The organism is Streptomyces sp. NPDC006687, assembly GCF_040636215.1.
Taxonomy (GTDB): Bacteria; Actinomycetota; Actinomycetes; order Streptomycetales; family Streptomycetaceae; genus Streptomyces.
Window position 1 is genome coordinate 1 of sequence record NZ_JBEYJJ010000010.1, and the last position, 56,407, is coordinate 56,407.

48 protein-coding genes, 1 tRNA gene, 1 pseudogene and 1 riboswitch are annotated in these 56,407 nt (G+C 73.7%); of the genes and pseudogenes, 25 read left to right on the forward strand and 25 right to left on the reverse strand.

From position 1 onward, the window contains the following. Positions 1 to 124 precede the first annotated feature (124 nt). The 3 genes from ABZ716_RS14905 to metG form a co-directional block, all read right to left on the reverse strand. Positions 125 to 901, reverse strand: coding sequence for a hypothetical protein (locus ABZ716_RS14905; RefSeq protein WP_355967611.1), 777 nt, complete (start codon positions 899 to 901; stop codon positions 125 to 127). A gap of 85 nt (positions 902 to 986) precedes the next feature. After that, complete coding sequence (locus tag ABZ716_RS14910; RefSeq protein WP_358959164.1) at positions 987 to 1,559, reverse strand: hypothetical protein; 573 nt, start codon at positions 1,557 to 1,559, stop codon at positions 987 to 989. 228 nt (positions 1,560 to 1,787) lie between these two features. After that, positions 1,788 to 3,503, reverse strand: coding sequence for a methionine--tRNA ligase (metG, locus tag ABZ716_RS14915; protein WP_351880016.1), 1,716 nt, complete (start codon positions 3,501 to 3,503; stop codon positions 1,788 to 1,790). 396 nt (positions 3,504 to 3,899) lie between these two features. Between metG and ABZ716_RS14920 the strand changes: the two genes are divergently transcribed. Next, complete coding sequence (locus ABZ716_RS14920; protein ID WP_358813937.1) at positions 3,900 to 4,502, forward strand: sigma-70 family RNA polymerase sigma factor; 603 nt, start codon at positions 3,900 to 3,902, stop codon at positions 4,500 to 4,502. A gap of 776 nt (positions 4,503 to 5,278) precedes the next feature. Further along, a pseudogene (locus ABZ716_RS14925) lies at positions 5,279 to 6,025 on the forward strand (IclR family transcriptional regulator C-terminal domain-containing protein); the annotation flags it as partial. 346 nt (positions 6,026 to 6,371) lie between these two features. On the opposite strand, the gene ABZ716_RS14930 reads toward ABZ716_RS14925, so the two are convergent. From ABZ716_RS14930 to ABZ716_RS14940, 3 genes are all read right to left on the reverse strand, one after another. Beyond that, positions 6,372 to 6,791, reverse strand: a complete 420-nt coding sequence (locus ABZ716_RS14930) for a hypothetical protein (RefSeq protein ID WP_358959167.1) — start codon at positions 6,789 to 6,791, stop codon at positions 6,372 to 6,374. A gap of 137 nt (positions 6,792 to 6,928) precedes the next feature. Continuing rightward, positions 6,929 to 7,016, reverse strand: a tRNA-Leu gene (locus ABZ716_RS14935). Between the two features lie 136 nt (positions 7,017 to 7,152). Further along, the gene (locus tag ABZ716_RS14940; RefSeq protein ID WP_351880008.1) at positions 7,153 to 8,094 is read right to left on the reverse strand and encodes a beta-ketoacyl-ACP synthase III; all 942 of its coding nucleotides are present in this window, start codon (positions 8,092 to 8,094) and stop codon (positions 7,153 to 7,155) included. Positions 8,095 to 8,300: 206 nt separating this feature from the next. Between ABZ716_RS14940 and fdhD the strand changes: the two genes are divergently transcribed. Then, complete coding sequence (fdhD, locus tag ABZ716_RS14945; protein WP_358959170.1) at positions 8,301 to 9,152, forward strand: formate dehydrogenase accessory sulfurtransferase FdhD; 852 nt, start codon at positions 8,301 to 8,303, stop codon at positions 9,150 to 9,152. Here the strand turns inward: fdhD and ABZ716_RS14950 are convergent. Both ABZ716_RS14950 and ABZ716_RS14955 read right to left on the reverse strand, forming a co-directional pair. After that, positions 9,149 to 9,604, reverse strand: a complete 456-nt coding sequence (locus ABZ716_RS14950; RefSeq protein ID WP_358959173.1) for a (2Fe-2S) ferredoxin domain-containing protein — start codon at positions 9,602 to 9,604, stop codon at positions 9,149 to 9,151. The genes fdhD and ABZ716_RS14950 overlap by 4 nt on opposite strands. Before the next feature lie 9 nt (positions 9,605 to 9,613). Further along, entirely contained in the window at positions 9,614 to 10,666 is a 1,053-nt protein-coding gene (locus ABZ716_RS14955) for a bile acid:sodium symporter family protein (protein WP_358959176.1), read from the reverse strand. 237 nt (positions 10,667 to 10,903) lie between these two features. Between ABZ716_RS14955 and ABZ716_RS14960 the strand changes: the two genes are divergently transcribed. The 3 genes from ABZ716_RS14960 to ABZ716_RS14970 all read left to right on the forward strand — a co-directional run bounded on the left by ABZ716_RS14960 (position 10,904) and on the right by ABZ716_RS14970 (position 14,718). Then, positions 10,904 to 11,755 (forward strand): LysR substrate-binding domain-containing protein, encoded by an 852-nt coding sequence (locus ABZ716_RS14960; RefSeq protein ID WP_358959179.1) that lies wholly within the window; start codon positions 10,904 to 10,906, stop codon positions 11,753 to 11,755. Between the two features lie 165 nt (positions 11,756 to 11,920). After that, positions 11,921 to 13,744: an AMP-dependent synthetase/ligase gene (locus ABZ716_RS14965; RefSeq protein WP_358959182.1), complete on the forward strand. Its 1,824-nt coding sequence runs from the start codon at positions 11,921 to 11,923 to the stop codon at positions 13,742 to 13,744. Between the two features lie 131 nt (positions 13,745 to 13,875). Continuing rightward, entirely contained in the window at positions 13,876 to 14,718 is an 843-nt protein-coding gene (locus tag ABZ716_RS14970; protein ID WP_358959184.1) for an aldo/keto reductase, read from the forward strand. Positions 14,719 to 14,833: 115 nt separating this feature from the next. Here the strand turns inward: ABZ716_RS14970 and ABZ716_RS14975 are convergent, their stop codons facing one another. Continuing rightward, a complete protein-coding gene (locus ABZ716_RS14975; RefSeq protein ID WP_358813927.1) occupies positions 14,834 to 15,139 on the reverse strand; it encodes a 4a-hydroxytetrahydrobiopterin dehydratase in 306 nt (101 codons plus the stop codon). 187 nt (positions 15,140 to 15,326) lie between these two features. Here ABZ716_RS14975 and ABZ716_RS14980 point away from each other — a divergent pair, with 187 nt between their 5' ends. Continuing rightward, a complete protein-coding gene (locus ABZ716_RS14980; protein ID WP_358959187.1) occupies positions 15,327 to 16,133 on the forward strand; it encodes a helix-turn-helix transcriptional regulator in 807 nt (268 codons plus the stop codon). A 120-nt stretch (positions 16,134 to 16,253) separates the two neighbouring features. Then, positions 16,254 to 17,708 (forward strand): pyridine nucleotide-disulfide oxidoreductase, encoded by a 1,455-nt coding sequence (locus ABZ716_RS14985; protein WP_358959190.1) that lies wholly within the window; start codon positions 16,254 to 16,256, stop codon positions 17,706 to 17,708. A 99-nt stretch (positions 17,709 to 17,807) separates the two neighbouring features. Here ABZ716_RS14985 and ABZ716_RS14990 read toward each other — a convergent pair whose 3' ends face one another. Further along, entirely contained in the window at positions 17,808 to 18,653 is an 846-nt protein-coding gene (locus ABZ716_RS14990) for a bifunctional 5,10-methylenetetrahydrofolate dehydrogenase/5,10-methenyltetrahydrofolate cyclohydrolase (protein ID WP_358813991.1), read from the reverse strand. A gap of 78 nt (positions 18,654 to 18,731) precedes the next feature. After that, positions 18,732 to 18,831: riboswitch (ZMP/ZTP riboswitch) on the reverse strand. 70 nt (positions 18,832 to 18,901) lie between these two features. Between ABZ716_RS14990 and ABZ716_RS14995 the strand changes: the two genes are divergently transcribed. Further along, a complete protein-coding gene (locus ABZ716_RS14995) occupies positions 18,902 to 19,663 on the forward strand; it encodes a methyltransferase domain-containing protein (protein ID WP_358813924.1) in 762 nt (253 codons plus the stop codon). A 247-nt stretch (positions 19,664 to 19,910) separates the two neighbouring features. Continuing rightward, the gene (locus ABZ716_RS15000; RefSeq protein WP_358813923.1) at positions 19,911 to 21,491 is read left to right on the forward strand and encodes an RNA polymerase sigma factor; all 1,581 of its coding nucleotides are present in this window, start codon (positions 19,911 to 19,913) and stop codon (positions 21,489 to 21,491) included. A gap of 94 nt (positions 21,492 to 21,585) precedes the next feature. On the opposite strand, the gene ABZ716_RS15005 is transcribed toward ABZ716_RS15000, so the two are convergent. The 3 genes from ABZ716_RS15005 to ABZ716_RS15015 form a co-directional block, all read right to left on the reverse strand. Next, positions 21,586 to 21,933, reverse strand: a complete 348-nt coding sequence (locus ABZ716_RS15005; protein ID WP_358813922.1) for a hypothetical protein — start codon at positions 21,931 to 21,933, stop codon at positions 21,586 to 21,588. Between the two features lie 105 nt (positions 21,934 to 22,038). Next, a complete protein-coding gene (locus ABZ716_RS15010; protein WP_358959193.1) occupies positions 22,039 to 23,430 on the reverse strand; it encodes an amino acid permease in 1,392 nt (463 codons plus the stop codon). 232 nt (positions 23,431 to 23,662) lie between these two features. Then, positions 23,663 to 24,067 carry a hypothetical protein gene (locus ABZ716_RS15015; protein ID WP_358813920.1) on the reverse strand — a complete coding sequence of 135 codons (405 nt, stop codon included), beginning with the start codon at positions 24,065 to 24,067 and terminating at the stop codon, positions 23,663 to 23,665. Between the two features lie 149 nt (positions 24,068 to 24,216). On the opposite strand from ABZ716_RS15015, the gene ABZ716_RS15020 reads away from it, so the two are divergent. Continuing rightward, positions 24,217 to 24,579 carry a MazG-like family protein gene (locus tag ABZ716_RS15020; protein ID WP_358813919.1) on the forward strand — a complete coding sequence of 121 codons (363 nt, stop codon included), beginning with the start codon at positions 24,217 to 24,219 and terminating at the stop codon, positions 24,577 to 24,579. A gap of 4 nt (positions 24,580 to 24,583) precedes the next feature. Here ABZ716_RS15020 and ABZ716_RS15025 read toward each other — a convergent pair whose 3' ends face one another. After that, entirely contained in the window at positions 24,584 to 25,747 is a 1,164-nt protein-coding gene (locus tag ABZ716_RS15025; RefSeq protein ID WP_358959196.1) for an MBL fold metallo-hydrolase, read from the reverse strand. A gap of 75 nt (positions 25,748 to 25,822) precedes the next feature. Then, a complete protein-coding gene (locus ABZ716_RS15030) occupies positions 25,823 to 27,043 on the reverse strand; it encodes an aminotransferase class I/II-fold pyridoxal phosphate-dependent enzyme (protein ID WP_358959442.1) in 1,221 nt (406 codons plus the stop codon). A gap of 310 nt (positions 27,044 to 27,353) precedes the next feature. Between ABZ716_RS15030 and ABZ716_RS15035 the strand changes: the two genes are divergently transcribed. Next, entirely contained in the window at positions 27,354 to 28,181 is an 828-nt protein-coding gene (locus ABZ716_RS15035; RefSeq protein ID WP_358959199.1) for a methyltransferase domain-containing protein, read from the forward strand. 154 nt (positions 28,182 to 28,335) lie between these two features. On the opposite strand, the gene ABZ716_RS15040 is transcribed toward ABZ716_RS15035, so the two are convergent. The 6 genes from ABZ716_RS15040 to ABZ716_RS15065 form a co-directional block, all read right to left on the reverse strand. Next, the gene (locus ABZ716_RS15040; RefSeq protein WP_358959202.1) at positions 28,336 to 30,324 is read right to left on the reverse strand and encodes a DUF5107 domain-containing protein; all 1,989 of its coding nucleotides are present in this window, start codon (positions 30,322 to 30,324) and stop codon (positions 28,336 to 28,338) included. Positions 30,325 to 30,388: 64 nt separating this feature from the next. Beyond that, positions 30,389 to 30,958, reverse strand: coding sequence for a GNAT family protein (locus ABZ716_RS15045; RefSeq protein ID WP_358959205.1), 570 nt, complete (start codon positions 30,956 to 30,958; stop codon positions 30,389 to 30,391). Between the two features lie 9 nt (positions 30,959 to 30,967). Further along, positions 30,968 to 32,977: a prolyl oligopeptidase family serine peptidase gene (locus tag ABZ716_RS15050; protein WP_358959207.1), complete on the reverse strand. Its 2,010-nt coding sequence runs from the start codon at positions 32,975 to 32,977 to the stop codon at positions 30,968 to 30,970. A gap of 13 nt (positions 32,978 to 32,990) precedes the next feature. Beyond that, a complete protein-coding gene (locus tag ABZ716_RS15055; RefSeq protein WP_358959444.1) occupies positions 32,991 to 34,376 on the reverse strand; it encodes a M20/M25/M40 family metallo-hydrolase in 1,386 nt (461 codons plus the stop codon). 1 nt (position 34,377) lies between these two features. Continuing rightward, entirely contained in the window at positions 34,378 to 35,211 is an 834-nt protein-coding gene (locus ABZ716_RS15060; RefSeq protein ID WP_358814607.1) for a M55 family metallopeptidase, read from the reverse strand. Between the two features lie 212 nt (positions 35,212 to 35,423). Next, positions 35,424 to 35,867, reverse strand: coding sequence for an SRPBCC family protein (locus ABZ716_RS15065; RefSeq protein WP_351879953.1), 444 nt, complete (start codon positions 35,865 to 35,867; stop codon positions 35,424 to 35,426). Between the two features lie 297 nt (positions 35,868 to 36,164). Here ABZ716_RS15065 and ABZ716_RS15070 point away from each other — a divergent pair, with 297 nt between their 5' ends. Beyond that, positions 36,165 to 37,778 carry an alpha/beta hydrolase gene (locus ABZ716_RS15070; protein WP_358814606.1) on the forward strand — a complete coding sequence of 538 codons (1,614 nt, stop codon included), beginning with the start codon at positions 36,165 to 36,167 and terminating at the stop codon, positions 37,776 to 37,778. Positions 37,779 to 37,810: 32 nt separating this feature from the next. Here ABZ716_RS15070 and ABZ716_RS15075 read toward each other — a convergent pair whose 3' ends face one another. Beyond that, on the reverse strand, positions 37,811 to 38,380 hold the full coding sequence (locus tag ABZ716_RS15075) for an adenylosuccinate lyase (protein WP_358959209.1): 570 nt from the start codon (positions 38,378 to 38,380) through the stop codon (positions 37,811 to 37,813). A gap of 459 nt (positions 38,381 to 38,839) precedes the next feature. On the opposite strand from ABZ716_RS15075, the gene ABZ716_RS15080 reads away from it, so the two are divergent. The 11 genes from ABZ716_RS15080 (at position 38,840) to ABZ716_RS15130 (ending at position 52,224) form a co-directional block, all read left to right on the forward strand. Then, the gene (locus ABZ716_RS15080; RefSeq protein ID WP_358814604.1) at positions 38,840 to 40,642 is read left to right on the forward strand and encodes a 3-hydroxyacyl-CoA dehydrogenase NAD-binding domain-containing protein; all 1,803 of its coding nucleotides are present in this window, start codon (positions 38,840 to 38,842) and stop codon (positions 40,640 to 40,642) included. A 160-nt stretch (positions 40,643 to 40,802) separates the two neighbouring features. Beyond that, positions 40,803 to 41,618, forward strand: coding sequence for a TetR family transcriptional regulator (locus ABZ716_RS15085; protein ID WP_351879941.1), 816 nt, complete (start codon positions 40,803 to 40,805; stop codon positions 41,616 to 41,618). Positions 41,619 to 42,008: 390 nt separating this feature from the next. Then, complete coding sequence (gene ccrA, locus ABZ716_RS15090; RefSeq protein WP_358814603.1) at positions 42,009 to 43,346, forward strand: crotonyl-CoA carboxylase/reductase; 1,338 nt, start codon at positions 42,009 to 42,011, stop codon at positions 43,344 to 43,346. A 31-nt stretch (positions 43,347 to 43,377) separates the two neighbouring features. Next, positions 43,378 to 45,429 (forward strand): protein meaA, encoded by a 2,052-nt coding sequence (locus tag ABZ716_RS15095; RefSeq protein WP_358814602.1) that lies wholly within the window; start codon positions 43,378 to 43,380, stop codon positions 45,427 to 45,429. After that, positions 45,426 to 46,400, forward strand: a complete 975-nt coding sequence (locus tag ABZ716_RS15100; protein WP_358959211.1) for a CoA ester lyase — start codon at positions 45,426 to 45,428, stop codon at positions 46,398 to 46,400. The genes ABZ716_RS15095 and ABZ716_RS15100 overlap by 4 nt, the downstream gene beginning before the upstream one ends. A 5-nt stretch (positions 46,401 to 46,405) precedes the next feature. Then, positions 46,406 to 46,918 carry a MaoC family dehydratase gene (locus ABZ716_RS15105; protein WP_100862510.1) on the forward strand — a complete coding sequence of 171 codons (513 nt, stop codon included), beginning with the start codon at positions 46,406 to 46,408 and terminating at the stop codon, positions 46,916 to 46,918. Positions 46,919 to 46,920: 2 nt separating this feature from the next. Then, positions 46,921 to 48,126: an acyl-CoA dehydrogenase family protein gene (locus ABZ716_RS15110; protein ID WP_358814600.1), complete on the forward strand. Its 1,206-nt coding sequence runs from the start codon at positions 46,921 to 46,923 to the stop codon at positions 48,124 to 48,126. Positions 48,127 to 48,312: 186 nt separating this feature from the next. Continuing rightward, a complete protein-coding gene (locus ABZ716_RS15115; protein ID WP_045951332.1) occupies positions 48,313 to 48,969 on the forward strand; it encodes a phosphatidylserine decarboxylase in 657 nt (218 codons plus the stop codon). Further along, entirely contained in the window at positions 48,956 to 49,816 is an 861-nt protein-coding gene (gene pssA, locus ABZ716_RS15120; protein ID WP_351879924.1) for a CDP-diacylglycerol--serine O-phosphatidyltransferase, read from the forward strand. Before ABZ716_RS15115 ends, pssA begins: the two co-directional genes overlap by 14 nt. Positions 49,817 to 50,215: 399 nt before the next feature. Beyond that, entirely contained in the window at positions 50,216 to 51,718 is a 1,503-nt protein-coding gene (locus tag ABZ716_RS15125; RefSeq protein ID WP_358959213.1) for an AlkA N-terminal domain-containing protein, read from the forward strand. Further along, positions 51,715 to 52,224, forward strand: a complete 510-nt coding sequence (locus ABZ716_RS15130; RefSeq protein ID WP_358959215.1) for a methylated-DNA--[protein]-cysteine S-methyltransferase — start codon at positions 51,715 to 51,717, stop codon at positions 52,222 to 52,224. The genes ABZ716_RS15125 and ABZ716_RS15130 overlap by 4 nt, the downstream gene beginning before the upstream one ends. Position 52,225: 1 nt before the next feature. Here ABZ716_RS15130 and ABZ716_RS15135 read toward each other — a convergent pair whose 3' ends face one another. From ABZ716_RS15135 to ABZ716_RS15145, 3 genes are read right to left on the reverse strand one after another with little or no spacing between them, the layout of a single operon-like run. Then, positions 52,226 to 52,654 (reverse strand): hypothetical protein, encoded by a 429-nt coding sequence (locus ABZ716_RS15135; protein ID WP_358959219.1) that lies wholly within the window; start codon positions 52,652 to 52,654, stop codon positions 52,226 to 52,228. Positions 52,655 to 52,710: 56 nt separating this feature from the next. After that, positions 52,711 to 53,211 carry an NUDIX hydrolase gene (locus tag ABZ716_RS15140; protein WP_358959222.1) on the reverse strand — a complete coding sequence of 167 codons (501 nt, stop codon included), beginning with the start codon at positions 53,209 to 53,211 and terminating at the stop codon, positions 52,711 to 52,713. 53 nt (positions 53,212 to 53,264) lie between these two features. Next, positions 53,265 to 54,986, reverse strand: coding sequence for a BCCT family transporter (locus tag ABZ716_RS15145; protein WP_358814577.1), 1,722 nt, complete (start codon positions 54,984 to 54,986; stop codon positions 53,265 to 53,267). Between the two features lie 142 nt (positions 54,987 to 55,128). Between ABZ716_RS15145 and ABZ716_RS15150 the strand changes: the two genes are divergently transcribed. Then, a complete protein-coding gene (locus tag ABZ716_RS15150; RefSeq protein ID WP_358959224.1) occupies positions 55,129 to 56,277 on the forward strand; it encodes a glycerate kinase in 1,149 nt (382 codons plus the stop codon). Positions 56,278 to 56,407: the final 130 nt, after the last annotated feature.

Consider the following 56,407-nt stretch of genomic DNA (forward strand, 5'->3'; position numbering starts at 1 on the left):
GCTCGTCCGGGCGTCGGACGTGGTCTTCGGGGGGCTCGCCGCGCGGGTGCGGGGGGCCGGGGGGGGGGGGGCGGCGGGCCCGGGGGGGCCCCCCCCCCCCCCCCCCCCCGCGGCCGGGGTGACGTCAGCGCGAGGCGGTCACCGACAGGGCCGGGAACAGGTCCTCGAAGGCGCCCGCGGAGTCGGTGCCGGCCCGCCCGTAGGGGGCGTCGAAGCTCCAGACCATGAAGAGCAGGAACACGATCAGCGCGCTGAAGAGGCCGGCCAGCAGCAGCTCGCGGCCGGAGCGCCGGATCTGCAGGGTGAAGATCAGCCCGATGGTGACGACGCCGCCCACCACCAGCCCGACCCAGACCACGCTCGGCAGGGTGGACTCGTCGCTCTGCGTGCGGGAGTGACGGGCGTCGTCGGCAGCCGCGATCTGGTCGAGGAGCGGCTGGTACGCCTGGGCCTGGAGTTCGTTGCCGGGGCTCTGGTGGGTGACGTCCGACCGCAGCTTCCCGAGCAGCTGCGCGCCCTCGGGCGAGGCCGCCTGGCCGGAGACCAGCCGCGGCCAGTCGACGTTGACCGTGTGGGAGACGTACGCGTCCACCTCGCCGCGGATCCGGTCGCGGACCGGCGCCGGGTAGACGTCGGCCCGCTGGGTGACCTCGTACAGCGACTGGGCCTCGCGGCGCACGCCGTCCTCGGCGGCCCCGCGCGCCTCCCAGACCCCCGCGATGGCCAGGCCCAGGACGATCGCGTAGACCACGCCGACCATCATCGTCATGTACTCGATGACGTCGGGGGTTTCGCTGGTGTCCTCGTCGTCCGCGACCCGGCGGTGCCGGATCACGGTGAAGGCGAAGACGAGGGCGCAGACGAGCGCCATGGCGATGGCCAGGACCAGCCATTCGGACACGAGGGATCTCCCGTTCGTGGATGCTTCGGTACGTGGTGCGCCGCTGCGCGGATCGCCGGCGCTTCGGTGTCGCGGCTGCGGTGTCTCAGGAGGCCCGACCCGCACCGCTCTTGGAGCGGGGGCGCAGCGCGGCGGCGGCGAGCACGGCCGGGGTGGTGACGACCACCATCAGCATCATGGTGCTCAGCCCGCCCGGGTTGCGCCGCTGCAAGGCCACGGAGCGGTACGGGCGCACGTGGAAGGCGCGCACAGGCGCGGCGGCCCGGGGCCCGGCCGGACCGGCGGCTGCGCCCGGCCCCGCCTCCGTCCCCGGCGGCGCCCCCGGCGGAGCCGAGCCCGGCTGCGCCCCCGCCCCCGGCGCCGGGGGCGCGGGCACGGGGGCCGGCGGCAGGCCCGGCGCCTCGCCGGGGTGGTGCACGGCGGGCCGTTCGGCGCCGGGCACCCGCACCCGTACGGCGGGCGGGACCACCGGCGGGGTCCCGGGCCGGGCCACGGGCGGCGGCGGCATCGCCGGGCGGGCGGGCGGCCGCCCCGCCGGGACGCACAGGTCGACCCGGGCCCCGCTGCCGTGCCCGTCCCCGGCGACCGCCACATGGCCGTGCAGCGGGCAGAGCACGGCCACCATGCCCGCTCCGGCGTAGTAGTGCCAAGCCGTCACCGCGGTCCTCCGATCCGGCAGCCGATAGGGGGCTTACGGCTGAAGAAACGATCAAGGGCCCGGTTCGACACGCACCGGAGGGACCGAGTTCCCCGGGCGGCCCCCGGCCCCCGCTGACAGGGCAGGGCGGTCCGAGGACACCCGCGCCCGCTGACCCGGCCCCGGACGCGCCGAAGGGCGCGGCCCCCGGCGGGGTCGCGCCCTTCGGGCGGTGGTTACGCGGCGGGCCTACGCCTCCGGGGAACCGCCGAAGCGCTCGCGGTAGGACTCCAGGTCCTCCTCCGTGACCCGGGCGAAGAGCACCGGCGGCACGGTGAACGGGGTCCCGGCCGGGACCGCGTCCAGGGCCCTGGCCTGCTCCGGCGTCACCCACGCCGCGGTGTCGCCGGACAGCTCGAACGCGGTGCGCATGGCGCGCGCCGAGGCCGGGATGAAGGGCTCGGAGACCACCGAGTAGAGGTGGATGAGGTTCATCGCGGTGCGCAGGGTGAGCGCGGCGGCGTCGAGGTCGGTCTTGACCTCCAGCCAGGGGGCCTTCTCGTCCAGGTAGGCGTTGCCCGCCGACCACAGGGCGCGCAGCGCGGCGGCGGCCTTGCGGTACTGGAGGGTGTCCATGTGGCCCTCGTACTCGGCGAGCAGCTCGGCGATCTGCTCGCCGAGCTTGGCCTCGGCCTCGCCCGCCGGGCTGCCGGCCGGGACCTCGTCGCCGAACTTCTTGCGGGAGAAGGTCAGGACGCGGTTGACGAAGTTGCCGAGGGTGCCGCCGAGGTCCTTGTTGACGGTGGCGGCGAAGTGCTCCCAGGTGAACGAGGAGTCGTCGGACTCGGGAGCGTTGGCGATCAGGAAGTAGCGCCAGAAGTCGGCCGGGAGGATCTCCAGCGCCTGGTCGGTGAAGACGCCTCGCTTCTGGGAGGTGGAGAACTTGCCGCCGTAGTACGTCAGCCAGTTGAACGCCTTGACGTAGTCGACCTTCTTCCACGGCTCGCGGGTGCCGAGCTCCGTGGCCGGGAACATCACCGTGTGGAACGGGACGTTGTCCTTGGCCATGAACTGGGTGTAGCGGACGTCCTCGGCCTCGTACCACCAGGACTTGTAGTCGCGGCCGGCCGGGTCGGCGTCCGCCCACTCCTTGGTGGAGGCGATGTACTCGATCGGCGCGTCGAACCAGACGTAGAAGACCTTGCCCTCGGCGGCCAGTTCCGGCCAGGTGTCGGCGGGGACGGGGACGCCCCAGTCGAGGTCGCGGGTGATGGCGCGGTCGTGCAGGCCCTCGGTCAGCCACTTGCGGGCGATGGAGGACGCCAGCTGCGGCCACTCCTCCTCGTGCTCCGCGACCCAGCTCTCGACCTCGTGCTGGAGCTTGGACTGGAGGAGGAAGAGGTGCTTGGTCTCGCGGACCTCCAGCTCGGTGGAGCCGGAGATGGCCGAGCGGGGCTCGATCAGGTCCGTGGGGTCCAGGACGCGGGTGCAGTTCTCGCACTGGTCGCCGCGCGCCTTGTCGTAGCCGCAGTGCGGGCAGGTGCCCTCGACGTAGCGGTCCGGCAGGAAGCGGCCGTCGGCGGGCGAGTACACCTGCCGGATCGCGCGCTCCTCGATGAAGCCGTTCGCCTGGAGCTGCCGCGCGAAGTGCTGGGTGATCTCGGCGTTCTGCGCGGAGGAGCTGCGGCCGAAGTAGTCGAAGGACAGCTCGAAGCCGTCGTAGACCGCCTTCTGGGCGTCGTGGGCCTGCGCGCAGAACTCGGCCACGGAGATCCCGGCCTCCTTGGCGGCGAGCTCGGCGGGGGTGCCGTGCTCGTCGGTGGCGCAGATGTACAGGACGTCGTGGCCGCGCTGGCGGAGGTACCGGGAGTACACATCCGCCGGAAGCATCGACCCGACCATGTTGCCCAGGTGCTTGATCCCGTTGATGTAGGGAAGCGCGCTGGTGATCAGATGTCGAGCCATCCTCGGATGCTCCATTTCAGTTCATTTCTACGGATCCATACGGGTCCGGCCGGCGGTGGCGGCCCGCTCGGGGCGTGCCGTGCCGGATACGCATGGTGAGGCGGTTCATCGTATCGAACCGCGGGCACGGACCCCGACCGGTATCCGGTGGGCGGACGCCGGTCCCGGCGCACGCCCGACGCCGGCCCCGGCGCCACGCCCCCTCGGCCGCGCCCCGCGCCGCGCACCGTTTCCGGCCTGGGCATATGCGTACGGGCCTTCGGGGCCTCCGCGTGATCGACATCGTTCACGAACCGGTCACCCCCCGACGTAATCCCTTCAGCTTTCCCATCCACGCCCCCCGAGTGCGCCGGTGCTGCTCTCATGGACCGGCACCAGGGGACGAAGGGGGGAACGGTGAACGATGGCGGACCGGAGGAGTCCGGCGGGGCCGTGGGGCTGCCCAGCCGGCGGCGGCAGCCGACTCCCATGAGCCAGTGGGACCCGAGCGCGCGCCTGTCGTTCTGGGCCTTCCACACCAACCGGCGCCCGGCGTACATGCGCTTCGCGTACCTCCAGCTCGGCTCCGACGCGGACGCCGAGGACGCGGTGGACGCCGCCTTCGACTCGATCATGCACGAATGGCTCCGCATGCTGCACATGGACCGCCTCGACGCCTACGCCTGGACCGTGCTCAAGCAGCGCATCGTCGACTGGCAGCAGCGCCGCGACCCCCGCCTGCGCCGGCCCGAGCCGATGGACATCAGCGCCTTCGAGGCGGCCCTGAAGGAGGCGTACCCCGACCAGTACGAGGTCCTCACCGACACCATCCGCTTCTACCGGGCCGTCTCCCGCCTCGCCGAGCGGCAGCGGGACACCGTGGTGCTGCGCTACGGGCTGCGGTGCACCCCCGGCGAGGCCGCCGCCGTGATGGGCGTCGACGAGGCCACCGTCCGCTCGCAGCTCGGCCAGGCCCACCGGCGCCTCGCGCGGCTGCTCGACGCCGCCGCCGAATCATGAGCCCCGCCGACGACCGCACCGGCGCGGGCGGGAGCCCCGGCGCGGCCCGCCGGGGCCTGTCGGAGTTCCTGCTCCGCGCCGCCGTCCGCGACCGCTACCCGCACTACGACATCGGCGCCGCCGAAGCCCGCCTGCTGCGCACCCCCCGCGCCTCGGGCGCCCCGGCCCCCGGGACCGCCCGCCACCGGCGCCGTCCCTCCGGCTGGAGCGATCCCGCCCGGGACCGCCCGCTCGACTCCGAACGCGCCCGCCGCGACCTGAAGGCCGTCTGCCTCTCCGTGGTCTGCGATCCGCACGCCGGAGGCGACCTGCGCCGCTTCGTCGACGGCGGCCACGCCGACCCGCCGGGCGCCGTCGTCTTCGGCTGCCTGCTGCACCTGGCGGGGCTGCGCGAAGGCGCGCGGTTCTGGTGGCAGTTCGCCGCCGGGTCCGCCACCGCGCGCACCTCCCGCGCCGCCTACTGCCTCTTCCTCGACCACTCCCGCTGCGGCGAGCACCACGATGCGCGCCTGTGGGCCCGCGAGCTGGGCCGCCGCGGCTTCAGGCCGGGGGGGCGCCGGGAGCTGCGCGAGGTCCGGCTGTGCGCGCAGGCGGCTGTCCTGCGGTACGTCGACCAGTGCGAGGACCCCGATCTGGGCCCGGTGGCGCTGCCCGGGGCGGAGCTTCCCGGGGTCCTGGCCGCCTTCCAGCCGCCGCCTCCGCTCCCCGCGCCCCGGCCCCGCCCCACCGCGGGCCCGCTGCGCCACCCCGCGCTGACCTCGGCCGCGCGGGCGACCGTGGTCCGGGGCGACACGGGCGAGGCCCTGGAGCAGGCGCGACGCGCGCTGGAGGTCGTCCGGGTCCTGGAGCGGCACCCCCTGGGGGTGCGCTCCGGGCAGCTCGCGCGGAAGGCCGGGCTCACGGAGGCGGCGCTGCGCCCGCTGCTGTCGATGCTGTGCGAGGAGGAGTACGCGTACCGCGCCGGCGCGGGGGTGTACGCGGCCGGGCCGGCCCTGGACCGGCTCGCGGCCCCGGGCGGCGGGGGCCTGGCGGGCCAGCTCCAGCGGACCCTGGCCCTGGCCCGGGACAGCACGGGCGCCGCCGTCTACCTGAGCCGGTACGCGGACGGCGAGGTGCGGATCACCCAGATGGCGGACGGGCCGGCGGCTCCGCCGGTGCGGGAGTGGGTGGACTTCCGGGCCGCCGCGCACGCCAGCGCGGTCGGCAAGTGCCTGCTGACCCAGCTCGACCACGAGGTACGGGCCGACCACGTGGCCCGCCACCGCCCGGCCCGTCTGACCGCGCACACCATCACCGACAGCCGGGTCCTGTTCAGCGCCCTGGACGCGGTGGCCCCCGGCGCCCCGGTGTTCGACCTGCGCGAGTACTCCCCCGGGGTCGTCTGCTCGGCGGTGCCCATCACCATGGGCGGCGCCGCCGGGAGCCTCGCCCTCTCCCTGCCCGCCTCCCACGCCCACCGCCTGCGCTCCGCCACGGAGGCCCTGCGCCGCAAGGCGGTCCCGGTGCTGCTGGCCCTGCTCCTGTCGGGCGCCATCCCCCCGGACACCACCCCGCCCCCGGCGCCCACCGCCCCCACCCCGGAGACCCTCCGCCACCTGGGCCGCCTCTTCCGCACCCCGCTGACCCGCTTCACGCAGTCCGCCGCGGGCCCCCACCTGGTCAGCGACCCGGCCTCGGGCGCGGCCTACCTCTTCGGCCCCCACCCCGGCACCGAACCGCCCCGCCTGGCCCTGCCCGAAACCCTGCCCGCCCTCACCCCGGGCACGGTCCCCGCACAGCGCCTGGTCATCCTGAGCACCTGAAGCGGGGCCCTGGTCCTGGGGCCGGCCCATCGGCGCCGGCCGGCCCCGCGCCTCCGTGGGAAGAGACTCAGTACAGCCGCGTACAGCTGGTGCGGGTGCAGACCTGCTCGGCCCGTGGGGTGCCGTTCTCGTCGTACATCGCGATGTAGACCCGCTGGACGCCGCCCGGCAGCTCGATCTGCAGCGATCCGCTGAAGGACCGGTCCGGCCCGCCCGCGTTGGCCCACGGGCTGCAGATGGTGTTGCCGGTCGTCACGGTGCCGTTCTCCCCCCAGGCGCAGACCATGCGGGAGCCGCTCGCCGCGTGGACCGCTCCGGACAGGCTGGCGGAGTACCCGTCGGTGAAGTGGATCGTTCCGGAGGTGGTGCTGTTGCCGTAGGCCATGCTGAAGGGCCTGTCCACGCTGTTCACGGTGGCCTGCGCCGGGGCGGCCAGACCGATGGCCGCCATCACGGCCACGGCCGTCACCATCAGGGGCTTGCGCATGACTCTTCCTCTCCGTCGGACGCACAGGGAGCGAACTGGAGCTTCGGCCATGCTACTGGTGACGGGCTGTGAACATGTCAATACGCTTCCACGCAGCCGGAAAAACAGAAAAACCCCAGATCGACTGGGGTTTCCACTGGTGTCCGAGGGGGGACTTGAACCCCCACGCCCGATAAAGGGCACTAGCACCTCAAGCTAGCGCGTCTGCCATTCCGCCACCCGGACCGGTGGTCGGCCGCGGTTTCCCGTGGCGACATGGACAACCATAGCAAAGGTTCGGCCGCCCTCCGACCAGGTAAGCGGGCGGGGCCGCCGGCCGCCACGCCGCGCTGACCTGCGGGCATGCCGGGGGCCGGCGGCTCTAGGGGCAGCGGATCACCTGGCCCGCGTACGAGAGGTTGCCGCCGAAGCCGAAGAGGAGGACCGGGGCGCCGGAGGGGAGTTCGCCGCGCTCGACCAGCTTGGAGAGGGCCATCGGGATGCTGGCGGCCGAGGTGTTGCCGGAGTCGACCACGTCCCGGGCGACGACGGCGTTCACGGCGCCGATCTTGGCGGCGAGCGGCTCGATGATCCGCAGGTTGGCCTGGTGCAGGACGACCCCGGCGAGCTCCTCGGGGGTGATTCCGGCCTTCTCACAGGTCTTGCGGGCCAGCGCCGGGAGCCGGCTCGTGGTCCAGCGGTAGACGGCCTGGCCCTCCTGTGCGAAGACCGGCGGCGTGCCCTCGATGCGCACCGCGTGGCCCATCTCCGGGACGGAGCCCCACAGGACGGGGCCGATGCCGGCGTCGGGGCCGGCTTCGACGACGGCCGCGCCGGCGCCGTCGCCCGTCAGGACGCAGGTGGAGCGGTCGGTCCAGTCGGTGATCCCGGCCATGGTGTCGGCGCCGATGACCAGGGCGCGGGTGGAGGAGCCGGCCCGGATGGCGTGGTCGGCGGTGGCCAGCGCGTGGGTGAAGCCGGAGCAGACGACGTTGATGTCCATCACGGCGGGCGCGCTGGTCATGCCCAGCTTGGCGGCGACGCGGGCGGCCATGTTGGGGGAACGGTCGATGGCGGTGGAGGTGGCCACCAGCACGAGGTCGATGTCGTCGGGGGTCAGGCCCGCGTTGGCGAGGGCCTTCCCGGCGGCCTGGTAGGCCAGCTCGTCGACCGTCTCCTCGGGGCCCGCGATGTGGCGCGTCCTGATGCCGACCCGGGAGAGGATCCATTCGTCGCTGGTCTCGACCATGGCCGCGAGGTCCTCGTTGGTGAGCACCTTCGCGGGCTGGTAGTGCCCAAGCGCCACCACGCGTGAACCGGTCATGGGCGGAGTCCCCCTTTGTAAGGCAGTCAGGACCATTCACCTTCCCCTGCTACCGATCAGTACGTGTGCGTGTAACCCAACAGGATTGGCCCCTGGGAATTTGGAGAATCCCGAGCATTCTCCAGCCTGGAGGCCGGGGCGGCGCCGGATCGGCGAGAATGTCCTCGTCAAGGAGAAGATGAGACGGAACGGGCGGGCTGATCGCGATGGGACGGGTCACCGAGCGGCGCCGCGTCGTACGGGTGCGGGGCGGGAGGGCCGGGGTCCGGCCGGACACCCTGGTCGCCGAGGAGCCCTTGGAGATACGGCTGAACGGCAAGCCGCTGGCCATCACGATGCGCACCCCCGGTGACGACTTCGCGCTGGCGGCGGGCTTCCTGGCCAGCGAGGGCGTGATCGCGCGGGCCTCGGACCTCCAGGCCGTGACCTACTGCGAGGGGGCCACGGAGGACGGCTCCAACACCTACAACGTGGTCAACGTGCAGCTCGCCGCCGGGGTTCCGGTGCCGGACATCACGCTGGAGCGGAACGTCTACACCACCTCCTCCTGCGGCCTGTGCGGCAAGGCCAGCCTGGACGCGGTGCGCACGGCGACGCGTTTCCCGGGGCTGGCGGCGGACCCGGTACGGGTGCCCGCCCGTGTCCTCTCGGCGCTGCCGGACCGGCTGCGCGCGGCGCAGAAGGTCTTCGACCGCACGGGCGGGCTCCATGCCGCCGGGCTGTTCTCGGCGGAGGGCGAGCTGCTCGACGTACGGGAGGACGTGGGCCGGCACAACGCCGTGGACAAGATCGTCGGACGGGCGCTGCAGGCGGGGCGGCTGCCGCTGGCCGGGGCGGTGCTGCTGGTCTCGGGCCGGGCCTCCTTCGAGCTGGCGCAGAAGGCGGTGATGGCCGGGATCCCGGTGCTGGCGGCGGTGTCGGCGCCGTCCTCCCTGGCGGTGGACCTGGCGCTGGAGGCGGGGCTGACGCTGGTCGGGTTCCTGCGCGGCCCCGATATGAACATCTACGCCGGTGAGGAGCGGATCCTCCTGCCCTCCGCCGACGCGGCCACGGCTTAGCGACGCCTGCCCTTGCGGGGCGTGTCCTTGCGGGGCGTGCCCCTGCGGGGCGTGGTGGCGGCCTTCGGCTCCGGGGGGTCGATGCGGTGCAGGTCGAGGGTGGCCGGGAGCGGGGTGGTGCCGGGGCCGCCGGATTCGGCCCAGGCGATGATCTCGTCCGTCGCGGTGTCGTCCAGGGCGAAGCCGAACCAGACGGCGCGGGCCCCGCGGCGGCGGGCCTCGGTGGTGGGCTGGACCACGATCACGTTGGCCTGGGCGCAGGGCCCGAGGCAGTCGCTGGTCCGCACGGCCAGCCGGCCCTCGGAGGCGTCGGCGGCTTCCTGGAGCCGGGCGAGCTGGCCGGCGTGGTCGGTGCCGGGGTTCTTGCGGGGGTCCCCGCAGCAGCAGCCCCGGCAGACCACGAGGGTGCAGGGGCGCGGGGTATGGGCGGCGATCGGGCGTATCCAGGTCACCGACGCACGTTACCGGCCCTGCGCGGCGGGGTGTTGGGGCCGGGGCGAGACCTCCGCCACACGGGCGCCGGGGAGTTCGGTGCCGGACGGGTCCCGCGGGTCGCGGGCGCGGCGGCGGGCCAGCACCGCGCACACCATCAGCTGCATCTGGTGGAAGAGCATCAGCGGCAGCACGGCGAGGGACGCCTGGGCCCCGAACAGCACGCTGGCCATGGGGAGTCCGGCCGCGAGGCTCTTCTTCGACCCGGCGAACTGGATGGCGATCCGGTCGGCGCGGCCGAAGCCGAGGCGGGCGGCCCCGTACCAGGTGACGAGGAGCATCACGGCGAGGAGTACGGCCTCCACGGCGATCAGCGCGCCGAGGCGCGGCAGGCTCACCTGCCGCCAGACGCCGGCGGCCATGCCCGCGCTGAAGGCGGCGTACACGACGAGGAGGATCGAGCCCCGGTCGACGCGGCCGAGGACCTTCTTGTGGCGGGTGAGGAAGCCGCCGACCCAGCGGCGCAGGGCCTGCCCGAGGAGGAAGGGCAGCAGCAGCTGGACGACGATCTTCAGGAGGGAGTCCGGGGAGAAGCCGCCGGTGTCGCCGCCGAGCAGGGCTCCGGCGAGCAGGGGGGTGAGGACGAGGCCGGCGAGGCTGGAGAAGGAGCCGGCGCAGATCGCGGCGGGGACGTTGCCCCGGGCGATCGAGGTGAAGGCGATGGACGACTGGATGGTGGAGGGGACCAGGCAGAGGAAGAGCAGGCCGTTGGAGAGGGGCTGCGTCAGGAGGGCCGGGAAGAGGGCGCGGGCGGCCAGGCCGAGGGCGGGGAAGAGGAGGAAGGTGCAGGCCAGCACGGTGGTGTGCAGGCGCCAGTGGCGCAGGCCGTCGAGGGCTTCGCGGGTGGAGAGCCGGGCTCCGTAGAGGAAGAAGAGCAGGGCGACGGCGGCGGTGGAGGCGCCGTCGGCGAGGGTGGCGGCGGCGCCTCGGGCGGGGAGCAGCGCGGCGAGGCCCACGGTGGCCAGCAGGGCCAGGACGTAGGGGTCCACGGGGAGTCGGGCGGGGAGGCGGGGGCGTCGCATGGCGGTGCTCACTTGCTGTCGGCGGCCGGGCGCCTGGGGCGGCGGCGGTCGGGGCGCGGGGCGGTCAGGGCGCGGGGCGGTCGGGCGCGGGGCGGTCGGGCTCTGGGCGGTCAGCCGCAGGGCGGTCGGGTGCGGGGCCATTTCCATCGTCGCCGGTGGGCGGTCATCGGGAAACCCGCATACCGCTCTGACTGTCATCGCGTGGCGTGATGAGCCCGCCCCTCCTACTCTGGGGGCGTGTACGACCCCGTCCAGCTGCGTACCTTCCTCACCGTGGCCCAGACGCTCAGCTTCACCCAGGCCGCGGGGCGGCTCGGGGTGCGGCAGTCGACGGTGAGCCAGCACGTGCGGCGGCTGGAGGAGGCGACGGGGCGGCCGCTGTTCGCACGCGACACCCACAGCGTCGCGCTGACGGAGGACGGCGAGGCACTGCTGGGCTTCGCGCGCACGATCCTGGAGGCACACGAGCGGGCGGCGGCCTTCTTCACCGGGACACGGCTGCGCGGGCGGCTGCGGTTCGGGGCCTCGGAGGACTTCGTGCTGACGCGGCTGCCGGAGATCCTGGAGGGGTTCCGGCACGAGCACCCCGAGGTGGACCTGGAGCTGTCGGTCGAGCTGTCGGGCGTCCTGCACGAGCGGCTGGACGAGGGACGGCTGGACCTGGTGCTGGCCAAGCGGCGCGGCCCGGGGGACGAGCGGGGCCGGCTGGTGTGGCGGGACCGGATGGTGTGGATCGGGGCGGAGGGGCTGCGGCTGGACCCGGAGCGGCCGGTGCCGCTGATCGTCTTCCCGCCGCCGGGGATCACCCGGGCGCGGGCGCTGGAGGTGCTGGAGCGGGACGGGCGGCCCTGGCGGATCGCCTGCACCAGCGGCAGCCTCAGCGGGCTGGTCGCGGCGGCCCGCGCGGGGCTCGGGGTGATGGCGCACACCCGGGGGCTGATCCCGCCGGGGCTGGTGCGGGTGGGCGGGCTGCCGGAGCTGGGGCCGGTGGAGTTCGCCCTGCTCCTGGGAGACCGTCCGACGCCGGCGGCGGAGGCCCTGGCGGCCGCCGTCCTGGCGGGCGGCGACCGCCTGAGCCGGCCGGCCTGAGGCCGTCCCCGGCCGGCCGGAACACCCGTCCGGGGCCCGGGCGGGTGAACGCGCGGGCCGGGCGGTCCTGTGCCCGGGGGGATCTTGTGGAGGTTTCCTCAGGGGTGCCGGACGGTGGGGCCGGTGGGGTAGCGTCTCGGCGCCCGGGACCCAAGGAGCGGAATATTGCGCGAGTTCACCGTGCCCCCCGTGGTCAGCGGGTCGCCCGCCGGCGGCCTGGCCGACGTGGTCTTCGAACATGCCGGACGGGACCCGCACGGGGTGGCGCTGGGCCGCAAGACGGCCGGGGTGTGGCAGGACGTGACCTCCGCCGAGCTGGCCGCGGAGGTGCTGGCGCTCGCCAAGGGGCTGCTGGCGCAGGGGGTGCGGTTCGGGGACCGGGTCGCGGTGATGGCCCGTACCCGCTACGAGTGGACCCTGTTCGACTTCGCGCTGTGGGCGATCGGCGCCCAGCCGGTCCCGGTCTACCCCACCTCCTCGGCGGAGCAGGTGCACTGGATCCTCTCCGACTCCTCCTGCACCGCGTGCGTGGTGGAGAACGAGGACCAGGCGATGACCGTCGGTTCGGTGATCGAGGGGCTGCCGGGGTTGCGGCTGCTGTGGCAGCTGGACTCGGGGGCGGTGGCGGAGCTGGTGGCGGCGGGCCGCGGGGTGGACGAGGACGTGGTGCACCGGCACCGGCGGGCGGTGACCCCGGACGCGGTCGCCACCGTCATCTACACCTCCGGGACCACGGGCCGCCCCAAGGGGTGCGTACTGACCCACGCCAACTTCATGTTCGAGGCCGACACGCTGGTCACCCGCTGGGAGTCGGTCTTCCGGGCCGGGGCGGACGAGCAGCCGTCCACCCTGCTGTTCCTGCCGCTGGCGCACGTCTTCGGGCGGATGGTGGAGGTGGCCGCCGTACGGGCCCGGCTCAGGCTGGGACACCAGCCGGAGCTGGCCTCCTCGGAGCTGCTGCCCGATCTGGCCGCGTTCCGGCCGACGTTCGTGCTGGGGGTCCCGTACGTCTTCGAGAAGGTGTTCGCGGCGGCCCGCCGGACGGCGGAGGCGCAGGGGCGCACGGGGGCCTTCGACCGGGCGGTGGAGACGGCCGTCCGGTACGCGGAGGCCCGGGAGCACAAGGCCCTCGGGACCGGGCCCGGACCCTCGGCGGCGCTGCGGATGGAGCACCAGCTCTTCGAGAAGCGGGTGTACGGCAAGGTCCGCGAGGCCCTGGGCGGGCGGCTGCGGCACGCGATGTCCGGCGGGTCGGCGATGTCGCGGCGGCTGGGCCTGTTCTTCGAAGGCGCCGGGATCACCGTCTTCGAGGGGTACGGGCTGACGGAGTCCTGCGCGGCGGCCACCGCGAACCCGCCGGGCGCGGTGAAGTACGGGACGGTCGGGCCGCCGATCCCGGGCACCACGGTGCACATCGCCGAGGACGGGGAGGTGTGGCTGCACGGCCCCCACGTCTTCTCCGGCTACCTCGGCGACACCCGGGCCACCCAGGAGGTGCTGCGCGAGGGCTGGCTGGCCACCGGGGACCTGGGACGGCTGGACGAGGACGGATACCTGACGATCACCGGGCGCAAGAAGGAGATCCTGGTGACCTCGAACGGCAAGAGCGTGGCGCCCGCGGCGCTGGAGGAGCGGGTGCGTTCGCATCCCCTGGTGTCCCAGTGCGTGCTGGTGGGCAACGACCGGCCGTTCGTCTCGGCGCTCGTCACCCTGGACATGGAGGGGGTGGCGCACTGGCTGTCGATGCGCGGGCTGGCACAGCGGCCGGCGGAGCGGCTGGTGGGCGATCCGGACCTGACGGCGGAGGTGCGGCGGGCGGTGGTGGCCGCGAACACGCGGGTGTCGCAGGCCGAGCAGATCCGCGCCTTCCGGGTGCTGGCGGAGCAGTTCACGGAGGAACGGGGGCTGCTGACGCCCTCGCTGAAGCTGAAGCGCCGGGCGATCGAGAAGGCGTACGCCCGGGAGATCGCGGGACTCTACCCCTCCTGAACCCGTGGACCGTTCGGGTGAGGGTGCGCGGTGGCGGGAATACGCGCTGCGGGCGGCCGGTTGTCGCCCCCCGTGCGCCGCCGAGCGCGGCGCACCACACCCCACCGCACTGACCCCGAGGAACACCCACCGTGAACCAGGTCCCGAACATCAAGCTCAACAACGGCACGCTCATGCCCCAGCTCGGCTTCGGCGTATGGCAGATCCCGGACGACGAGGCGGAGCGGACCGTCGGGACGGCGCTGGAGGCCGGCTACCGCAGCGTCGACACCGCGGCCGTCTACGGCAACGAGCGCGGCACCGGCCGGGCGCTGACCGGCTCGGGGCTGCCGCGCGAGGAACTGTTCGTCACCACCAAGCTGTGGAACGGGCCGGAGCTGCGCTGGGACCGCGACGCGGTGCTGCGCGCCTTCGACGACTCGCTCGGCAAGCTGGGCCTGGACCACGTCGACCTGTACCTGATCCACTGGCCGCGCCCGATGCGCGACGAGTTCCTCACCATCTGGAAGACCTTCGAGGAGCTCGCGGCGAGCGGCCGCGCCAAGGCCGTCGGCGTGTCGAACTTCCGCCGGGAGGACCTGGAGCGGCTGGGGACCGAGAGCTCCCTGGTCCCGGCCGTGAACCAGATCGAGCTGCACCCCCTGTTCCCGCAGGCCGAACTGCGCGAGCTGCACGCCTCGCTCGGCATCGCCACCGAGGCGTGGTCCCCGCTCGGCCAGGGCAAGGAGCTGCTGGAGCTCCCGGCGGTGACCGAGGTGGCCGCCCGGCACGGGCGCAGCGCGGCGCAGGTGGTGCTGCGCTGGCACCTCCAGCGGGGCACCATCGTGATCCCGAAGTCGGTGACCCCTTCCCGGATCCGGGAGAACCTGGACGTGTTCGGCTTCGAGCTGGACGCCGAGGAGCTGGCGGCGCTGGACGCGCTGGGCGCCGGCGGCCGCCGGATCGGCCCGGACCCGGCCGTCTTCGACGTCTGAAGCGGACGGCGACGAGGACGGCGCTCCCCGTTGCGCCGGTGCCGCCGCCTCCTCGGACGCCTGCGCCCGAGGAGGCCGTGACGGCCGGCGCGCGGGGGCCGCTCCGTCCGCGGGGTCAGTGCGCGCCGTGGGCCGGGGCCAGGGCCTGGACGCGTTCGGCCAGCGCGAAGTCCTTCTCGGTGACACGTCCGCCCGCGTCGTGGCTGTTGACCGCGAGGCGGACGGTGTCGTAGCCGAGGGTGAGGTCGGAGTGGTGGTTCAACTCGTCCTGGACCACGCAGACATGGGCCACGAACGCGCCGGCGGCGCGATGGCTCCCCAGGCGGTAGGTGCGGTGGATCCGGTCGTCCTCGAAAGACCAGCCGGGGAGTTCCCGGAGCCGGTCCTCGATCTCCTTCTGCGAGAGCGGTTCGCTCGGCATCCGCGGCCTCCTCGGGCTCGTCGTTCGTCCTCGTCCGTGCTGTGCAGTGAGTTTTCCACGGAGCGCCCCGGAGCGAACCCTTCCCGCGCCGGTGCGCGCCCGGCACTTCCCCGGGCCGCCGGGCGCGCCCGTCCGGCCCGTGGGACGCGTCCGGACCGGCGGGCGTTCCTCGGTTAACGTCGTGTCCATGACCACCTCGACCCCGGCGGGAGGCGCCCCCTCCGTGGGGCCCCTGCTGCGCGACTGGCGGCTGCGGCGCGGGATCAGCCAGCTCGAGCTGGCGGGCCGCGCCGACTCCTCCTCGCGGCACATCAGCTTCATCGAGACGGGCCGCTCCCGGCCCAGCGAGGAGATGGTGCTGCGCCTCGCCGACCACCTCGACGTCCCGGTGCGGGAGCGCAACGCCCTGCTGCTGGCGGCAGGCTACGCGCCCCGGTACGCGCACACCCCGCTCGACGACCCCTCCATGGGCACCCTGCGCGAGGGCCTGGAGCGGCTGCTGACGGGCTACGAGCCGTACCCGGCGCTGGTCGTGGACGGCACGTACACGGTGGTCGCGGCCAACCGGGGCATCGCGATGCTGCTGGAGGGGGTCGCGGAGCACCTGCTGGAGCCGCCGCTGAACGCCATGCGGCTCACCCTGCACCCCGAGGGGCTCGCTCCGCGGATCCTCAACCTGCCCCAGTGGCGGGGGCACCTGCTGGACCAGATGGAACGGCAGATCGCGCTGGCCCGTTCGGCGCCGCTGCGCGCCCTGTACGAGGAGGTGGCCGCCTACCCGGTGGCGCGGCGGCCCGGCGACGCGGAGCCGCAGGAGCCCGTGGCGTTCTTCGCGCTGCCCCTGCGGATCGAGCACGACGGGCAGGCGCTCTCCTTCGTCTCGTCCATCTCCACCTTCAACACGCCGATGGACGTGACCGTCGCCGAGCTGGCCATCGAGACGTTCCTGCCCGCGGACCCGGCGACGGTGAAGTACCTGCGCACCCTGGGCTGACCCCCTCCGCGCGGGCGCCGGAGCGCAGGGCGGAGGTGCTGGCCGCCCCGCGCGAGCGGCGGTTAGGCTGCGCTGCGGACGCACCAGATCGAACGTCTTGTCGACATGGAGAATGCCCCGGTGAACCAGTCCCCCGCGCCCCGCCACGCCGTCGTCATCGGGGGCAGCCTGAGCGGACTGCTCGCCGCCGCCGTGCTGGCCGAACACGCTTCGGTCACCGTGATCGACGCGGACCTGCTGCCCGAGGGGCCGGCCCCGCGCCGGGGGCTCCCCCAGGCCCGGCACACCCATGTGCTGTGGTCGGGCGGCGCCCGCGCCATCGAGCGGATCCTGCCCGGCCTCACCGACGCCTGGACCGGCGCGGGCGCGCTGCGCCGCAGCCTGCCCACCGACCTGGTGACCAAGACCGCGCAGGGGTGGATCCCGCGCTGGGGGGAGAAGCAGTTCAACATCTCCTGCAGCCGTGACCTCCTCGACTCGGTGCTCCGCGCCCGCGTACGGGCCCTTCCGGGGGTCACCGTCCTTGAGCAGGGCCGGGTGCGGGCGCTGGAGGGGTCGGCGGCCCGGATCACCGGCGTCCGCGTCGACATGCCCGGGGAGCGGGGCCGGCTGGTCACCGCCGACCTGGTCGTGGACGCGAGCGGACGGGGCTCGCGGGCCCCGGTCTGGCTGGAGGAGCTCGGCGTGCCCGGCATCCGGCAGGACGAGGTGGACTCCGGACTGGTCTACGCGACGCGGATCTTCGAGGCCCCGGCCGGAGCCCACGCGGCGGGCTTCCCCATCGTCAACGTCCAGTCCGACCCGCGGGTTCCCGTGCCGGGACGGACGGCCACCATCGTTCCCATCGAGGGCGGCCGCTGGCAGGCGACCCTCTCCGGCACCCGGGGCGGCCAGCCGACCGGGGACCCGGATCTGTTCATCCCGTTCGCCAAGGGCATCCGCGACCCGGTCGTCGGTGAACTCCTGGAGGGGCGCACACCGTTGACCGACGTGGCGGTCACCCCGGGCACCGCCAACCGCCGCGTCTTCTTCGAGAGGGCGCGGCTGCCCGACGGGTTCTTCGCCGTCGGCGACTCGGTGGCCACCTTCAACCCGCTGTACGGGCAGGGCATGTCCGTGGCGGCGCAGTCGCTGCTGGCCGTCCGCGGCCTGCTGCGCGCCAGGGGGCTCGGTCACCCCGGCATCGGCCGGGCGGCGCAGCGGGCTATCGCCCCGGCGGTGAGCACCGCCTGGGAGCTGGCGACCTCGCAGGACATCCTGTACCCGGGGGCCACCGGGACGAGGCTGCGGCCGGGAGCCGGCCTGGTCAGCTCGTACGTGAACCGGCTGATGACCGGGGCCACCACCGACGAGACGCTGACGGGCGAGCTCTTCCACGTCATCACGATGAGCAGCGCACCGACCCGCTGGCTGCGGCCCCGGGTGGTCTGGCACGTGCTCCGCGCCACGGACCGGGGCGCCCCCCAGGCACCCCCGCTGACGGCGGCGGAACGGGCCGTCGCGGGCCTCGTCCCGACGTCCCTCGCCCCCGCGCGCGCCGCCGAGCAGGCGGGCTCCGTCGGCCAGACCCCCTGAGCGCCGGACGCCCCGGACCGCCCGCCGGTGCCCGCCGCGAACGCCCGGCGCCCCGGACCGCCGGGGTCCGGGGCGCCGTCGTACCAGGGCCTGGCGGGATCAGAGGGCCGTGAGGTCGAGGCCGGCCTGGGCGGCGGCGGCGCGGACCGTCTGCTCCAGCAGGACCGCGATGGTCATCGGGCCCACACCGCCGGGCACCGGGGTGATCAGGGAGGCGCGGGCGGCGGCCGACTCGAAGTGGACGTCGCCGACGTTGCCCTCGTTGTAGCCGGCGTCCAGGACGACCGCGCCCGGCTTGATGTCCTCGCCCCGGATGAACTCGGCCTTGCCGACGGCGGCGACGAGCACATCGGCCTGGCGGACGATCGAGGACAGGTCCTGGGTGCGGGAGTGACAGTAGGTGACGGTGGCGTTCTGCTCCAGCAGCAGCATCCCGGCGGGCTTGCCGAGGATCGCGCTGCGGCCGACCACGACGGCGTGCTTGCCGGTGAGGTCCACGTCGTACTCGGCGAGCAGCCGCATGATGCCGCCGGGGGTGCAGGAGACGAAGCCCGGCAGGCCGAAGCCCATGGCGGCGAAGGAGTGCATGGTGACCCCGTCGACGTCCTTGCCGGGGGCGATGGCCTCGAAGGCCGCCCGCTCGTCGATGTGGTGCGGGACCGGGTGCTGGAGCAGGATGCCGCTGATCTCCGGGTCCTCGGAGAGGGCCGTGATGGTGGCGACGAGCTCCTCGGTGGTGGTCGCGGCGGGCAGCTCCACGTGGCGGGAGGTGATCCCGGCCTTGGCGCAGCGGTTCTGCTTCATGCGGACGTACGTCACGGACGCGGGGTCCTCGCCGACCAGGACGGTGGCCAGGCAGGGCGCGGTGCCGGTGCGCTCGGTGATCTTCGCCGCGAGGGCGGCGGTCTCCTGAGAGATGCGGCGGGCGAGGGCGGTGCCGTCCATGAGCTGGGCGTGGGCGGTGGGGGCAGTCGTCACGGGGTCTCCTGAACGTCGCTGCGGATCGCGGTGCGGATCGGATCGCGGTTTCGCCCAGGCGCGCGGCAGTCTGCGTACGGGATGCGGCGTACGCGGGGCCGCTCCCCGGTGGTGATCCACCCGAACGCCAGTCACGGCCCGGGTCCCACTGTAGTCGAACCGTCGTGTCGGATTATCGGGTGGATGGGCGGTGCCACAGCTGGGACGATCGAAGGATGACGCGTACTTTCGACCATCTTGTCGCGGAAGCGGAGTCCGTCTCGGTGGACGGCTGGGACTTCTCCTGGCTCGACGGCCGGGCCACCGAGCAGCGTCCCTCCTGGGGGTACCAGCGGCTGCTGCGCGAGCGCCTGGCCCGTGTCAGCTCCGCCCTGGACATCCAGACGGGCGGCGGCGAGGTCCTGGCCGGGGCGGCCCCGCTGCCGCCGCTGACGGCGGCCACGGAGTCCTGGCCGCCGAACATCGAGCGGGCCACCCGGCTGCTGCACCCGCTGGGCGCCGTGGTGGTCGCGGACGCCGACGAGCCGCCCCTGCCCTTCGGCGAGGCGGCCTTCGAGCTGGTGGCCAGCCGGCACCCGGTGACCATCTGGTGGGAGGAGATCGCCCGGGTGCTCACCCCGGGCGGCAGGTACCTCTCGCAGCAGGTCGGACCGGCCAGCGTCTTCGAGCTCGTCGAGTTCTTCCTGGGCCCCCAGCCGGAGGAGGTCCGGCGCGCCCGGCACCCCGACGACGCGGTGGCGGAGGCGGAGAAGGCGGGCCTGGAGGTGGTCGACCTGCGCTCCGAGCGGCTGCGTACGGAATTCCACGACGTCGGAGCCGTGATCTACTTCCTGAGGAAGGTGATCTGGATGGTGCCGGGCTTCACGGTCGGGCGTTACCGGGACCGGCTGCGCGAGCTCCACGAACGGATCGAGCGCGACGGCCCGTTCGTCGCGCACACCGCCCGGTTCCTCATCGAGGCCCGCAAGCCGGGCTGATGCGGGGGCGTGCGAGCGGCGCGGTGCGGGCACCGAATCCGGCGCGGACGGAATCACGCGGGAAGGGTTGCCCGGCCACAGCGTGGCGCAGGTCACTCAATTCAGCGCGTAACGAATCGACTCGGGCACGCGATGAACCGACAGGTGTCCTCGCGCGGCCCCGGAATACAGCTCCTGTGGGGACTGTTTCCCGAGTCCGCGCGATGATTCCCGCTCACCCCTATCTGTTCGCAACGAGAGGCTCCTTGTGTCGCTCAGCCCGTCCCGTACGTTCCCTCCGGAGATCGCCGAATCGGAGGCCCTCGTCGCGCTCGTCGAGCGCGGCCGCGAGCAGGGTCACATCAACGGTGACGATGTGCGCCAGGCTTTCGAGGCCGGCCGCATCCCGGTGGACCAGTGGAAGCGGGTCCTGCGCAGCCTGAACCAGGTCCTGGACGAGGAGGGTGTCGCCCTCCACGTCAGCGCCGCCCCCGCCACCAAGGCTGCTGCCAAGAAGCCCCGCAAGGCAGCCGCCGCCCCGGCCCGCACCGTGACCAAGAAGGCGCCCGCCGCGCCGCGCCCCATCGGCGCGCGCAAGGCGTCCGTCGCCGCCGCCCCGGCTGCCGCCGCGGCGATATCCGCTCCGTCGGCCGCCGCACCCGGCGAGGAGTCGGCCGAGGCCGCCGCCGAGCCCAAGAAGCGCACGGTCAAGAAGACCGCGGCCAAGAAGACCACGGCCACCAAGAAGACCGCCGCGAAGAAGACCAGCGCCAAGGACGCCGACGACGCCGAGACCCCAGCCGTCGAGGGTGAGGACTGGGCCGTCGAGGACCTCGCCGAGGACACCGAGGAGGAGGCGCCCAAGGCGGGCGCCCAGGGCTTCGTCCTGTCCGACGACGACGAGGACGACGCCCCGGCGCAGACCGTCATGGTCGCCGGCGCCACCGCCGACCCCGTCAAGGACTACCTCAAGCTCATCGGCAAGGTGCCGCTGCTCAACGCCGAGCAGGAGGTCGAGCTCGCCAAGCGCATCGAGGCGGGCCTCTTCTCCGAGTACAAGCTCGAAGAGGAGGAGGACCACAAGCCCGCGTTCCGGCGCGAGCTGGAGATCCTCGTCGAGGACGGCCGCCGTGCCAAGAACCACCTGCTGGAGGCCAACCTCCGCCTCGTGGTCTCGCTGGCCAAGCGCTACACCGGCCGCGGCATGCTCTTCCTGGACCTGATCCAGGAGGGCAACGTCGGTCTGATCCGCGCCGTGGAGAAGTTCGACTACACCAAGGGCTTCAAGTTCTCCACGTACGCGACCTGGTGGATCCGGCAGGCGATCACGCGTGCCATGGCCGACCAGTCCCGCACCATCCGCATCCCCGTGCACATGGTCGAGATCATCAACAAGCTCGCCCGTGTGCAGCGCCAGATGCTCCAGGACCTGGGCCGCGAGCCCACCCCGGAGGAGCTGGGCAAGGAGCTCGACATGACCCCCGAGAAGGTCATCGAGGTCCAGAAGTACGGCCGTGAGCCGATCTCCCTGCACACCCCCCTGGGTGAGGAGGGCGACAGCGAGTTCGGTGACCTCATCGAGGACTCCGAGGCGGTCGTGCCGGCGGACGCGGTGTCCTTCACCTTCCTCCAGGAGCAGCTCCAGTCGATCCTGGGCACGCTCTCGGAGCGCGAGGCGGGCGTGGTCTCCATGCGCTACGGCCTCAACGACGGCCAGCCGAAGACGCTGGACGAGATCGGCCGCGTGTACGGGGTGACCCGTGAGCGCATCCGCCAGATCGAGTCCAAGACCATGTCGAAGCTGCGCCACCCGTCGCGTTCGCAGGTGCTGCGCGACTACCTGGACTGATCCGCACCGGACACGCACGGAGCCCCCGGCCTGGCGGCCGGGGGCTCCGTCGTTCCGTTCCGGGCCCGGACGGTTCCGGGCCCGCACGGGCGGGTCAGTGGACGACGCTCCAGCTGCGCCAGGGCAGGCTGGAGGGGGCCGTCACGTTCGAGAGGGTGGTCGCGACGTAGATCCCGTCCTGGGGTTCGCCCGGCCGGCAGTCCGGCGTCCGGTACAGGATCACGTCGACGAGGGTGTTGTTCGCGACGTGCGTGGCCCCGTGCGGCATGCCGATGCGGTGGCAGCCCTCCACGGAGGTGTTGGAGTAGCTCACCTCCACGGGGGAGTCGTGGCCCCTGAAGGTGAGCGTGCCCACCGTGGTACGGCCCGCCGAGCACGCGGTGCCGGCCAGCAGGAGGGCTGCAACCCCGGTCATGACGCCGATACGCCGGATCTGGGACATGGCGCGGTCCTCGTCTGTGGGTGACGACGTTCGATGGCCACAGACTGCCCCGGCGTGGCGGCGGCGGCATCCGGTGTAGGCCGTCCGGGTGACGGCCCACCGCGGTCAGGCGGTCGCGCGCCGCTTTCGGGCGGACATCAGGGCGTGGACCAGGACGCCCGCGAAGAGGAACAGCACGCCCTGGTAGACGGCCGCGTACCCGGATCCGGCGACCAGCCACATCGAGAAGGCGAAGGCCACGGCGGCGAGGACGCCGTCGCGCAGCAGCTGCCCGCGCCGGACCCGCTCCGACTGGCCCGAGGCCAGGAAGTACAGCTGGGCGGCGGTGGAGAGCAGGTAGGGGACGGTCGCCGTGAAGGTGGTGATCAGGACCAGGGCCTCGAAGACCGCCGCGGATCCGGCCGTGTAGTTGTACACGGTCAGGGCGGAGGCCAGGACGGCCGTGACGAGGACGCCGGCCACGGGCACCCCGCGCTGCTTCTTCTCGAAGACCTTCGGGAAGAGCCCGTCCTTGGCCGCCGCGTACGGCGTCTGCGCGCCGAGAAGGGTCCAGCCGTTGAGGGCGCCGACCATCGAGATCACGGCGGCGCCGGCGACGAGCGTGCCGCCCCAGGTGCCGCCGAACATGGCGTCGACGGCGTCGCTGAAGGGGGCCTGGGAAGAGACCAGCTTGTCGTGGGCCACCAGCCCGAAGACCGCCAGGGTGCCGAGCAGGTAGACGGCGGCCGCGCCGACGGTGCCGAGGACGGTGGCCCGGCCCACGTTGCGGGCCGGGTCGCGGACCTCGCCCGCGCTGACGGCGGCGGACTCGACGCCGATGTAGCTGAAGAGCAGGATCGCGGCGGACGCGGAGACCGCCCCGACCGGGCCCTGGCCGGTGGCCTGGAAGGGGCCGAGGTTGGCCGGGTCGAAGAAGAACAGCCCGCCGACGGCCACGAGCAGCAGCGGCACCAGCTTCAGGACGGTCGCGACCACCTGCACCGCGCCGACGTAGCGGGTGCCGGCCAGGTTGGAGAGGGCCGGCAGCCACTGGACGGCGAGGGCGGCCAGGCACATGGTCCAGGTGTGGGCGCCGACCGCCGGGAAGAGCACGGCGAGGTAGCCGACGCAGGCCACGGCCAGGGCGGCGTTGGAGACCCAGGCGGTCATCCAGTAGCTGTAGGCGGCCAGGAAGCCCGCGAAGTCACCGAAGGCGGCCCGTACGTACACGTAGGGGCCGCCGGTCTGCGGGTGGCGCTGGGCGAGCCGGCCGAAGACCAGGGCGAGGGCGATCGCGCCGACGGTCAGGACGGCGAAGGACAGCAGGCTGATGGTGCCGAAGGGGGCGACCGAGGCGGGGAGGAGGAAGATCCCGCCGCCGATGACATTGCCCATGACGAGGCAGACGGCGACGGGGAGACCGAAGCGGCGGGTGTGCCGGTCGGCGGGCCGATGGGTGGCGGCGGCCTCCCCGGGGGTGGTGCGTTCCTCGGCGGGCGGGGCTGCGGTGCTGGTCATCGGTGGTGCGCCTCTGGATGTCTCACATGGTGGGCAGGTCCCCACATGGTTGACCACGGCGAAGTCGGCGACAAATCACCGGGTTTCGTCCGGCACCGGAGGGCTTCCGGAAGGAAAGATTCCGCCCGGAGGGCGCTCCTGCGGGGGATCCTCCGGCCGAAGATCACCGGGGCGGAGGATTCCCACGGGCCCGCGGCGCGGGGCAGCGGCGGCGGCAGGGGCGGGGACCGCCTCAGGTGCCGTCGTAGCCGGCGGTGGGCATGGACAGCCGGCGGTGCACCTCGGCCTTCATGGCGGAGGTGTAGCGCGGCTCGTCCAGCCCGGCGGTCTCCAGCCGCACCCCGCGCCGCTCGCACTCGGCGGTGAACTCCTCGACGGAGCGCAGCGCGCGGGCCAGGACCCGGCGGTTGGGGGCGACGAACAGGTCCACCAGGCCGGCGTCCACATCGCTCCAGAGCCCGCAGTGGTCGGCCCGCAGCCCGTAGAAGAGCAGCTGCCGGGTGACCACGTAGCCGTGCGCGGCGGCCCAGCGGGCGCACATGGCCTGCTGGCTCCGGGTGTCCACGGCGAAGGGGTCGGCGTCGAGTTCCTCCAGCGGGGCCAGGCTGGCGATCGCGGCCACGCGCAACGCATCCATGGCGCCCGACCCTACTCCGATCCCGGCCCGGGGAGGAGGGCCCCGCCGAGTTCCGCTTCCAGGCGAATCGGCCGGGGTGAAGCCTAGGCCCGGCGGGCCGGGGGAAGGGGGTGCGGGGGTGGATTCCCCTCCCCCGGTGAGGAGGCAGCATGTCGGAGGAACTCCGCCCCGCGGGTGGCGCCTGGGCGACGATCCACGCGCTGGCCGCCCGGTTCGAGGCGGCCGCCGCGCAGCGGGGGGTGGTGCCCCCGGAGAGCCATGTGCTGCAAGTGCTGAAGATCGGCGAGGAGTTCGGGGAGGCGGCGCAGGCGGTGATCGGCGCGACCGGGAGCAACCCGCGCAAGGGACGTTCGCACAGCTGGGACGACGTACACGACGAGGTGTGCGACGTGATCATCACCGGGATGGTGGCCCTGGCCCGGATGCGGCCGGACGCGGCGGAGTACTTCGCGGACCAGCTCGCCCTGAAGGCGGGCCGTTTTCTGCCGGATCCGGGCGGGGCGGGGGACTGACCGCTCAGGCCGGGGGCCGGGCCGCCGCCGTCGCGTCCGGTTCGGGTGCGGGTGCGGGTTCGGGTGCGGGTGCGGCTTCGGCTTCGGCTTCGGCTTCGGGTTCGGGTTCGGGTTCGGGGGCGAGGGTGCGGGAGGCGCCGACGGGGAGGTCCCACAGGTCCTCGCGGGGCCGGCCGGTGCGGGCCCAGGCGGCCCGCACGCGGTGCAGGGGTTCCATGACCGGCTCGGCGGAGAGGACGAAGGCGGCCCAGTGCATCGGGGCCATCCGGCGGGCGCCCAGGTCCAGGCAGGCCCGTACGGCCTCCTCCGGGTCGGTGTGCACCTCGCGCAGCCACCAGCGCGGGGCGTAGGCGCCGATGGGCAGCAGCGCGAGGTCGATGCCGGGGTGGCGGCGGCCGATCTCGCCGAACCAGTGCCCGTACCCGGTGTCGCCCGCGAAGTACACCGCGCGGCCGGCGCCGGCCCGGTCGGTGATGACCCAGCCGCCCCACAGGGTGCGGCAGGTGTCCAGCAGGGAGCGTTTGGACCAGTGGTGGGCCGGGACGAAGTCGAAGCGTACGCCGCCCAGTTCGGCGGACTCCCACCAGTCGAGCTCGGTCACCCGGCGAAAGCCCCGGCGGCGGCACCAGCCGCCGAGGCCGGCGGGGACGAAGAGGGCGGTGTCCCGGGGGAGCCGTTTCAGGGTGGGGGCGTCGAGGTGGTCGTAGTGGTTGTGGCTGATCACCACGGCGTCCACGGGCGGCAGTTCCTCCCAGCGCACCCCCGGGGGCGTCATCCGGGCCGGGGTGCCGAGGATGCGCGAGGACCAGACGGGGTCGGTGAGCACCGTCAGCCCCCCGGTCCGGATCACCCAGGACGCGTGCCCGGCCCAGGTCACGCAGACCGCGCCCGGTGCCACGGCGGGCAGCGGCGCGGGCCGGCAGGGCAGGTCGGGGATCCCCCGCAGCCCCTCGGGCCCGGGCCGGAAGGCCCCCTCCCGCGCCAGCCGGGCGAAGGCCCGCACCCCGGGCAGGGGCGTGGTCAGCCGGTTCCGGAACGACCGCGGCCACACCCGGACCTCCCCGAGGGGCCGGGGCGCCGCCGCGGGAACGGGAGCCGGGGCAGCGACGGCCCGCACCCCGGCTGCCACAGCGGGGCCGGGCGGGGCCGGGGCGGGGGCGGTCGTCACGGGGCTTTCCGGCTGGTCCCTCATCGAGCGGTCTCCGTTTCAGCGGCGGCCCGTTCGGCCGGGCGGACGTCGGCGTCAGTCGGCCAGCCCGGCCAGTACCGAGCCGAGCAGGTCGAGCGCGCCCCGGACGTGCGGCAGGCGCAGCGGGTCGCGGGAGCCGAGGGCGGCGAGCCGCTCCCGCGGGGTGGCGCCCAGGAGCGGGCCGGTCGACAGCCGTACCCGCAGCGCGCCCAGTTCGTCGGCGAACCGCTGCCCGCCGGGGGTGGGCGAGCCCAGCCGTGCGCCGAGCCAGTCCTCCAGCTCCATGGCGTCCCCCACCCCGTGCCGGGCCAGGCCCGTGCGCAGCGGGGTGAGGTCCGCGTAGAGGTGGCGTCCGGCCTGCGGGGGGCGGGCCAGCGCCCCGGCGGCCAGCAGCTCCCGGTGGACGGCCTCCGCCACCGCCCCGTGCAGGGCGGCCGCCGCGTGGGCCCGCCCGCAGATGGGGTCCGGCTCGTCCAGCGCGTACGCGGCGGCCACCGCGACGGGGCCCGCCACCAGGGCGCCGGTGGCGGTGAGGATGTCGAGGGTGCGGGCGCGCAGCCAGGTGCCTCGCGGGGTGGCGGGGAAGCGGGCCACGGCCGCGGGCCAGCCGCCCGGCAGCAGCGCGCCGGAGAGGTCCACCAGCACGGCGGCCGTGTCGGGCAGCATCTCGGCGGGGCTCAGCACCAGCGTGTCGTGCGGCCGGTGGACGGTGTCGCGCCAGCTCTCGTCGCTGACCACGAACAGCCCGGCGCCCGCTGCCGCCTCACACGCCTCCCGCAGCATCTCGGGCGGCGGCACGGTGGCCGTCGGGTCGTCGGCCACCGACAGCAGCAGCACGCGCGGGTCGCCGCCCTCGGCGCGCACCCGCCGTACCGTCTCCAGCAGGGCGTACGGGTCGGGGACGCCGCCGCACTCGGCCGGGGTGGGCACGTGGTAGGCGCGCCGTCCCAGCAGCCGGACCTGCGGGGTCCACCAGGCGGGACAGGGCCGGGGCAGCAGCACGTCGCCCCCGTAGGCGCCGAGCAGGGCGAGCAGCAGGCCGGGCGCGCCGGGTCCGGCGGCGACGTTCTCCGGCTCGGTGGCCAGCCCGCGCCGGGCCCAGTAACGGCAGGCGGCCTCCCGCACGGGGTCCCCGCCGCCCGGGGGCTCGGGGGCGGCCTCGTCGGCGGCTGCGGCGAGGACGTCCCTGAGCTGCGGGAGGACCGGCAGGCCCGGCTCGGGGGCGGGCGGCCCGTACCGGACCGGCCCCCGCCCCTCCGGTGCCAGGCGCCACACCCCGGGCCCGGCCGGCCCCCGCGTCGTCCCCTCGGCCATCCCCGCCACGTGCCCCGCCTTCCCTGCCACTGCCGCTGCCGGTCGACCTGCCCTTTATACGATTATTTCCGGCTGGATGCCCGCTATTCGTTGTATGTCCGCGCCGCGCTTCGGGGGGCGCGCGGGCCCTTCGGGCGGGTCGGCGCTCGGAGCCTGCCGGGGAAGGGCTTGGCGCGCAAGGGGACTGTCCATATGCCAAAACGGCTATCTCAGAGAGCGGTCCGGTCCCCTACGGTGATCACAGCACTTCGACCCCGAGGAGGAGCCCGTCATGAGCGATGCCCGCGCACACGAGACGGCCGTCTACACGCACGGCCACCACGAGTCGGTCCTGCGCTCGCACCGCTGGCGCACCGCCGCCAACTCGGCCGCCTACCTGATCGGTGAGCTGCGGCCCGGTATGCGACTGCTGGACGTGGGGTGCGGCCCCGGCACCATCACCGCGGACCTGGCGGACCTGGTGGGCCCGGGCGGCCGGGTCACGGCGGTCGACGCGGCGCCGGACGTGCTGGACCAGGCGGCCGCGTACGCGGCGGAGCGGGGGCTGGAGGGGGCCGTCGACTTCGCGGTGGCGGACGTCCACGCGCTGGAGTTCCCGGACGACACCTTCGACGTGGTCCACGCCCACCAGGTGCTCCAGCACGTCGGCGACCCGGTACGGGCCCTCCGGGAGATGCGGCGGGTGTGCCGGCCGGGCGGGATCGTGGCGGTGCGGGACGCGGACTACGCGGCGATGACCTGGTATCCGGCGACGCCGGGGCTGGAGGAGTGGCTGGAGCTGTACCGGCGGGTGGCCCGCGCCAACGGCGGCGAGCCGGATGCCGGGCGGCGGCTGCTGTCCTGGGCCCGGGCGGCGGGTTTCACGGAGGTCCGGGCGTCGGCGACGGCGTGGTGCTACGCGACGCCGGAGGAGGTGGCGTGGTGGTCCGGGCTGTGGGCGGACCGGACGACGGCGTCCTCGTACGCGGAGGTCGTGGAGCGGGGGCGGCAGGCGACGGGGGCGCAGCTGGCCGGTATCGCTGCCGCGTGGCGGGAATGGGGGGCGGCCGCCGACGCGTGGTTCTCGGTGCTGAACGGGGAGCTGCTGTGCCGGGCCTGAGCCGGCCGCCGCGCGGAGCCGCCTCCCCGCCCCGCCCTTCACCCGTTCTCTGGGGCTCCGCCCCCGACCCCGCGCCTCAGTCGCCGGCGGGGCTGTCTCCAGCCCCGCCGGCGATCGAGGCCGGGGGCGCCCCGTGCAGCGGCCCCCCGCCCCGCTACGTCGAAGGCCGCATGCGGAAGTCGTACGACGCAGGGAGCGGGGACGGGGAGAGGGTGGACCAGAGGTGGGTGAGGGATTCCTCGCCCTCCCGGAGGTCCGCCGGTTCGAAGCCGTCTTCGAAAACACGCCGGGCCGCGCCCACGTGCCCCTCCGCCGCGAGCAGCCGCGCGGCGAGCAGCCGGAAGCGCCCCTGCTCCCGCAGCGCGGGCCGCAGCCGCTCCCAGACGGCCCGCGCCGCGGCCGGGCGGCCCGCCGCCAGCAGGGCGGTCATGGCCTCCCGGCCGAGCGCGGACTCCGCCGCCTCCCACGCCTCCCCGCCCCGGGTCTCCCCGGCCAGGTCCTCGAACGCCTCCGCGTAGCGGTCGGCCGCCCGCTCCGGGTCACCCGCCAGCGCGTCCGCCACCGCCAGGCAGCGCAGCAGTGGCCACCGCGAGGGGGCCAGCGCCAGCCCGCGCTCCCAGCTGCGTACGGCCTGTGCGGTGTCACCGGCGTGCCACTGGGCCACGCCCAGGTGGTACTCGGTGAGCGGGTCCGCCGGGGCGGTCTCCAGCATGTCCCGCCAGTGCGGGGCGACCAGGCTCGGTCCCGGCGGGACGACCCGCCGCGGGGCGGGGAGGACGCCGGTGCGCCACAACGCCAGCCACGGCTCCTGGGCCTCCTCCAGGGTGGCCTCCGGGAACGGGGTGCCGGGCAGGTCGAAGCCCGCGCGCAGCACCTCCAGCGCGCCCCAGCCCGAGCCCCGCGCCAGCCACTCCCCCGGGCCGCCGTCCGGTTCGGCGTCGGCGCCGGCGCGCCGCCACGCCTCGTGGGCGGCGTCGAGGGTGCCCGGCGGCAGCACCGCGTCGAGCGCCTTCCCGGCCGCCGTACGGGCCGCGCCCCAGTCGGCGCCGTGCACCGCCTCCGGATCCGCGGACAGCGGCCCGTACGCCTCCAGCCAGCTGAACTCCGCCCCGGTGTCCAGCCGTACGTGCTCCAGCTGGGTCCGCGCCAGACCCGCCTGGATCTCCGCGTAGCCTCCGGTGCCGGGCTCCGTCAGCCACTCCTGCCAGCGCCGCCCGCCCGGGCCCGCGCCCCACACGAACAGCTTGCGCCCGCGCAGCACTCCCGTGGACGCCTGCACCAGCCCCTGCCCGGCGGAGTCGAGGGCGGCGATCCAGGGCCGGTCCGCGGCCTCGGGCTCGACCTCGTAGAAGAAGTCGGCGGGGTAGGTGCTCTCCAGCGGGTACGTGCGGTCGGCGTCCTCCCACCGGGGTACGGGGATCCGCCGCAGGGAGCGCTCGTACCCGAAGTGCCAGGCTTCCTCCGCCGGGGCGAGGACCCGTGTGCCGGAGTCCTCGGGGACGGCGGTGTTGGACCACCAGTAGACGGCGGCGGGCCGTTCGTGCGGGTTGCGCACGCGGACCCCGGCGTACAGGAAGTCGGAGTCCTCCGGCAGCCACAGGTCCACCTGGAACGGCAGGTCGCGCAGCCGTTCCCACTCCCACAGCCGGACCATCACGCCCCCGTCGGGCGCCGGGACGAGCGCGGCGTGCAGCGGGGAGCAGGACAGGGCGGTGTGGCCGGTGGCGCCGATGTTCCACTCGATGCCGCCGGAGAACCAGGCCCCGTTGAGGGCGAAGTTCGCGGGCTGGAACACCGGGTTGCGGTAGAGGAGTTCGCGGCCGGTGGGCAGGTGGACGAGCGAGTGGATCCGTCCGCCGAGCCCCGGGAGCACCGTGGCGCGCAGCCGGCCGTTGTCGATGACGAGGGCCTCGAACTCCCGTTCCGTGCGCTGCCGCCCGTATCCGTCGCGGATCCGGACGGGCAGCAGGGAGCGCAGCGGCTCGTGGCCGATCTGGCGGGCCATGTCGCGCGGCAGCCCTTCGCGGGCACGCTCGTCCAGCTCGTGCACCCCGTCGGGGGCGCGCAGGGCGGGCAGGGGGTTGTCGGGGCCCAGGGAGGCGGCGGGGAGGGTCAGTGGGACACGTCGGACGGTGGTGGCCATGGGGAAATGGAACACGCCGCCGCAGCCGGTGCACAGGGGTTCCGCACATCACCACCGGTCAGGATTACGCAAAGGCCCCCGCGCGGGGTTCCGGCGGGGCGGTGAGGGCCCAGCGTTCGTGGTCGCGCCAGGCCCCCGCCACATGGAGGAAGTCCGGGGAGAGGCCCTCGCGGCGGAAGCCCCGCCCGCGGACCAGGGCGATCGAAGCGGCGTTGCCCGGCTGGATGTTCGCCTCCAGCCGGTGCAGGGCCAGGCCGGTCCCGGCGAAGGCGTACGCGAGGAGCAGGTCGAGCCCCTCCCCCAGCAGCCCGCGCCCCGCCGCGTGGGCGAAGGCGCCGTAGCCGAGCGCCCCGCACTGGAAGGCGCCCCGCACGATGTTGTTGACGTTGATGAACCCGGCGATGGCCCCGTCGGCGAGATCGCAGACCAGGAAGCCCGCCCCCGGCGCCCCTTGGGCCAGGCGGGCGGCGTACGGCTCGTACTCCTCAATCGTGGCCGGCGGGAACAGCCAGGGCTCGTGCAGGGCGCGGCTCTCGCGGACCCGGGCGGTGAACTCCGGTCCGTCGGCGGCCCGCAGGGGGCGCAGGCCGACCCGCGGGCCCTGGCTCAGGTACGTGGGGGTGTGAGGAGGCATCGCCCCAGGTTAGACAGCTCGTTCCGGGCGCAGCTCCAGCCGGGGGACGTCGGTCCGGCCGAGGCCGAACACCTGCGAGTAGAGGGAGAGTTCGGCCTCCAGGGCGCGGACCATCGTCTCCGCGCGGCGGAAGCCGTGCCCCTCGCCCTCGAAGGTGAGGTAGGCGTGCGGGACCGCGGGGGTGCGGGCGCGGAGGGCGGCCAGCAGGCGTTCGGCCTGGGCCGGCGGGCAGACGGGGTCCTCCAGGCCCTGGAGGAGGACGAACGGGGCGGTGATCCGGTCGGCGCGGGCGACGGGCGAGCGTTCGCGGCAGCGCAGTTCCAGGGCCTGGGGCGGGCCGGCCAGGCTCTCGGCGTAGTGGGATTCGAGGTCGTGGGTCTCGGTGGCGAAGCCCCTCAGGTCCAGCACCGGGTAGATGATCGCCGCGCAGGCGTACAGGCTCGTGGCGGCCAGGGAGGCGGCGGCCGTCCAGCCGCCCGCGCTGCCGCCCCGGATGGCGAGCCGGGCGGGGTCGGCGGTGCCCTCGTCGGCCAGGGCGCGGGCGACGGCCGCGCAGTCCTCGACGTCCACCACGCCCCACTGTTCGCGCAGCCGTTCGCGGTAGGCGCGGCCGTAGCCGGTGGAGCCGCCGTAGTTCACCTCGACGACGCCGATGCCCCGGGAGGTGAAGTAGGCGATGTGCAGGTCCAGTACGGGCGGCACGTGCGCGGTGGGGCCGCCGTGGGCCCACACCACGTACGGGGGCAGCTCGTCGGCGGGGCCCAGCAGGGCGGGGTGGTGGGGCGGGTAGACGTGGGCGTGGATCTCCCGGCCGCCGGGGCCGGCGAAGGTCCGGCTCTGCGGTTCGGGGTAGTGGGCGGGGTCCACGGGGTCCGCGGCCTGGGCGCCCACCACCCGGGCGTGCCCCGTGGCGGTGTCCAGCTCGACCACCTCGTACGCGCTGCGCGGACTGGCGGCGACCCCGTAGACGCGGGTGCCGCTGACGGCGAGCGAGGGCTGCCAGGCGGTCCACGGCCCGGCGGCGTCGACCAGGTCGCCGCTGTCGGGGTCCAGGACGCCGAGGACGGAGGAGCCCTGGCCGTGCAGCACCGCCAGCAGGCCGTCCGGCAGCGGCGCCAGCCAGGTCAGCCCCGGCTTCCACAGCGGGCCGCCGAACTCCTCCTCCCGGGGGCACAGGGCAACGGGCTCGCCGCCGCCGGGGTCCACCCGGTACGGGTTCCACCAGCCGCTGCGGTCGCTCACCGCGAGCAGGCTCCCGTCCGCGGCCCACGCCGCCTGGGCGACGGCCTCCCGCTCCCCGCCAAGCACCGTACGGGGCGCTGCGAGCGTGCCGTCGGGGCGGACGTCGGCCAGCTGGAGCTCCGTACCGTCCCAGGGCATCCGGGGGTGGTCCCACACCAGCCAGGCGGCGCCGCGCCCGTCCGGGGAGAGCTTCGGCCCGGTACGGAAGCGGTGCCGGTCGTCGGTGAGCTCGGTCACGGCGGTTCGGTCGGTAGCGGCGGACCCGTCCAGCGGGACGGCGGCCGCGACCCGGCGCACGTCCCCCGGGCCGGGGCCGGTGAACTCCTCCAGAACGCACCACACTTCGGCCCCGCGCAGCACCGGGTCGGCCCAGCGCAGCCCGCCGCCGACCGCCGACAGCGGGGTCAGCGGGCGGGGCGCCGGTGCGCCGGGGGCGTCGGGCTCGAAGGCGTACAGCCGCTGGTCGGCGTGGTGGACGAAGACCACCACCGGCCCGCCGTCGGCGCGTTCGGCCCCCGCCCAGGGCAGGCCCCCGTACTCGGTGAGCCGGCTGCGCACGTCCCAGGGGGCGGGCAGCACCGCCCGGGCGGGACCCCCGTCGGCGGGCCGGCGCACCAGGGTGCGGCGGCCGCCCTCCTGGGGCCGGGGCTCGGTCCACCACACCTCGGCGCCGACGGTGCCCAGGTACTCGGGGCGTCCGTCGTGGGCGGCGGCGTGGGCGGCGGTCAGCGGCGAGGGCCAGCTGCCGTAGGGGGCGCAGGCTGCGGCGGCGGTCATCGGCGGGCCCCGCTCACAGGTTCCGCAGCGCGCGGTCCAGGACCCGGACGCCGAAGTGGAGGGCGTCGACGGGGACCCGTTCGTCCACGCCGTGGAAGAGGGCCCAGTAGTCGAAGCCCGGCGGCAGTTTGAGCGGGGAGTAGCCGTAGCCGGTGATGCCGAGGCGGGAGAACTGCTTGGCGTCGGTGCCGCCCGCCATGCAGAAGGGGACGGGGTGCCCGTCGGGGTCGAAGTGCTGGACCGCCTCGCGCAGGACCGCGTACGTCCGCCCGTCCACGGGGGCTTCGAGGGCGACCTCGCGGTGGTGGAACTCCCAGTCCACGCCGGGGCCGGTGAGTTCGTCGAGGACGGCGGCGAACTCGGCCTCGCCGCCGGGCAGGGTGCGGCCGTCAATGTGGGCGATGGCGTGTCCGGGCACCACGTTGAGTTTGTAACCGGCGCTGAACATCGTCGGGTTGGCGCTGTTGCGCAGGGTGGCCTCGACCAGGGCGGCGGCCGGGCCGAGTTTGCCGAGGACCGCTTCGAGGTCGAAGCCGGGGGCGCGCGGGTCCACGGACAGGCCCTGGAGGGCGGCGAGTTCGGTGATGCAGGCGGCGACGGTGGCGGTGAGGCGGACCGGCCACGCGTACGCCCCGATCCGGGCGACGGCGGCGGCGAGCCGGGTGACGGCGTTGTCCGGGTGGGGCTTGGAGCCGTGGCCGGTGCGGCCGTGCGCGGTCAGTCTCAGCCAGGCGGTGCCGCGTTCACCGGCAGCGATGGGGTACAGGGGCCGGCCGGGGCCGGCGTGCAGGGTGAAGGCGCCGGACTCGCTGAGGCCCTCCGTACAGCCCTCGAAGAGGTGCGCATGCTGGTCGGCGAGGAATCCCGAGCCGTCGACGGCGCTGTCCTCCTCGTCGGCGGTGAAGGCGATGACGATGTCCCGCCGGGGCCGTACGCCGGTGCGCGCCCAGGCCCGTACGACGGCCAGCACCATGGCGTCCATGTTCTTCATGTCCACCGCGCCCCGGCCCCAGACCACCCCGTCGCGGACCTCGCCGGAGAAGGGGTCCGTGCTCCAGTCGGCGGCCTCGGCGGGGACCACGTCGAGGTGGCCGTGGACGAGGAGGGCGGGAGCGGAGGGGTCGGTGCCCTCGATGCGGGCCACCACGTTGGTGCGGCCGGGGGTGCGTTCCAGGAGGACGGGGTCCAGTCCGGCGCCGGCGAGGCGTTCGGCGGCGTACTCGGCGGCGGGCCGCTCCCGGCAGTCGCCGCCGCCCCGGTTGCTGGTGTCGATGCGGATCAGCCCGGAGGTGAAGGCGACCGCCTCGTCGAAGGCCGCCGCGTCCAGCGCCGCACCGTCGGGGGCGCCGGTACCGGGATCGAGTGCCGCCACGCAGGGGCCGCCGTCCAGCCGTTCCATGTCAGCCATAGTGCTCCTCCAGAGCCGCCGAGACGACGGTGGTGACCGCTTTGAAGGTCCGGATCCCCTCGTACATGGTCCCGCTGGTGTAGGCGATCCTGCGTTCGCCGGTCCGTTCGACGCCGGGGACGACGGTGGCGGCCATCGACAGGTGCTCCGCGTCGAACTCCACCTCGACCGTGTGCGGCCCGGCGCGCACCGGCTCGTGTCGGACGGCGAGCTCGACGGCCCCGGCCGCGGCGGCCCGGATGTCGGCGGCGGTACGGGCGGGGGTGCGGCAGACGGCCGCGTAGCGCGAGACGTGGTCCTTGACGGCGACGGTGCGCGCGCCGGGGGCGTATCCGGCGGCGTCGGCGCAGGTGAGGTCGTCGCCGGTGACGAGGATGACGGGGACCCCGTACTCGGCGACGACATGGGCGTTGAGCATGCCCTCGCTGGCCCGCCGACCGTCGAGCCAGACCCCGGTGAGGGAGTTGGCGAGGTAGGTGTGGGCGAGGACCCCCTCGGAGCCGGCGCCGGTGTGGTAGCCGACGAAGGCGACGCCGTCGACGTCCCCGTGCTGGACCCCCTCGACCATGGAGAGGGACTTGTGCCGGCCGGTGATCATCTCGGCGCGGGGGTCGAGTTCCTCCAGCAGGAGGTTGCGCATGGTCCAGTGGGCCTCGTTGACGAGGACCTCGTCGGCGCCGCCGTCGTAGAAGCCGAGGACGGCGGCGTTGACGTCGGAGGTGAACATGGCCCGGCAGCGCTCCCACTGCGGGGTCCCCGGCAGCACGTCGGCGGGCCAGGTGACGCCGGTGGCGCCTTCCATGTCGGCGGAGACGAGGATCTTCATCGGGCCCCCGGTGGGTCGGGTCGACAGGGCCCCACCCTAACCGCCCGGCCGCTCCCCGGCCCGGGGCCACGCCCGGGCCGGGCGGGGCGCCGGTCCCGCCCGGCCGGGATGTGGTCCGGGCGCCGGGGGACGCCCGCCGTGGCGGGGGGAATTCCACCCGAACCGGTGAGCCGCCGCAGGGGAGTTGCCCTGACGGCGGCCGGCGGGGCGGGTCAGGCTTCGACCTCGCGGGCCAGGTTGTCCAGGACGGTGTCGTAGATGCGGCCGAGGCCCTTGGGCGCGAAGGTGCGCTCGAAGAAGCCGCCGACGCCGCCCGCGCCGTTCCAGACGGTGCTGACGACGACCTTGGACTTGCCCTCGCCCGCCGGGGTCACCGTCCAGGTGGTGACCATGGAGGAGTTGCGGTCCTTCTCCACGAGCTGCCCGTCCGTGGGCTCGGTGACCTCCAGCAGGCAGTCGCGGACGCGCTTGCTGGTGGCCTGGAGCTTCCAGTGGACCAGGGTGCCCTCGCCGTCGCCGCCCTCGCGCACCTCGTACTCGCTGAAGTGCTCGGGCAGCAGCTTGCTCCGGGTGCCGCTGTAGTCCGCCAGCGCGTCGAAGACGGTGTCCGCGCCGGCCCCGATGATGCGCTCCGTGGTGGCCTCGACCTGCGCCATAGCTGTTCCTCCAGCAGTCGTGTTCACTCTTCGCGGCAAGCCAACCACCTCCGGGGCGGCCGCCAAAATCCGGGGTCGGGCCGGCGCCCGCGCCGCCGGGCCGGGGCGGCGTCCCCGTGCCCTCCCCCGGTCCCTTCCCCCCGGCGCCCGGGTACTCCATCGGGGGGCCGGCGGCCCTCCCCGTGACCCGGACGCCGCCCGAGGGGTCATCACATCGGGCCAATAGGCGGCCCAATCCCGCTTTCCGGGCGCGGTTTCCGGGACGATTCCGCCCAGACCCCTCGGCTGGGAGGCCCCATGCTCCACCCCGTACCGCACCGCCCCGCGAAGCAGCGCGGCCCCGTGAAGAGGCGCGCCGCCCTGCTGCTGGCGATCTCCACGGTCGCCGCCGCGCTGGCGAGCCCCGTCACCGCCGCCGCCCCCGCCCCCGCTCCCGCCCCGGCGGCCGGCGCCGCCGCACTGCGCTGGAGCGGCTGCGCGACGCCCCGCTACCCGACGCTGCAGTGCGCCTCCCTCCGCGTCCCCCTCGACCACGAGCGGCCGGCCGGGCGGCAGATCGCCCTGGCCCTGACCAGGGTCCCGCACACCTCCTCCGCCTCCGCCTTCCAGGGCCCCCTGCTGGTCAACCCGGGCGGCCCGGGCGGCAGCGGCCGCGCCCTGGCGGGGTACGTCGCCTCGGCGCTGCCCAAGGACGTGGCCGCCCGCTACGACGTGATCGGCTTCGACCCCCGGGGCGTGGGCAGGAGCGAGCCCGTCCTGGACTGCGGGGCGGGCCACTTCACGCCCGTACGGCCGGACTCGGTACCGCTGGACGCCGCCACCGAGCGGGCCAACCTGGAGCGGGTGCGCTCCTTCGCCGAGTCCTGCCAGGCGAAGCACGCGGACGTCCTCCCGTACATCGGCACCGTCGCGGCCGCCCGCGACCTGGAGGCGATGCGCACGGCCCTGGGCGCGGAGAAGATCAGCTACTTCGGCTACTCCTACGGCACCTACCTCGGCGCGGTCTACGCCAAGCTCCACCCCGGACGCGTGCACCGGCTGGTGCTGGACTCCGTCGTCGACCCGGCCGGCGTCTGGTACGAGGACAACCTGGCCCAGGACCGGGCCTTCGACGCCCGCCACAAGGCGTTCCTGGCCTGGGTGGCCCAGTACGACTCCACCTACCACCTGGGCACCGACCCGGCCGGGGTGGAGCGGCGCTGGTACGAGATGCGCGAGGCGCTGCGCGGGACCCCGGCCGGCGGGAAGGTGGGCCCGGCGGAGCTGGAGGACACGTACATGCCGGGGGGCTACTACAACGGCTACTGGCCGCACCTGGCCGAGGCGTTCGCGGCGTACGCGGTGAAGCAGGACCCGAAGCCGCTGGTGGCGGCGTACGAGCGGTTCGGGGCGGTGGAGCCCTCTGCGGGCAACGCGTACAGCGTGTACACGGCGGTGCAGTGCCGGGACTCGGCCTGGCCCCGGGACTGGAACACCTGGCGGGCCGACATGTGGCGCACCCACGCGAAGGCGCCCTTCATGACCTGGAACAACGCCTGGTACAACGCGCCGTGCGCGTTCTGGCCGACGGAGCCGCTCCAGGCCCCGGACGTGACGAACACGGCGCTGCCGGGGGCGCTGCTGTTCCAGGCGACGGAGGACGCGGCGACCCCGTACGAGGGCGCGGTGGGCATGCGGCACCGGCTGGCGGGGTCGGCGCTGGTGGTGGAGCAGGGCGGCGGCAACCACGGGATCGCGCTGAGCGGCAACAAGTGCCTGGACGAGAAGCTCGCCGCGTACCTGAGGACGGGTCAGGCGTCCGACGCCACCTGCCCGGCGCAGCCCGCCCCGAAGCCGACGGCGGCGACCCGCGCGCTCCCCTCCTCGGCGGGCGGCGCGGCCCTGCACGGCCTCCTGGGCTTCCGCGGCTGACCCCGGGTGCGGGGGCGGGCCCCGGCGCCGGTTCAGGCGTCGGGGCCGTCTGCCGTGACGCGGCGGAGGGCGTCGGTGGCGGCCAGGGCCAGCCGGGGGTGGGCCTGGGCCCGGACCAGGACCTCGTGGGCCCGGGTGTCGGCCAGGGCGCCCAGCCCCTCCACGCAGGCCAGGGCCACCCGCCAGTACGGGTCGTGCGGGGCCAGCAGCCGCGACAGCGTCGTGATCAGCGCCGGGACGGACTCCGGCGCCCGCAGCGCGGCCAGCAGCCTTACGGGGTGCAGGGCGTAGGCGGTGCGCAGGGTGTTGGTGGCCAGGGCGGCGGCCGCGCGGGCGGTACGGGGGTCGCCGAGCACCCCGAGGGCCTGCGCGGCGGCCGCGCAGCGCGCCGGGTCGCGGTGGTTGAGGAGCAGCACCAGCGGCTCGAAGGCCCGCCGGTCCCGCGCCATGCCGAGCCGGTACGCGGCCAGTTCCCGGGCCCACAGGGGCTGCCCGGGCGAGGTCAGCGAGGCGGCCAGCCCGTCGGGTCCGGCCGCCGCCAGCGCCTCGTACGCGGGAGACCCGCCCGCCTCCGCCCGCAGGCGCTCCAGTACCTCGTTCACGCGGCCACCCTAGGGCCCGGCGGACCGCGCCACGGACGGTTCGCCGGAGCCCGGCTGATCGATCATCGATCGATCGGTACATTTGGGCGGTACAGGTCACATCTCCGCGCTCTGGCGCGCGAGTTACTGCGGGGTTACTGTCGTTTCCATACGCACGGGACCGGCCTGGTGACGCAGCCGCCCCGTGCCAGTCGGTTCCACCGCACCACCCGTCTGCACGGCAGGACCCCGGGACAGGGTCGTGCCGCCCCGGCCACGCGCCCGCTCTGCGGGCGCGATCCCGTCGGGCCCGCCCGCACGGCATCCCCGTACGGCTTTCCACGCACCGCGCCGACGCACGGCCCCGCGCCACGCGTCCCGCTCCGCGTTCCCGTACCACCCCGCCGTAGGGCACCCCGCGCGCACCGTGCGCCGCGCGCGCCTTCCCAGTCGTCACCCTCATTCCACTGGAGTCCCGCGATGGACCTTCCGTCCACGTCCAGTCCCTCCCCCCTCCGCACCATCGCCGTCGTCGGCCTCGGCACCATGGGCGCCGGCATCGCCGAGGTCCTCGCCCGGGCCGGCCGCGAGGTCGTCGGCATCGACATCAGCGAGGCCGCCGCCCGCCGGGCGGCCGGCTCCCTCGCCGCCGCCACGGCCCGCTCGGTGGCCAAGGAGCGGCTCACCGAGCAGGAGCGCGAGGAGGTCCTCGCCCGCTTCCGCACCTCCACGGAGCTCTCCGCCGCCGCCGACGCCGACCTGGTCATCGAGGTGGTCCCGGAGGACTACGACCTCAAGCACCGGGTGTTCGACGAGCTGGACGCCATCGTCCGGCCCGACACCGTCCTGGCCACGGGCACCAACGCGCTGTCCGTGACCCGGCTCGCCGCCGAGTCCCTGCGGCCCGAGCGCGTCCTCGGCATGCACTTCTTCCACCCGGCGCCGGCGATGAAGCTGGTCGAGATCGTCTCCAGCGTGCTCACCTCGCCCATCGCCGTCGAGGCGGTCACCGCCCTCGCCCGCGAGCTGGACAAGGAGCCCGTCGCGGCCGGCGACCGGCCCGGTTTCGTCGCCGACGGCCTGCTCTTCGGCTACCTCAACCAGGCCGCCGCGATGTACGAGGCCAAGTACGCCTCCCGCGAGGACATCGACGCGGCCATGAAGCTCGGCTGCGGCCTGCCCATGGGTCCGCTGGCCCTGCTCGACCTGGTCGGCGTGGACACCGCCCGCACCGTCCTGGAGGCCATGTACGCCTCTTCCGGCGACCGGCTGCACGCCCCGGCCCCGATCCTGGGCCACCTCGTGGAGGCGGGCCTGACCGGGCAGAAGGCCGGCCGCGGCTTCTACACCTACGAGGCCCCGGGCAGCGCGGTGGTCGTCCGCGACCTCCAGACCCCGCTGGACGGCTCCCTGCTGGGCACCGGCCGCCCGGTCCACTCGGTCGGCGTCGCCGGCTCGGGCACCATGGCGAGCGGGATCGCGCAGGTCTTCGCCCAGGCCGGCTACCCGGTGGTGCTGGCCGCCCGCAGCCAGGAGAAGGCACAGGCCGCGAAGGCCGCGATCGGGAAGTCCCTGGACCGTGCGGTGTCCAGGGGCCGCCTGAGCGCGGAGGCCGCGGCGCAGACCCTGGACCTGGTCACCCCGGCCGGGTCGCTGGACGCCTTCGCCGAGGTGGACCTGGCCGTGGAGGCCGTCGCGGAGGACCTGGAGGTCAAGCAGCAGCTCTTCGCGGGCCTGGACAAGGTCTGCAAGCCGGGCGCGGTGCTGGCCACCACCACTTCCTCGCTGCCGGTGATCGCCGTGGCGCGGGCGACCGAGCGTCCGCAGGACGTGATCGGCATGCACTTCTTCAACCCGGCGCCGGCCATGAAGCTGGTCGAGGTGGTCCGCACCGTCCTGACGGCCGACGACGTGCACGCCACCGTCCGCGAGGTCTGCGGGAAGGTCCGCAAGCACGCGGTGGACTGCGGGGACCGGGCGGGGTTCATCGTGAACGCGCTGCTGTTCCCGTACCTGAACAACGCCGTGAAGATGGTCGAGCAGCACTACGCCAGCCTCGACGACATCGACGCCGCGATGAAGCTGGGCGGCGGCTACCCGATGGGGCCCTTCGAGCTCCTCGACGTGGTCGGCCTGGACGTGTCGCTGGCCATCGAGAAGGTGCTCCACCAGGAGTTCCGCGACCCGGGCCTGGCCCCGTCGCCGCTGCTGGAGCACCTGGTCGCGGCGGGCTGCCTGGGCCGGAAGACCGGCCGCGGATTCCGTGAGCACGCCCGCCGGTAAGCCGGACCCCGAGCAGGATGCGTGGGGAGGGCTGCTCGGGTCCGCCGGACCCTCACGGCGGACACACCCTCCCGAGCCCAGTGCGGGCCCTCCCCCGCATCCACCCCCCGCCCACCCCCCTCCGGCGCGCGCGCCCGCCCGGATGAAGTACTTTCGCTCTATGTCCCAGCCCGCCAAGACCTCCCCCCGCGCCGCATCGGCCTCCGACGCCCCCGAGGGCACGGCGGGCAGCCGGGCGGCCGCCCAGCGCCTGAAGATGCGCCGCGAGCTCGCGGCGGCGGCCATGGAGCTGTTCGCGACGAAGGGGTACGAGGCCACGACGGTCGACGAGATCGCCGCGGCCGCCGGGGTGGCGCGGCGGACCTTCTTCCGGCACTTCCGCTCCAAGGAAGAGGCCATCTTCCCGGACCACGACGACACCCTGACCCGGGCCGAGGCGGTCCTGGACGTGGCCCCGGCGCACGAGCACCCGCTCGACACGGTGTGCCGGGGGATCAAGGAAGTCATGAAGATGTACGCGGCCTCGCCCGCGGTGTCGGTGGAGCGCTACCGGCTGACCCGCGAGGTACCGGCGCTGCGGGAGCGGGAGATCGCCTCGGTGGCCCGCTACGAGCGGCTGTTCACCCGCTACCTGCTGGCCCATTTCGACGAGACCGAGCCCCACGACGGCAACGACGACCCGCTGCTGGCGGAGGTGGCCGCCTCGGCGGTGGTGACCGCGCACAACCACGTGCTGCGGCGCTGGCTGCGGGCCGGCGGCCAGGGGGACGTGGAGGCGCAGCTGGACCACGCCTTCGGGATCGTCCGCAAGACCTTCGGCTCCGGGATCGGCGCCGGCCGCTCGCAGGACGGCTCGGCGCCGGCCCCGCAGGCGGCGGTGCGCACCGAGGGCGAGGTCCTCGTCGCGGTGGCGCGGACCGACGCCCCGCTGGACGAGGTCATGCGGACCATCGAGGAAGCACTCAAGAACAAGTAGTCGCTCTCGTCACAGTGGCCGCTCCCGTTTCGGGGGCGGCCGCTTTGGTTTGTCCGGGTTGCCCCTACTCGTGAGTAACTCTGATCGATCATCGCTCATGTGCGCAGGTCAATCGGCAAATGAGAGAATTTTTTGGCACGCAGTGCCTTGCCGAGTGACACGGGGTGCCATACGTTGAATCTCGTCCGGACGTCCCCGCGGTCCACGCCCACTCGGCACGGAACGCGCCCCGGATGCCTGCGTCACCAGGCCCCCGCCCGCCCCACCACAGGCGCGGCCGCCCCACAGCACCGCCGGACCGACGGCACTCGCAGCACCCGCACCACCGCTCCCCCGCACCTACCGATCCCTCAGCGCACCCTCAACCAGCGCTCAGCCGGAGGCAACACCGTGAAGGACATCCTGGACGCGATTCAGTCGCAGTCCGCCACCGCCGCAGACTTCGCGGCGCTGCCGCTGCCCGACTCGTACCGCGCGATCACCGTGCACAAGGACGAGACCGAGATGTTCGACGGGCTCGCCAGCCGCGACAAGGACCCCCGCAAGTCCCTGCACCTGGACCAGGTCCCGGTGCCGGAACTCGGCCCGGGCGAGGCCCTGGTGGCCGTCATGGCCTCCTCGGTCAACTACAACTCCGTGTGGACCTCGATCTTCGAGCCGGTGTCCACCTTCAGCTTCCTGGAGCGCTACGGGCGCCTGTCGGAGCTCACCAAGCGCCACGACCTCCCGTACCACATCATCGGCTCCGACCTCGCGGGCGTCGTCCTGCGCACCGGCCCCGGCGTCAACTCCTGGAAGCCCGGCGACGAGGTCGTCGCGCACTGCCTGTCGGTGGAGCTGGAGTCCTCCGACGGCCACAACGACACGATGCTCGACCCCGAGCAGCGCATCTGGGGCTTCGAGACCAACTTCGGCGGCCTCGCGGAGATCGCCCTGGTCAAGTCCAACCAGCTGATGCCCAAGCCCGGCCACCTCAGCTGGGAGGAGGCCGCCTCCCCCGGCCTGGTCAACTCCACCGCCTACCGCCAGCTGGTCTCCCGCAACGGCGCCGGCATGAAGCAGGGCGACAACGTCCTGATCTGGGGCGCCAGCGGCGGCCTCGGCTCCTACGCCACCCAGTTCGCCCTCGCCGGCGGCGCCAACCCGATCTGCGTGGTCTCCTCCCCGGAGAAGGCCGAGATCTGCCGCTCCATGGGCGCGGAGGCGGTCATCGACCGCAACGCCGAGGGCTACAAGTTCTGGAAGGACGAGCGGACCCAGGACCCCAAGGAGTGGAAGCGCTTCGGCAAGCGCATCCGCGAGCTGACCGGCGGCGAGGACATCGACATCGTCTTCGAGCACCCGGGCCGCGAGACCTTCGGCGCCTCCGTCTACGTCACCCGCAAGGGCGGCACCATCACCACCTGCGCCTCCACCTCCGGGTACATGCACGAGTACGACAACCGCTACCTGTGGATGTCGCTGAAGCGGATCATCGGCTCGCACTTCGCCAACTACCGCGAGGCGTGGGAGGCCAACCGCCTGATCGCCAAGGGCAAGATCCACCCGACCCTGTCGAAGGTCTACTCCCTGGAGGACACCGGCCAGGCGGCGTACGACGTCCACCGCAACCTCCACCAGGGCAAGGTCGGCGTCCTCGCGCTCGCCCCCGAGGAGGGCCTGGGCGTCCGCGACCACGAGATGCGCGCCCAGCACCTCGACGCCATCAACCGCTTCCGCAACATCTGAGACGCCCCAAGGGCCTGAGGGACAGCCTGAGATGACAGAGCGCCAGAAAGACCGTCCGTGGCTCATGCGGACGTACGCCGGCCACTCCACCGCCGAGGCGTCCAACGAGCTGTACCGCCGCAACCTCGCCAAGGGGCAGACCGGCCTGTCGGTGGCCTTCGACCTGCCGACGCAGACCGGCTACGACCCGGACCACGTCCTCGCCCGCGGCGAGGTCGGCCGGGTCGGGGTCCCCGTCTCCCATCTGGGCGACATGCGGCGGCTGTTCCAGGACATCCCCCTGGAGCAGATGAACACCTCGATGACGATCAACGCCACCGCCATGTGGCTGCTGGCGCTCTACCAGGTGGCCGCCGAGGAGCAGGGGGCGGACATCTCCCAGCTCCAGGGCACCACCCAGAACGACATCGTCAAGGAGTACCTCTCGCGCGGGACGCACGTCTTCCCGCCGGGACCCTCGCTCCGCCTGACGACGGACATGATCGCGTACACGGTCAACCACATCCCGAAGTGGAACCCGATCAACATCTGCTCGTACCACCTCCAGGAGGCGGGGGCCACCCCGGTCCAGGAGATCGCGTACGCGATGTCGACCGCGATCGCCGTCCTGGACTCGGTGCGCGACTCCGGGCAGGTCCCGGAGGAACGTTTCGGTGAGGTGGTCGCCCGTATCTCCTTCTTCGTGAACGCGGGCGTCCGCTTCATCGAGGAGATGTGCAAGATGCGCGCCTTCGGCCGCATCTGGGACAAGGTCACCCGCGAGCGCTACGGCATCGAGGACCCCAAGCAGCGCCGCTTCCGCTACGGGGTCCAGGTCAACTCCCTCGGCCTGACCGAGGCGCAGCCGGAGAACAACGTCCAGCGCATCGTCCTGGAGATGCTGGCCGTCACCCTGTCCAAGGACGCCCGCGCCCGCGCCGTGCAGCTGCCCGCCTGGAACGAGGCGCTGGGCCTGCCCCGGCCCTGGGACCAGCAGTGGTCGCTGCGCATCCAGCAGGTCCTCGCCCACGAGAGCGACCTGCTGGAGTACGAGGACATCTTCGCCGGCTCGCACGTCATCGAGGCCAAGGTCGGGTCGCTGGTCGACGACTGCCTGGCCGAGATCGACCGGATCCAGGAGATGGGCGGCGCGATGGCCGCCGTCGAGTCCGGATACCTGAAGTCCCAGCTGGTCTCCTCGCACGCCGAGCGGCGCGCCCGGATCGAGTCCGGCGAGGACAAGATCGTCGGGGTGAACTGCTTCCAGCAGACCGAGGAGAACCCGCTCACCGCCGACCTCGACGGCGCCATCATGACGGTGGACGCGGCAGTCGAGGAGCTGACCGTCGAGCGGATCCGGCGCTGGCGCGCCGAGCGCCAGGAGGCGTCGGACCGGCAGGGCGGGGGCGACCCGTACGTCTTCCCGACCGTCGGCCAGAGCCTGGAGCGGCTGAAGGAGGCCGCGGCGGGCACCGAGAACCTCATGGAGGCCACCCTGGAGTGCGCCCGCGCCGGTGTCACCACCGGCGAGTGGGCGAGCGCCCTGCGCGAGGTCTTCGGCGAGTTCCGCGCCCCCACCGGAGTCTCCTCGGCTCCGGTGGCGGTCACCGCCGAGGAGGGCACGCCGATGGCCCTGGTCCGCGAGAAGGTCGCCCGCACGGCCGAGGAGCTGGGCTGCGGCCGGCTGCGGCTGCTGGTCGGCAAGCCCGGCCTGGACGGGCACTCCAACGGCGCCGAGCAGATCGCCGTCCGGGCCCGCGACGCCGGCTTCGAGGTGGTCTACCAGGGCATCCGGCTGACGCCCGAGGAGATCGCGACGGCGGCGCTGGCCGAGGACGTGCACTGCGTGGGACTGTCCATCCTGTCCGGTTCGCACAGCGCTCTCGTCCCGGACGTGCTGGAACGCCTGCGTCTCGCGGGGGCGGGCGACATACCCGTCATCGTGGGCGGCATCATCCCCAACGCCGACGCGGTGACACTGAAGGAGGCCGGAGTCGCCGCCGTCTTCACACCCAAGGACTTCGGCATCACGGAGATCATCGGCCGTATCGTCGACGAGATCCGCACAGCGAACAAGCTCGACCCCATGGAGGTTCCCGCATGACCACGCCCGCTTCCCCGGTGAACCGGCTGCGGCCGCGCCGCTCCTGCCTCGCGGTGCCGGGTTCGAACCCGCGTTTCCTGGAGAAGGCCCAGGGCCTGCCGGCCGACCAGGTCTTCCTCGACCTGGAGGACGCCTGTGCGCCGCTCGCCAAGCCCGAGGCGCGCCACACCATCGTCAAGTTCCTGAACGAGGGCGACTGGACCGGCAAGACCCGGGTCGTGCGCGTCAACGACTGGACCACCCACTGGACGTACCGGGACGTCGTCACGGTCGTCGAGGGCGCGGGCCAGAACCTCGACTGCATCATGCTGCCGAAGGTCCAGGACGCCCAGCAGGTCGTGGCGCTGGACCTGCTGCTGACGCAGATCGAGAAGACGATGGGCTTCGAGGTCGGCAAGATCGGCATCGAGGCGCAGATCGAGAACGCCCAGGGCCTCAACAACGTCAACGCGATCGCGCAGGCGTCCCAGCGCGTGGAGACGATCATCTTCGGGCCGGCCGACTTCATGGCCTCGATCAACATGAAGTCGCTGGTCGTGGGCGAGCAGCCGCCCGGCTACCCGGCGGACGCCTACCACTACATCCTGATGAAGATCCTGATGGCCGCCCGGGCGAACAACCTGCAGGCGATCGACGGCCCCTACCTCCAGATCAAGAACGTCGACGGGTACCGCGAGGTGGCCGGGCGGGCCGCCGCCCTCGGCTTCGACGGCAAGTGGGTGCTGCACCCGGGCCAGGTCGAGGCGGCCAACGAGGTCTTCTCCCCCTCCCAGGCCGACTACGACCACGCCGAGCTGATCCTCGACGCGTACGAGTGGTGCACCTCCGAGGCGGGCGGCAAGAAGGGCTCCGCGATGCTCGGCGACGAGATGATCGACGAGGCCAGCCGCAAGATGGCCCTGGTCATCGCGGGCAAGGGCCGTGCCGCCGGGATGCAGCGCACCAGCAAGTTCGAGATCCCGGGAGCCTGAGCACCATGCAGTTCGGACGCACGTACGAGGAGTTCGAGGTCGGCGCGGTCTACAAGCACTGGCCCGGGAAGACGGTCACGGAGTACGACGACCACCTCTTCTGTCTGCTGACCATGAACCACCACCCGCTGCACATGGACAGCAACTACGCCGAGAACACGACCGACTTCGGCAAGAACGTGGTCGTGGGCAACTACATCTACTCCCTGCTGCTGGGCATGTCCGTGCCGGACGTCTCCGGGAAGGCCATCGCCAACCTGGAGATCGAGTCCCTGCGGCACGTGGCGCCGACCTTCCACGGCGACACGATCTACGGCGAGACCACCGTGCTCGACAAGACCCCGTCGAAGTCGAAGGACGACCGCGGGATCGTGTACGTGGAGACCAAGGGCTACAAGCAGGACGGCACCCTCGTCTGCGTCTTCCGGCGCAAGGTGATGGTCCCGACCGAGACGTACATCAAGGCGCGCGGCGGCGAACAGCCCGGCCGCCCGGAGCTGAAGACGCAGGAGAAGTAGCCATGGCCCGACTCGCCCAGACCGCCGGGCTCACGGACGTCCAGCAGGAGATCCTGAAGACCGTCCGGGAGTTCGTCGACAAGGAGATCATCCCGGTCGCGACCGAGCTGGAGCACCGCGACGAGTACCCGCAGCAGATCGTGGACGGGCTCAAGGAGCTCGGCCTCTTCGGCCTGATGATCCCCGAGGAGTACGGCGGTCTGGGTGAGTCGCTGCTCACCTACGCGCTGTGCGTCGAGGAGATAGCCCGTGGCTGGATGTCCGTCTCGGGCATCATCAACACCCACTTCATCGTGGCGTACATGCTCAAGCAGCACGGCACGCAGGAGCAGAAGGACCACTTCCTGCCGCGCATGGCGCTGGGCGAGGTGCGCGGCGCGTTCTCGATGTCCGAGCCGGGGCTGGGCTCCGATGTGTCGGCCATCACCTCCAAGGGCGTCAGGGACGGCGACGAGTACGTCCTGAACGGCCAGAAGATGTGGCTGACGAACGGCGGCACCTCCACCCTGGTGGCCGTCCTGTGCCGGAGTGACGAAGGACACCCCGAGGGCACCGCCCCCCACAAGTCGATGACCACCTTCCTCGTCGAGAAGGAGCCGGGCTTCGGGGAGGTCCGTCCGGGTCTGACCATCCCGGGCAAGATCGACAAGATGGGCTACAAGGGGGTCGACACCACCGAGCTGATCATGGACGGACTGCGCATTCCGGCCAATCGGGTTCTCGGCGGGCAGACGGGCCGAGGGTTTTACCAAATGATGGACGGGGTCGAGGTCGGCCGCGTCAACGTGGCGGCCCGTGGCTGCGGCGTCGCGCAGCGTGCCTTCGAGCTCGGTGTCTCCTATGCCCAGCAACGTCACACTTTCGGCAAGCCGATCGCCCAGCATCAGGCCATCCAGTTCAAGCTGGCCGAAATGGCTACCAAGGTCGAAGCGGCCCATGCCATGATGGTGAACGCAGCACGCAAAAAGGACTCCGGGGAACGAAACGACCTCGAAGCCGGCATGGCGAAGTACCTCGCCTCCGAATACTGCAAGGAGGTCGTCGAAGATGCCTTCCGCATCCACGGCGGCTACGGATTCTCGAAGGAGTACGAGATCGAGCGCCTCTACCGGGAGGCCCCGATGCTTCTGATCGGTGAAGGTACCGCCGAGATCCAGAAAATGATCATCGGGCGCCGTCTGTTGGAGGAGTACCGAGTCCAGGGCTGAAAGTCCGTTTTGCAGTGATTCATCCCACGGTTTTCCGTGGGAGAGTCACTGCCAGTCACTGGCTGGGGGCCATCGACTCGGCTTCTGGCTTGCCCAGTTGTTGCGCGCAACCGATAGCATTCCAGTAAAGCCGCCGTCCCGTCCCCCCGTTTGCGGCGCGGCAATCACCCGCTACGAAGGTCATCCATGCCCCACAGCCAAACCTCTGCACCTCGCGACAGCCGACTCGGCGTACGCCTCGCGCGCGGAGCATCGCCGTGGCTTCTGCCGACCGTTGCCACCGCGGCCCTCAGCCTGACCCGGGCCCGCAAGTCCGGGCGCTGGGCCGCTGTGGCCGTGCCCACCACCGCGCTCGCGGCGGGCATGCTGTGGTTCTTCCGCGACCCCGAGCGCGAGATCGCCCAGGGCCGCGTCATCTCGCCCGCCGACGGCGTGGTGCAGAGCATCATGCCGTGGAAGGACGGGCGCACCCGCGTCGCGATCTTCATGAGCCCGCTGAACGTCCACGTCAACCGCGCGCCGCTGGCCGGCACGGTGACGTCCGTGGAGCACATCCCCGGCGGGTTCGTCCCGGCGTTCAACAAGGAGAGCGAGAACAACGAGCGCGTTGTCTGGCACTTCGACACCGAGCTCGGCGACATCGAGATGGTGCAGATCGCCGGCGCCGTCGCCCGCCGCATCGTCCCCTACCTGCCGGCCGGCACCAAGGTGGAGCAGGGCGAACGCATCGGTCTGATCCGCTTCGGCTCCCGCGTCGACATCTACCTCCCGGAGGGCGTCGAGGTCGCGGTCGAGGTCGGTCAGGCCACCACCGCGGGGGTGACCCGAATTGACCGTGACTGACCCCGGTACTCCTGCCACCGGCTGGGTGCCCGAATCCGCCCCGGAGGAGTCCGCCGAGGACGACATGCCGCTCTCGCTGCGGCTGTCGATAGCGGACACCCTCACCCTGGGCAACGCCACCTGCGGATTCATGGCGGTGTACTTCACCACCACCGGGATCCTCATCCCGCACCTCACCGGCAGCGGCGAGTCCGGCATGGCCCGGCACAGCGCGGCCACCGCGGTGATACTGATGCTCCTCGCGGCGGTCTTCGACCTCTTCGACGGCATCGTGGCCCGCAAGCTGCGCAGCTCCCCGATGGGCGCCGAGCTGGACAACCTGTCCGACCTGATCAGCTTCGGGCTGGCGCCGGCGTACTTCGTGCTGGTCTACGGCATGGTCGCCGACGACGCGCACCAGAAGGTGTCGGCGCTGGCGGCCATCGTGGTCCTGCTGGCGGTGGTGCTGCGGCTGGCGAGATTCAGCTGCGTGACGATGAAGGACGGCATGTTCCAGGGCATGCCGAGCCCCTTCGGTGCGCTGACGGTCGTCTCCATCGTGCTGCTGGAGCTGCCGTTCGTGCCGACCCTGCTGGCGATCGTGGGCGTAGCCTGGCTGATGGTGAGCCGGGTCGAGTACCCGAAGCCGCGGGGGGCCCTCGCGGCGGCGATGCTCAGCTGGATCGTCGGGGCCATGGGGCTCCTGGCGGCGTGGGCGTTCGACGCGCCGGGCGGGCAGCTGCTGCTCCAGACGGGGTGTGCGCTGCAGATCGCTCTGGCGGCGACGATTCCGCTGTTCGCCACCACTCGGCGGGCGAACACGTTCCGCCACAACCGGCGCGAGGCGCGTGCGGCGCAGCTGCCGTAGGCTGCCGCCCGCTTCCGAAGGCCCCGGGGTGCCACTTGGCCCCCGGGGCCTTCGCCGTTCCCGGGGGCGGGGCCGGGGGTTCCGCTGCGCGGGGCGGGGTCCCCTGCCCGCCCTTCGCCCGTTCCTCCCCCAGCTACCGCTGGGAGGTGCCCCCTGGGGCTCCGCCCCGGACCCCGCGCCTCAATCGCCGGCGGGGCTGATTCCGGCCCCGCCGGCGATTGAGGCGCGGGCGCGGTAGCGCCGTGTCCGTAGCCGCGCCGGCGACTGAGGCGGAAACGGAGAAAGGGCGGGGAGGGGACCGCTCCGCGCGGCTGCAGCCCGCACCCCCGCCCCGGGACGGTTAGCCTTGATGTCGGAAAACCGCCAGCTCGCCGCCGCGGCGGCCGGAATGCTGGAGCCATGTACACCGACACCGACCGCTGCGTGCGGGCCGTGCAGTCGAAGGACGCCCGTTTCGACGGGTGGTTCTTCACCGCGGTCCGGACGACCGGCATCTACTGCCGGCCCAGCTGCCCGGCCGTGCCGCCCAAGGTCGAGAACATGAGCTTCCTGCCCAGCGCCGCCGCCTGCCAGCAGGCCGGCTACCGGGCCTGCAAGCGGTGCCGGCCCGACACCAGCCCCGGCTCCCCCGAGTGGAACGCCCGCGCCGACGCCGTCGCCCGCGCGATGCGGCTCATCCAGGACGGGGTCGTGGACCGCGAAGGGGTCCCGGGGCTCGCCGCCCGGCTCGGCTACTCCGCCCGGCAGGTCGAGCGGCAGCTGGGCGCCGAGCTCGGCGCCGGCCCGCTGGCCCTGGCCCGGGCCCAGCGCGCGCAGACCGCCCGGCTGCTGATCGAGACCTCCGAGCTGCCCATGGGCGACGTGGCCTTCGCCGCCGGTTTCTCCTCCATCCGCAACTTCAACGAGACGGTCCGGGAGGTCTTCGCCCTCACCCCCGGCGAGCTCCGGGCGCGCGCCGCGCGGGCCGGGCAGCGTGAGCCGCGTATCCCCGGGACCCTGAGCCTGCGGCTGCCCTACCGGGCCCCGCTCCACCCCGACAACCTCTTCGGGCACCTCGTCGCCACCGCCGTGCCCGGCGTGGAGGAGTGGCGCGACGGGGCCTACCGTCGGACCCTGCGGCTGCCCCACGGCTCGGGGATCGTCGCCCTCACCCCCGGCCCCGACCACATCGGCTGCCGGCTCGCCCTGACCGACCTGCGGGACCTGACCATCGCCATCAGCCGCTGCCGGTGGATGCTCGACCTGGACGCCGACCCCGAGGCCGTGGACGGGCAGCTGCGCACCGACCCGCTGCTGGCCCCCCTCGTGGACAAGGCCCCCGGGCGCCGGGTGCCCCGTACCGTCGACGCGGCGGAGTTCGCCGTACGGGCGGTGCTGGGGCAGCAGGTGTCCACCGCCGCCGCGCGGACCCATGCGGCCCGGCTGGTGAGCGCGTACGGGGAGCCCGTCGAGGATCCGCACGGCGGTCTGACCCGCCTGTTCCCCTCCCCCGGGACGCTGGCGGGGCTCGACCCCGAGGCGCTGTCCATGCCGCGCAGCCGCCGCACCACCCTGACCACCCTGGTCACGGCCCTGGCCGACGGTTCGCTGCCGCTGGGCATCGACAGCGACTGGGAGGCGGCCCGCGCCCGGCTGGACGCCCTGCCCGGCTTCGGCCCGTGGACCACCGGGATCATCGCGATGCGGGCCCTGGGCGACCCGGACGCCTTCCTCCCCTCCGACCTGGGGGTCCGCAAGGCGGCCCGGGGGCTGGGGCTGCCCTCGACGCCCGCCGCGCTCACCGCCCGCGCGGCCGGCTGGCGGCCCTGGCGGGCGTACGCCGTCCAGTACCTGTGGGCGACCGACGACCATCCGATCAACCGCATGCCCGTGCCCGTGCGCGCCGAAGGAGCATCCTCGTGAGCAGTGCCAGCAGCAAGTACCACACCGTCGTCGACAGCCCCTACGGGCCGCTCACCCTCGTCGCCACCGACGGGGTCCTCAGCGGGCTGTACATGACCAGCCAGCGCCACCGCCCGCAGGAGGAGTCCTTCGGCGAGCGGGTCGCCCCGCAGGAAGAGCCGTTCCCGGAGGTGGCACGGCAGCTCAGCGCGTACTTCGCCGGCGAGCTGACGGAGTTCACCGTCCCCGTCCGGCTGGAGGGGACCGCCTTCCAGCGCAGCGTGTGGGAGCAGCTCGTCCGGATCCCGTACGGCCAGACCTGGTCGTACGGGCGGCTGGCGGCGGAGCTGGGCAGGCCGGGTGCCTCCCGTGCGGTGGGCCTGGCCAACGGGAAGAACCCGGTCAGCATCGTCGTGCCCTGCCACCGCGTGATCGGCGCCTCCGGGTCGATGACGGGCTACGGCGGCGGGATCGAGCGCAAGGTGCGGCTGCTGGAGTTCGAGAGCGGCGCCCGGGCCGCCCGGTAGGTCAGACCACGGCCAGCGGAACCAGGAGCGCGAAGCCCGCGCCGGCCTCGACGGCGTAGGCGTACAGGGAGGGGTGCTGGACCGGAGCGGCGAGCAGGACCACGCCCTGCTGGGTCGCGGCGGCCTTCACCCACTCCTCGTCGGCGCCGAGCCGGCCCTGGTACCAGCCCTCGCAGGGGCCGGGGCCGGTGACGGCGAGGACGTCGTCCTCCCGGCGGTAGAACGCCTGCCAGCCCTCGGCGGGCGCCGACCACGCCTCGAAGTCCTCGAAGGAGGCCCAGCCGCCCTCGCGGATCGCGGTGTCGAACAGCCAGACCGGCATCCCCTCGGGCGACACCTCGCCGCCCGACTGCTCTTCGGTGGTGAAGTGGACCATGGGAAGGGCGTCGGGACCGTCGGCCGTGCTCGGCCAGGCGTACATCGTGATCATCTGTTGATTCTGCCCTGGGGGGTGGGGTTCGGGACAGGCTTGGGAGCCGCCGGGTGTCAGGTCCGCACGGGGCGGCGGCCGTTCTCCAGTTCCACCGTCCCCTCGCCCGATTCCAGTACGCGGCACGCCTCTTGGGCGCGCAGGCCGAGGGAGCCGAGGAGGTAGGCGGGGAGTTCGGCGGGTTCGACGAGCTTCCAGGAGAGCAGTTCCTCCTCCTGGAGGGTGAGGGAGGCCAGCTGCGCGGCGTCGAGCACTCCGCCGTCGTAGAGATAGGCGACCAGCGGAGGGCGGCCCTCGCCCACGCTCCAGTCGACGGCGAGGAGCCGGCCCAGGGGCAGGTCGAGGCCGATCTCCTCGGCGCTCTCGCGGCGGGCGGCGGTGCGCGGCGACTCGTTCCGGTCGGATTCGACGGTGCCGCCGGGCAGGGCCCAGCCCTCGCGGTAGTTGGGCTCGACGAGCAGGACCCGGCCCCGCTCGTCCCGGTAGAGGGCGGCCGCGCCGGCCAGCACCCGGGGCAGGCTCGCGATGTAGGTGGCGTAGTCATCCGTGGTGGTCACGCCGCCACCCTAGCCGGGGTCTGCGGGCGCCCGTCCCGGTACCCCGCGGCCCCTCACCCCTCGGGGTCCGCGCCGTTCTCGCGGTCACGCCCCCGGGACTCGGCGAGGCGGCGCAGCCGGGGGTGGCGGGCCGGTCCGCTCTCGCTGACGGCCTCGCCCACCATGGCCCGGACGGCGTCCCGCAGGCCGTGCAGGGCGGGGTGGCGGGCGGGTCCGGCGGCGGGGTCCTCGCGCAGTTCGCGCAGCAGCGCCCAGCACAGCAGCAGCATGACGACGACGAAGGGCAGGGCCACGAGGATGGTGGCCGTCTGGAGGGACTTCAGGCCGCCCGCGACGAGGAGGACGGCGGCGACGGCGGCCATCAGGACGCCCCAGGTGACGACCAGCCAGGTGGGCGGGTGGAGGGAGCCGCGGCTGGTGAGGGAGCCCATGACCAGGGAGGCGGAGTCTGCGCTGGTGATGAAGTACGTCATCACCAGCGCCATGGCCACCCAGGAGGTGAGGGTGCCGAGCGGAAGGGCGTCGAGCATCGCGAAGAGGGATGCCTCGGCGCCCTCCTTGGCCTTGGCGCCGAGGTCGGCGGCGCCGGTGGAGTCCAGGCGGATGGCCGTGCCGCCCATGACGCAGAACCAGATGACGGTGGCGCCGGAGGGGACGAGGAGCACCCCGACGAGGAACTCGCGGATGGTACGGCCGTGGGAGATCCGGGCGATGAAGGTCCCGACGAAGGGGGCCCAGGAGAGCCACCAGGCCCAGTAGAAGATCGTCCAGGTGCCGAGCCAGGCGCTGTCGGTGAAGGCGCCGGTGCGGCTGGCCATGGGGATCAGCTCGTGCAGGTAGTCGCCGACGCTGGCGGGGATCACGTCGAGGACGTAGACGGTGGGGCCGAGGAGGAAGACGAAGACCATCAGGGCGGCGGCGAGCACCACGTTGAGGGTGCTGAGCCATTTGACGCCCTTGTGCAGGCCGGAGAAGGCGGACAGCACGAAGGCGGCGGAGAGCGAGCCGATGATGATCAGCTGGACGCCGGTGGAGTCCTTGATCCCGGTGGTGATGCCCAGGCCCTGGGAGACCTGGAGGGCGCCGAGGCCGAGGCTGGTTGCGGTGCCGAAGACGGTGGCGAAGACGGCCAGCAGGTCGATGGCCTTGCCGGGCCGGCCGGCGGCCCGGCGGGCGCCGATGAGGGGGACGAAGGCGGAGCTGAGGCGGTTGCCGCGGCCCTTGCGGAAGGTGGCGTAGGCGAGGGCGAGACCGGCGATGCCGTAGATGGCCCAGGGGGTGAGGGTCCAGTGGAAGAAGGAGTAGTCGAGGGCCGCGCGGGCCGCGTCCCCGGTGCGGGGGGCGGCGCCGCTGGCGGGGGGCGGGGCCAGGTAGTGAGTGAGGGGTTCGCCCACCCCGTAGAACATCAGGCCGATGCCCATGCCGGCGCTGAACATCATCGCGATCCACGCGAGGTTGCCGAACTCGGGTTCGGAGTCGTCGGCGCCGAGCCGGACGCGGCCGAAGCGGCTGAGGGCGAGGACCACGCACAGGACGAGGAAGATGTCGGCGGCGATCACGAACAGCCAGGCGAAGTTGGACAGCACCCAGGCGAGGGCGGAGCCGGAGGCGGCGTCGAAGGAGCCCTTGCCGAGGGCGGCCCAGGCGACCACGGCGAGCACGACGGCCACCCCGACGAGGACCACCGTGCGGTCGGGTGTGCCGTCCGGCGGGCCGCCGCGGGGCTCCGCGCCGGGGGCGTCCGGACGTGCCGCTTCCAGTGATTCCGCGCTCATGCGGCCACACTATGCAGGCGTATATCCGTATTTAGGGGTATGGCGCGCCGCATGTGGCCCAGGCCACTCATGGGCATAGGAGGATCCTCCGGATAAGCTCGGGGTGGCGCGACTGCACGTTCGATAGCAAGGGATCAGCAAGGTGACGGACGGGGCAGTAACTGAGGCCGCGCGCGTGCTCATCGCCGCGGACAAATTCAAGGGCTCGCTCACGGCCGTTCAGGTCGCGGAGCGGGTGACGGCCGGCCTGCGCAGGGCCGTACCGGGCGTGGAGGTCGAGACCCTCCCCGTCGCGGACGGCGGCGACGGTACGGTCGCGGCCGCCGTGGCGGCCGGGTTCGAGCGCCGGGAGGTCCGGGTCACCGGTCCCCTCGGCGAGCCGGTCACGGCCGCTTTCGCGTTCCGCGACGGCACCGCGGTGGTCGAGATGGCCGAGGCATCCGGGCTCCAGCTGCTGCCCGCGGGCACCTTCGCCCCGCTGACGGCCACCACGTACGGCTCCGGCGAGCTGCTGAAGGCCGCGCTGGACGCGGGGGCGCGCTCGATCGTCTTCGGGGTCGGCGGCAGCGCCACCACCGACGGCGGCGCGGGCATGCTGGCCGCGCTGGGCGCGGTGTTCCTGGACGCGGCCGGTGAGCCGGTGGGCCCGGGCGGCGGCGCCCTGGCCTCGCTGGCCTCGGCGGACCTGTCGGGGGTCGACCCGCGCTTCGCGGAGGTGGACCTCGTCCTGGCCAGCGACGTGGACAACCCGCTGACGGGCCCCAAGGGGTGCGCGGCGGTCTACGGCCCGCAGAAGGGGGCGTCCCCGCAGGACGTGGCGGCCCTGGACGCGGCCCTCGGCCACTACGCGCAGGTGCTGGAGAAGGCGATCGGCCCCCGGGCCGCCGAGCTCGCCGCCTCCCCCGGCGCGGGCGGCGCGGGCGGCATCGGCTACGGTGCGCTGCTGCTGGGCGCGAGCTTCCGGCCGGGCATCGAGCTGATGCTGGAGGTGCTGGGCTTCGCCCCGGCGCTGGAGCGGGCCACGCTGGTCATCACCGGTGAGGGCTCCCTGGACGAGCAGACCCTGCACGGCAAGGCCCCGGCCGGTGTCGCGGCGGCGGCGCGGGCCGCCGGCAAGCCGGTGGTGGCGGTGTGCGGGCGGCTGCTGCTGGGCCAGGAGGCCCTGGAGGCGGCGGGCATCCGCAAGGCGTACCCGCTGACGGCCCTGGAGCCGGATCCGGCGAAGTCCATCCCGAACGCCGGTCCCCTGCTGGAGCGCGTCGCGGAGTCCATCGCCGCCGAGCTCCTGTAGCCGAGGCCGCCTCCTGAGGGCTCCGCCCCCGTACCCCCGCCCTGCGGGCGCGGCGGGGCCGGGGGGTGGCGGGAGCCGCCACAGCCCTGCGGGCCGCTTCCCCCCAGCTACCGCTGGGAGGTTGCCCCCA

What these genes read in the sequence shown, in the direction of transcription:
- metG (WP_351880016.1), bottom strand. Translation starts at nt 3,503, where the DNA reads ATGGCTCGACATCTGATCACCAGCGCGCTTCCCTACATCAACGGGATC.
- ABZ716_RS14930 (WP_358959167.1), bottom strand. Translation starts at nt 6,791, where the DNA reads ATGCGCAAGCCCCTGATGGTGACGGCCGTGGCCGTGATGGCGGCCATC.
- ABZ716_RS14940 (WP_351880008.1), bottom strand. Translation starts at nt 8,094, where the DNA reads ATGACCGGTTCACGCGTGGTGGCGCTTGGGCACTACCAGCCCGCGAAG.
- fdhD (WP_358959170.1), top strand. Translation starts at nt 8,301, where the DNA reads ATGGGACGGGTCACCGAGCGGCGCCGCGTCGTACGGGTGCGGGGCGGG.
- ABZ716_RS14955 (WP_358959176.1), bottom strand. Translation starts at nt 10,666, where the DNA reads ATGCGACGCCCCCGCCTCCCCGCCCGACTCCCCGTGGACCCCTACGTC.
- ABZ716_RS14975 (WP_358813927.1), bottom strand. Translation starts at nt 15,139, where the DNA reads ATGCCGAGCGAACCGCTCTCGCAGAAGGAGATCGAGGACCGGCTCCGG.
- ABZ716_RS14980 (WP_358959187.1), top strand. Translation starts at nt 15,327, where the DNA reads ATGACCACCTCGACCCCGGCGGGAGGCGCCCCCTCCGTGGGGCCCCTG.
- ABZ716_RS14990 (WP_358813991.1), bottom strand. Translation starts at nt 18,653, where the DNA reads ATGGACGGCACCGCCCTCGCCCGCCGCATCTCTCAGGAGACCGCCGCC.
- ABZ716_RS14995 (WP_358813924.1), top strand. Translation starts at nt 18,902, where the DNA reads ATGACGCGTACTTTCGACCATCTTGTCGCGGAAGCGGAGTCCGTCTCG.
- ABZ716_RS15005 (WP_358813922.1), bottom strand. Translation starts at nt 21,933, where the DNA reads ATGTCCCAGATCCGGCGTATCGGCGTCATGACCGGGGTTGCAGCCCTC.
- ABZ716_RS15010 (WP_358959193.1), bottom strand. Translation starts at nt 23,430, where the DNA reads ATGACCAGCACCGCAGCCCCGCCCGCCGAGGAACGCACCACCCCCGGG.
- ABZ716_RS15015 (WP_358813920.1), bottom strand. Translation starts at nt 24,067, where the DNA reads ATGGATGCGTTGCGCGTGGCCGCGATCGCCAGCCTGGCCCCGCTGGAG.
- ABZ716_RS15020 (WP_358813919.1), top strand. Translation starts at nt 24,217, where the DNA reads ATGTCGGAGGAACTCCGCCCCGCGGGTGGCGCCTGGGCGACGATCCAC.
- ABZ716_RS15035 (WP_358959199.1), top strand. Translation starts at nt 27,354, where the DNA reads ATGAGCGATGCCCGCGCACACGAGACGGCCGTCTACACGCACGGCCAC.
- ABZ716_RS15040 (WP_358959202.1), bottom strand. Translation starts at nt 30,324, where the DNA reads ATGGCCACCACCGTCCGACGTGTCCCACTGACCCTCCCCGCCGCCTCC.
- ABZ716_RS15045 (WP_358959205.1), bottom strand. Translation starts at nt 30,958, where the DNA reads ATGCCTCCTCACACCCCCACGTACCTGAGCCAGGGCCCGCGGGTCGGC.
- ABZ716_RS15050 (WP_358959207.1), bottom strand. Translation starts at nt 32,977, where the DNA reads ATGACCGCCGCCGCAGCCTGCGCCCCCTACGGCAGCTGGCCCTCGCCG.
- ABZ716_RS15055 (WP_358959444.1), bottom strand. Translation starts at nt 34,376, where the DNA reads ATGGAACGGCTGGACGGCGGCCCCTGCGTGGCGGCACTCGATCCCGGT.
- ABZ716_RS15060 (WP_358814607.1), bottom strand. Translation starts at nt 35,211, where the DNA reads ATGAAGATCCTCGTCTCCGCCGACATGGAAGGCGCCACCGGCGTCACC.
- ABZ716_RS15065 (WP_351879953.1), bottom strand. Translation starts at nt 35,867, where the DNA reads ATGGCGCAGGTCGAGGCCACCACGGAGCGCATCATCGGGGCCGGCGCG.
- ABZ716_RS15070 (WP_358814606.1), top strand. Translation starts at nt 36,165, where the DNA reads ATGCTCCACCCCGTACCGCACCGCCCCGCGAAGCAGCGCGGCCCCGTG.
- ABZ716_RS15080 (WP_358814604.1), top strand. Translation starts at nt 38,840, where the DNA reads ATGGACCTTCCGTCCACGTCCAGTCCCTCCCCCCTCCGCACCATCGCC.
- ABZ716_RS15085 (WP_351879941.1), top strand. Translation starts at nt 40,803, where the DNA reads ATGTCCCAGCCCGCCAAGACCTCCCCCCGCGCCGCATCGGCCTCCGAC.
- ABZ716_RS15095 (WP_358814602.1), top strand. Translation starts at nt 43,378, where the DNA reads ATGACAGAGCGCCAGAAAGACCGTCCGTGGCTCATGCGGACGTACGCC.
- ABZ716_RS15100 (WP_358959211.1), top strand. Translation starts at nt 45,426, where the DNA reads ATGACCACGCCCGCTTCCCCGGTGAACCGGCTGCGGCCGCGCCGCTCC.
- ABZ716_RS15105 (WP_100862510.1), top strand. Translation starts at nt 46,406, where the DNA reads ATGCAGTTCGGACGCACGTACGAGGAGTTCGAGGTCGGCGCGGTCTAC.
- ABZ716_RS15110 (WP_358814600.1), top strand. Translation starts at nt 46,921, where the DNA reads ATGGCCCGACTCGCCCAGACCGCCGGGCTCACGGACGTCCAGCAGGAG.
- ABZ716_RS15115 (WP_045951332.1), top strand. Translation starts at nt 48,313, where the DNA reads ATGCCCCACAGCCAAACCTCTGCACCTCGCGACAGCCGACTCGGCGTA.
- ABZ716_RS15125 (WP_358959213.1), top strand. Translation starts at nt 50,216, where the DNA reads ATGTACACCGACACCGACCGCTGCGTGCGGGCCGTGCAGTCGAAGGAC.
- ABZ716_RS15135 (WP_358959219.1), bottom strand. Translation starts at nt 52,654, where the DNA reads ATGATCACGATGTACGCCTGGCCGAGCACGGCCGACGGTCCCGACGCC.
- ABZ716_RS15145 (WP_358814577.1), bottom strand. Translation starts at nt 54,986, where the DNA reads ATGAGCGCGGAATCACTGGAAGCGGCACGTCCGGACGCCCCCGGCGCG.